Below are 57,671 nucleotides of genomic sequence, written 5' to 3'. Positions count from 1 at the left end.
GGTGCGTGTTCCACGGAGTCAGCGGCAGTGGCTGGTCGTCGGCGGGATTGCCGGCGTGCTGTTCGCCGCCCTCGCGCTCGTCGAGGCCTATAGCGACCCGCGGGCCACGGACACCCGCCTGGCCGCGGTCGCGACGGTCGTGGTCCTGGCGCTGTGCTTCCCGCTCGCCGCGTGGTTCCCGGTCGCCGCGATGACCGTGGCGATGCTGTCGTTCCCCTACGCGATCCTGATCGGAGGACCGGGGGTCGGCGGCGCCCAGCTCATCGCGGAGCTGGTGCTCGTCGTCCATGCCACGTTCCGCAGCCCGCCGCGGCGGGCGCTCGTCGCGTCGGTCGCCGCCGCGGTGGTGCCGGCCGCCCTGCTCGTCTGGAGCGGCGAGGGCGCGTGGGAGTTCGTGTTCTTCGGCACGCTGATCGGCGCCGCCTGGGGGCTCGGGACGTTGCTGCGCCGCGAGCAGGCGCGCTCCCGGCAGCTCGCGATGCTGGCCGCCCAGCTCGACGCGGAGCGCGAGAACCGGGCCCGTGCGGCCGTCGACGAGGAGCGGGCCCGCATCTCCCGCGAGCTGCACGACGCGGTGGCACACACGGTCAGCGTCATGACGATGCAGGTCGGCGTGGTGCGCCGCCGGCTGGGCGACCGTCCCGCCGAGCGCGACGTGCTGGTCCAGGTCGAGCAGCTCGGGCGGCGTTCGGTGACGGAGCTGCGGCGGGTGGTCGGGCTGCTGCGCCCCGACGACAGCGACGGCCTCGCCCCGCCACCGTCGCTGCGCCGGCTTGACGACCTGGTCGGTCATGTCCGTTCCACGGGGCTGGACGTCACGCTGCGGGTCGAGGGGGAGCCGGTGCAGCTGCCGGTGGCGCTGGACGTCTCCGCCTATCGCGTCACGCAGGAGGCGCTCACCAACACGCTGCGGCATGCCGAGGCCGGGTCCGCCACGGTGGTCGTGACGTACGAGCCGGCGGCCGTCAGCCTCCGCGTCGCCGACGACGGGCGGGGCGGCGCCGCACCGGGCCCGTCCCCGGGCGGCGGGCACGGGCTGGTCGGCATGCGGGAGCGGGTCGCGATGTTCGACGGTGAGCTGCGGACCGGTCCCCGCGCCGATGGTGGTTTCGAGGTGTACGCGCGGTTTCCGCTCGGCGAGGAGACACGATGATCCGGGTGCTGCTGGCGGACGACGAGGCGATCGTGCGGGCGGGCCTGCGCATGCTCATCTCCGACGAGCCCGACCTCGAGGTCGTCGGGGAGGCCGCGGACGGTCACGAGGCGGTCCAGGCCGTCGCCGCGCTCAGCCCCGACGTGGTCCTCATGGACGCCCGCATGCCTGGGCTCGACGGCATCGGGGCGGCAAGGGCGATCGCCGAGGCGCACCCCGGGGTCAAGGTGCTCGTGCTGACCACGTTCGACGAGGAGGTGCTGCTGGACGGTGCGCTGCGTGCGGGCGTCGCGGGGTTCCTGCTCAAGGTGTCGCCGCCCGAGCAGCTGCTCGACGCGCTGCGGGAGGTCGCCGCCGGGCGCGGGCTGATCGATCCGGCGGTGGTGCCCCGGGTGATCGGCGGCTACGCGCGCGCACCGCAGGCGCCGGTTCGCGCGCCGGCCCTGGACCGGCTCACGGGGCGCGAGGCGGAGGTGCTCGCGCTGGTCGGCCGGGGGCTGTCCAACGCCGAGATCGCCGCGCGGCTGTTCCTCGGCGAGACGACCGTGAAGACGCACCTCGGCCGGGCGCTGGACAAGCTCGGCCTGCGCGACCGTCCCCAGGCGATCGCGTTCGCCTACGAGAGCGGCCTGATCCGCCCCGGCGACGACACCGGCTGACGGGCCCGCCCGCCCCGGCGGCGACGTGGGTGGACGGGCCGCCCGCCCCGGCGGCGACGTCGGTGGACGGGTCGGCCGTCCCGGCTCCGGGGCTGGTTGACGGGCGTCTGGCGAGGCGGCGGCATCGGTTTGACTGGCCGTCCGCGCGGGCAGCAGTAGGACCCGTCCGCGCGGGCAGCAGTAGGACCCGTCCGCGCGGGCAGCAGTAGGACCGTGCGTTCCAGGTCGATCGGGTCGGCAGTTCGCATCGATGGGATCGTTGCCGCAGGACGCCGCTGACCTTCCGTGGGGGGAATCCGGGGACGATCGTGCGTCGGGCGTCGCCGGGGTGGGTGTGATCCGCCGTGAGAGCGCCGGCCGGTCGGCAGCGGCGAGAGTGCAATCCGCGCCAGTGCGATGTGCCATCAGGCGGACTGACACCTGCGGGCGGTCCGACCTCCCGTGACGGTCTGTCGCGTGAACGGGCCGGCAGCGGGTAGGCGCCAGGTATGAAGATCGGTGTGATCGGCGCCGGCAAGGTTGGCTCCACGCTGGCTCACCTGTACGTCACGGCCGGCAATGACGTCGCCATCGCGAACTCCCAGGGGCCGGACACCCTGCGCGACCTCGAGCATCAGCTCGGCCGTCACGCACACGCCGTCACCGTCGAGGAGGCGGCCCGCTACGGCGACGTCGTGATCGTCGCCGTGCCGTTCTGCCAGTTCGAGGACCTGCCCGCCGAGGCGCTGGCCGGTCGGACAGTGGTCGACGCGACCAACTACGTCCCTGAGCGGGACGGGCACGACGCGGAGCTGGAGCGCGGCGACGTGACCAGCAGCGAGCTGATGCAGCGGCACCTCGCCGGGGCGCACGTGGTCAAGGCGTTCAACGCGATGCGCTGGGACCACCTGCGCGACTACGGCCACTCGGCCGGGTCGAACTTCCGGTACGGCATTCCGGTCTCCGGCGACGACCCGGACGCCAAGTGGCGGGTCCTCGACCTCGTCGAAGAGATCGGCTTCGAACCGGTCGACGCCGGGCCGCTCGTCGAGGGCGGTCGCAAGTACCAGCCCGGGACGGAGGTCTACACCGCGGATCTGGAGGCCGACGAACTGCGCGCCCGGATCGGCGTCGAGGCCGCCTGAACCTGCCGGACCACGGGCGGCGCGGCGCGGCGGGGTGGGTCGGCGCGAAATGTCGATCGGGTCGGCGATTGCAGGTTAGCCGAGGTCCGCATGGGTAGCGGGGGCCTGGCTGCACCTGCCTGGACGGCAGGTGGCGGGCGGGAAGGAGGACGGTGGGGATGGCGACACGGGACGGTCAGCGCGTGATCGTGGTGACCGGGGCGAGCGGGGGAGTCGGCCGGGCGTCCGCCCGGGCGTTCGCGGCGCGCGGTGACGCGGTCGCGCTGCTGGCGCGCGGCGAGGACGGGCTGGCCGGCGCCGAGCAGGACGTCCGCGCCGCCGGGGGCCGTGCCCTGCCGATCGAGGTCGACGTCGCCGACAACGACGCGGTGCAGGCGGCCGCGGACCGGGTCGAGGACGAGCTCGGCGAGATCGACGTGTGGGTCAACGTGGCGTTCTCGTCGGTCTTCGCGCCCTTCGTCGACGTCGCCGCGGACGAGTTCCAGCGCGCGACCGAGGTCGCCTACCTGGGGTACGTCAACGGTACCCGCGCCGCGTTGCGGCAGATGCTGCCCCGCGACCGGGGCGCCGTGGTGCAGGTCGGGTCGGCGCTGGCGTACCGCGGCATCCCGCTGCAGAGTGTGTACTGCGGCGCCAAGCACGCCATTCAGGGCTTCACCGAGTCCGTCCGCTGCGAGCTGCTGCACGACCGCAGCCGCGTCCGCGTCACGATGGTGCAGCTGCCGGCGGTCAACACGCCGCAGTTCGACTGGGTGCTGTCGCGCCTTCGCCGCCACCCGAAGCCGGTCCCGCCGATCTACCAGCCGGAGATCGCCGCCCGCGCCGTGCTGTACGCCGCCGACCATCCGCAGCGCCGCGAGTACTGGGTCGGCGGGTCGACCGTCGGCACGCTGCTGGGCAACAAGGTCGCGCCGGGGCTGCTGGACCGCTATCTGGCCCGCACCGGCTACGACTCGCAGCAGACCGGCGAGCGCGCGGCCAGGCTGCGGCCGAACCTGTGGCAGCCCGCCGACGCGGCGCCCGGCACCGACCAGGGCGCCCACGGCTCGTTCGACCAGGTCGCGCATGCGCGCAGCCCGCAGCTCTGGGCGTCGCAGCACCACGGCCTTCTCGCCGCGGCGTGCGGCGCGGCGGCGACCGCCGGCGCCGCCGTCTGGCTGGCCCGCCGCCGGGCCTGACACGAGACGGACCCGACACGCAAAGACACGAGACGGACCCGACACGCAAAGACACGAGACGGGCCTGACACCCAAAGACACAAAGACGGGCCTGACACCCAAAGACACGAGACGGGCCTGACACACAAACGACAGCGGAAGGAGGCACCGCATGACTCCCGGCGCGAACGCCGGCCTGCTCCACCGCCGCGCGTCGACGCCGTGGTGGTGGCGGCGCGCGGTCGACGGGCCGTCGGCGTGGCCGCGACGCGTGGCCGTGGCCGTGCTCGCCTGCGCCGGGATGCTGGTCTCGCTGCGGCTGGCGTTCTTCCAGTACGGCCTGGTGCCGGCGGTGTGGGAGCCCTGGTTCGGCGACGGCAGCATCCGCGTGCTGGAGTCCGGCTTCTCCCGGGCGCTGCCGGTGCACGACGCCGCGCTCGGCGCCGCGGCGTTCGCGGCCGAGTTCGTGCTCGAGCTGTCGGGCGGCACGACCCGGTGGTGGCGGCGGCCGTGGCTGGTGGTGCTGCTCGGGCTGGTCGCCGGCGGCATGGCGGTGGCCGCGCTGTTCCTGGTGGCGACGCAGGCCTTCGTGGTCGGCGCGTTCTGCACGCTGTGCCTGGTCACGGCGGGCATTTCGGTGAGCGTCGCCCTGCTCGTCGCCGACGAGGTGGTCGCGGTGTGGCGGCAGCTGCGCCGCGCTCGCCGGTACGGGCGGTCCTGGGTGACGGCGCTGCGCGGAGGAGTCGTGGGTGCGCACTGAGTTCAAGGTGTTCGGGGTGATCGCCGGGTTCCTGCTGACCGCCTCGGTCGTCTACCTGTGGTGGACCGGCAGCGGCGCCGCCCACCCGGAGCTGACCGGCGGCATCGCGCTGGGCCTGTCCGGCGTGCTGAGCCTGATCTGCGGCAGCTACTTCTGGCTGGTCGCCCGGCGCATCCCGCCACGCCCGGAGGACCGGCCCGACGCCGAGATCGCCGACGGTGCCGGCCCGGTCGGCTTCTTCGCGCCGCCCGGGTTCTGGCCGTTCGGCATCGCCGTCGCGGTGGCCAGCGCGGCGGTCGGCATCGCGCTGAGCCAGTGGTGGCTGGCCGGCGCCGCCACGATCGGCGCGCTGCTGGCCACGACCGGTCTGGTGCTGGAGTTCTACGCCGGCGCCCCGGAGTCGCGGTGAGCCGCCGGCCGCGTCGGCCGCGCCAGCCGCCCAAGGCCACCCGCGCGGCCCGGGCGGTGGACGAGCGGTTCCAGGCGGCCACGCCGCTGCGCCGGGCGGTGCACAAGGTCTTCCCGGACCACTGGTCGTTCATGCTCGGCGAGCTGGCGCTGTACTCGTTCGTGATGCTGGTGCTGACCGGGGTCATGCTGGCGCTGTTCTTCGACCCGTCGATGCGGCAGGTCACCTACGACGGCTCCTACGTGCCGCTGCGCGGGATGCCGATGTCCGCCGCCTACGACTCGACGCTGCGCATCACCTTCGACATCCGCGGCGGGCTGCTGCTGCGGCAGATGCACCACTGGTCGGCGAACCTGTTCATGGCGGCGATCGTCGTGCACATGGCCCGGATCTTCCTGACCGGCGCCTTCCGCAAGCCGCGCGAGGCGAACTGGGTCATCGGGATCATCATGTTCTGGCTCGGTTTCGTCGAGGGCTTCGCCGGCTATTCGCTGCCCGACGACGGCCTGTCCGGCACGGGCCTGCGCATCGCCGCCTCGATCGTGGAGTCGCTGCCGGTCATCGGCACCTGGGCGTCCACCTCGCTGTTCGGCGGCGAGTTCCCCGGCGAGGTCATCATCGGCCGCCTGTACATCGTCCACGTCCTGCTGGTCCCCGGGGCGCTCGTCGCGCTCATCAGCGTGCACCTGGGCCTGATCGTCAAGCAGAAGCACACGCAGTGGCCGCGGGTGCGGCACACCGGCGCGAACGTCGTCGGCGAGCGGATGGTGCCCGGGTTCGCCGGTCGCTCCACCGGGCTGGCGCTCATCGTCTTCGCCGCCGTCGCGGCGCTCGGCGGGCTGGTGCAGATCAACCCGGTGTGGCTGTTCGGCCCGTACGAGGCCGCCGTGGTGTCCTCGGCGAGCCAGCCCGACTGGTACGTCATGTTCCTCGACGGCGCGCTGCGGCTCATGCCGCCGTGGGAGGTGCGGGCCTTCGGCTACACCCTGTCGCCGGTCTTCTGGCCCGGCGTCGTGCTGCCCGGGGTCCTGACCATGCTCGCCATCGGCTACCCGCTCGGCCACGCGTGGCGGCACCGCGGCGAGGAGTACCACAACCTGCTGCAGCGTCCCCGTGACGCGCCGACCCGTACCGCGGTCGCCGCCATGGCCGGCACCTTCTACCTGGTGCTGACCGTGTCGGCCGCCAACGACCTCATCGCCGACAAGTTCCAGCTCAGCCTCAACGCGCTGGTCTGGGCCGGGCGCATCGGCGCCCTGCTGCTGCCGGCGCTCGCCTTCGCGGTCACCCGCCGGCTCTGCCTGGGGTTCCAGCAGCAGGACCGCAAGCGGCTCGCCCACGGGATGGAGACCGGTGTGGTCATCCGCACCCCGGACGGGGAGTACCGCGAGATCGAGCAGCCGCTCGCCGCCGCCGACCAGCTGCCGCTGCCGTACGCCGGCTGGGTGGTGCCGAAGCGCATGCAACGCGTCGGGGCCGCCCAGCGGGAGCTGGAGAGGCCCGCCCAGCGGGAGCTGGAGAGGTCCGCCGATGAGTGACCGTTCGGTGCTGCCGATCGACCCGGTGCACACCCCGAGGCTGCCCGGGCCGCTGCGCCGCACCGTGCCCGGGTCGCGGGTCGTGCAGGCGCTGGCGACCACCGACGCGAAGCAGATCGGGGTCATGTACCTCGTGACGTCGTTCGGCTTCTTCGTGATCGGCGGGGTGCTGGCGCTGCTGATGCGGGCCGAGCTGGCCCGGCCCGGCCTGCAGCTGCTGTCGCCGGAGCAGTACAACCAGCTCTTCACCATGCACGGCACGATCATGCTGCTGCTGTTCGCCACCCCGCTGCTGTTCGGGTTCGGCAACTACCTGGTCCCGCTGCAGATCGGCGCCGCCGACGTCGCGTTCCCGCGGCTCAACGCCCTCGCGTACTGGCTGTACCTGACCGGCGGCATCGTCACCGTCGCCGGGTTCGCCACCCCGGGCGGGGCCGCGGACTTCGGCTGGTTCGCCTATTCGCCGCTCAACAGCCACGTGCACTCGCCCGGCGTGGGCGGCGACCTGTGGACGATGGGCCTGGTGGTGGCCGGCGTCGGCACGGTGATCGGCGCGGTCAACATGATCACGACCGTCATCACGCTGCGGGCGCCCGGGATGACGATGTTCCGGATGCCGATCCTGACGTGGAACATCTTCATCACCGCGCTGATGGTGCTCATGGCGTTCCCCGTGCTCACCGCGGCCCTGCTCGCGCTCGAGGCGGACCGCAAGTTCGGCGCGCACGTCTACGACCCCGCGCACGGCGGGGCGATGCTGTGGCAGCACCTCTTCTGGTTCTTCGGCCATCCGGAGGTGTACATCGTCGCCCTGCCGTTCTTCGGCATCATCACCGAGATCCTGCCGGTCTTCTCCCGCCGGCCGGTCTTCGGTTACAAGGGTCTCGTCGGCGCCACCATCGCGATCGCCGTGCTGTCCATGAGCGTGTGGGCGCACCACATGTTCGTCACCGGGCAGGTGCTGCTGCCGTTCTTCTCGTTCGTGTCGTACCTGATCGCCGTGCCCACCGGCGTGAAGTTCTTCAACTGGATCGGCAGCATGTGGCACGGCCAGCTGACGTTCCAGACGCCGATGCTGTGGTCGCTGGGCTTCCTGGTGACGTTCCTCTTCGGTGGCCTGTCCGGGGTGCTGCTCGCCTCGCCGCCGATGGACTTCCACGTCTCCGACACGTACTTCGTCGTCGCCCACATGCACTACGTGCTGTTCGGCACGATCGTCTTCGCCGCGTTCGCCGGCGTCTACTTCTGGTTCCCCAAGATCACCGGCCGGATGCTCGGCGAGCGCCTCGGCAAGGCGCACTTCTGGCTGACGTTCGTCGGGTTCCACACCACGTTCCTGGTCCAGCACTGGCTCGGCACCCGCGGCATGCCCCGCCGTTACGCCGACTACCTGCCCACCGACGGCTTCACGGTCTACAACACCATCTCCAGCATCGGCGCGCTCATCCTGGGGCTGTCGATGCTGCCGCTGCTGTACAACCTGTGGTCCTCCTACCGGTTCGGCCGCCGCGTCGAGGGCAACGACCCGTGGGGCTACACCAACTCCCTCGAGTGGGCCACCACCTGCCCGCCGCCGCGGCACAACTTCAGGAGCCTGCCGCGCATCCGTTCCGTCCGTCCGGTGTTCGACGCCGTGCACGGCGAGCTCGCCGGCCGTGACCACGGCAGCCCGGACCCCTCCGGCAAGGAGGCATGACATGACCGCCGTTCACGGTGCGCCGCCACGCCGCGCCGCCGGCGTCTCCGCACCGCAGGTGCTGCGGCAGTACGCCCTGCTGGCCGACGGCCGCCGCGGCGCGCTCATCGGCCCGCGCGGCGACGTGGCCTGGCTGTGCGCGCCGGCCTGGGAGTCGGACGCCGTCTTCACCGGCCTCCTCGGCGGCCCGGGCGTCTACGCGGTCGCCCCGGCCGACGACCGGTTCGTGTGGGGCGGGTTCTACGAGCCGGGCACCCTGATCTGGACCAGCCGCTGGATCACCACCGACGCGATCATCCACAGCCGCGAGGCCCTCGCCCTGCCCGGCGCTCCGCACACCCTGACCCTGCTGCGGCGGGTGGCGGCGATCCGCGGCGACGCGGTGGTGCGGCTGCTGCTGGACGTGTGCGCCGGGTTCGGCCGGCAGCCGTTGCGCGACCTCACCCGCGACGAGCACGGGTGGGCCGGGCGCGCCGGCGACCTGTACGTGCGCTGGCACGGCGCCCCGCAGGCACGGCCCGACGCCTCCGGCGTCCTGCACGGCGAGCTGCGCCTGCCGCCCGGCGGCCGCCACGATCTCATGCTGCAGCTGTCGACCCGGCCGTTCACCGGGCCGGCGCCCGAGGCGGACGAGCTGTGGCCCGCCACGGCGGCGGCGTGGCAGGCGGCCGTGCCCACCACGGTGGACGGCTTCTCCGGCCGGGACGCCCGGCACGCCTGCGCGGTCCTGCACGGGCTGACCACCCCGGAGGGCGGCATGGTCGCCGCCGCCACGACCTCGCTGCCGGAGCGGGCCGAGGCCGGCCGCAACTACGACTACCGCTACGCCTGGATCCGCGACCAGTCCTACGCCGGGCATGCCGCCGCCGCGGCGGGCGCCGACGGGCTGCTCGACGCGGCCGTGCGCTTCGTCTCGCAGCATCTGCTGACCGACGGGCCGGCACTGGCGCCCGCCTACGTGGCGGGGTCGGGCCGGCCGGTGCCGGACGAACGGGACCTCGGCTTCCTGCCCGGCTATCCGGGGGCGCCGGTGCGCACCGGCAACTGGGTCAACGGGCAGTTCCAGCTCGACGCGTTCGGCGAGGCGCTGCTGCTGCTGACCGTGGCGGCCCGCCGGGACCGGCTCGACGCCGACGGCCGCCGGGCCCTGCACCTGGCCGCCGACACCATCGCCCGGCGGTGGCGCGATCCGGACGCCGGCATCTGGGAGCTGCATCCGCGGCCCTGGACCCATTCCCGGCTCACCTGCGTCGCCGGGCTCCTGCGCGCGGCCGGCGCGGTCACCGGACCCACGGCCGCGCGCTGGCGCGACCTGGCCGGGTCCATCCTGGCCGACACGCAGGCCACCTGCCTGCACCCGACCGGCCGATGGCAGCGCGCACCGGACGACCCGCGCGTCGACGCCGCCCTGCTGTTCCCCGGGATCCGTGGCGCCGTGCCGCCCGGCGACCCCCGCACCGCCGCCACGCTCGCCGCCGTGCGGGCCGAGCTCACCGAAGACGGTTACGTGTACCGGTTCCGGGCCGACGACGCGCCGCTCGGCGGTGCGGAGGGCGCGTTCCTGCTGTGCGGCTACGGCATGGCCCTGGCCGAGCAGCAGGCCGGCAACCCGGTCGCCGCCGCCCGCTGGTTCGAACGCAACCGCGCGGCCTGCGGCCCGCCGGGCCTCTATGCGGAGGAGTACGACGTCCGGCAGCGGCAGCTGCGCGGCAACCTGCCCCAGGCGTTCGTGCACGCCCTGCTCCTCGAGACCGCCGCGACGCTGCCCGATCCGACGGGCTGAAGAGGTGTGGTCAGGTGCTGAGGATCCGGGCCTTCTGCTGCTCGAACTCGGCCTCGGTCAGCACGCCCTGCGCCTTGAGCGCACCGAGCTGCTGGAGCTGCGCGAGCCGGTCGGACGTGTCGTCCCCGGAAGCGTAGGCGGCCTGTTGCTGGTCCTGCGCCGCCCACCGGCCGGCCTGGTGCCGGGAGACCCGGTTGGACACGGCGGTCGCGGTGCCGGCGACCACGGTGGTGCGGGCGATGCCGCGAAGCAGTCCTGGCATGGTCGGCCTCCTATCGGCTGAACTGTCGGCTGAGCTATCGGCTGACTTCGGTGTCGACGCGCTCGACGGCCGCGAGCAGTGCCTGCACCGGGATCCGTCCGCCGGCGACGAGCTGGCCACCGCCCCGGCGCAGCGTTGTGGCCAGTGGTGCGGCCCACCGGTTCTCGTACACGAGGATGGCCGCCACGCTGCCCTGGTTGAGGACGTCGGCGGTGTCGGCGAGGTCCTCGGCGTCGACCAGCCCGGTCGTGACGCCCTCGAACATCAGCAGGTCCAGCTTGCCGTCGTGGTCGACGTCGGTCAGTTCCAGCCCTTCGACCGTGCCGTCGCCGAGCTTCCTGACGAAGACGAGATCGAGAATCCTGATGATGCCGCGTTCGACGAGGTCGACGAGCAGCGGCAGCCCTTCGCCGGTCACCCGGCCGTCGGGGAACTCCACCACCAGGTAGTCGACCGGACCCATGTCCTCGAGATCCCGCATGCAGAAACCGTGCCGCCGCGCGCCGGGCGCCGGCCTCGCCCGCGCCGGATGACCGGCCCGGGTGCGGCGGGGCGCGCGGACGGCGGGTGCGATGCCGTTCCATCTATTGTCCTAGGAAGCTCTAGGGGTTGGGCAGTCGCTCACGGCGCTGCGGGTGCCGGCCGACGCGTCGTGCGCCGGTCCACCGTCCGGCGGCACGGGTGAAATCCGGGGTGGCGGCAGAGGTCGCCCGGACGGGTGCGGCGCGCGGGCCGGGTCGAGGCGCGGCGGACGGTCGGGCGGGGGCGGTAGCGTAAAGCGAATGTCGTTCTGATCGCCTCTGGTCAGGATCATCCCCTTGTTGCGCAGACCCTGGTCGACCTCGCTCCTCGTCGCCGCTGTGTCGGTGGCTGCCGTCGTCGGCCTGGGGAGTTCGGGGCTGCTGTCCCCGCGGTGGTCGCGGTTCGTCGACGACGCCGCGCAGCTCTCCGCGGCGCTCGCGGCGACCCTCGTCTGCTGGCTCACCGCCCGCCGGCACACCGGCGGTCAGCGGTGGTGGCGGGTGTGGATGGGCGCCGCGACGTGCGGCTGGATGATCGGGCAGTTCTTCTGGTCCTGGTACCGGCTGGTCAACGGCGAGGTGCTGCCGAGCCCGTCGCTCGCGGACGCCGGGTATCTCACGCTGCCGGTGTTCGCGCTCCTGGCGGTCTACACGCTGGCCGCCGAGCGGCCAGCGCAGGGCGCCGCGTGGCGCCGCCGGGGGAGCCTGGTGGTGGTGCTCGACGGGCTCATCGTCGTGGGTGCGCTGTTCGTGCTCACCTGGTCCACCACGCTCGGGGCGGTGGTGCGGGCCGGTGCGGCCACCACGCTCGAGTACTCGGTCGCGATCGCCTACCCGGTCACCGACCTGCTGCTGACCATCATGATCGTCCTGCTGGTCGCGACGACGGCGGCCGCGCCGAACCGGGCGCAGCTGGTCGTTCTCGCCGCCGGGCTGTTCGCGCTGTCGTTGTCGGACAGCGTGTTCGCGTATGCGGTGACCAGGGGCGTGGGCAACATGTCGCCCCTGGCCAACTCCGGGTTCGTCGCCGGGCACGCGCTCATCGCGGTCGCCGCGCTGACGCCCGTCCGGGAGATGCCGCACTGGCCGGTGCGCCCGCGGGCCCGCTGGGGCCACATGATGCTGCCGTACGTGCCGGTCGTCGGCACGGGCGTGCTGGTGATCGTGCAGCTCGCCCGGGGCGTCGAGATGGACGGCACCGAGATCGTCGCCGAGACCATGGTCATCGTGCTGCTGATCATCCGGCAGGGGGTGGTGCTGGTGGAGAGCGCCAACCTCGTCGCGTCGCGGACCCGGCTCGTGCTCGCCGCCGACGAGACCCGCCGGCGGCTCGAACGCGACCTGCACGACGGCGTGCAGCAGCGGCTCCTCTCGCTGGGCCTGGAGGTGCGCCGGGTCGAGACGACGGTGCCGCCGGAGCTGGCGGAACTGCGTCAGGACCTGTCCGCCGTCGTGGACGGGCTGAACGGCGCCGTCGACGACGTGCGGGAGCTCTCCCGCGGCGTACACCCGGCGATCCTCGTGCAAGGCGGCCTGCGACCGGCGCTCAAGGGGCTGGCCCGCCGCTGCGCCGTCCCCGTGGACCTCGAGATGGAGGTGGAGGGCCGGCAGCCGGAGCCGATCGAGGTCGGGGCGTACTACGTGGTGGCGGAGGCGCTGACGAACGCCGTCAAGTACGCCAGGGCGACGGTCGTCCACGTCGTCGTTTGCGCGCAAGGTGGCTACCTGCACGTGACGGTGAACGACGACGGGGCCGGCGGCGCGGACCCGAAGGGAGGCACCGGTCTCATCGGGCTGATCGACCGGGTCGAGGCGCTGGGCGGCACGCTGACCGTCGAGAGCCCCGCCGGCCGGGGCACCCGCCTGCAGGCCGACTTCCCGCTCGGCGAACCGTGACCAGGTCCGGATCGCGGGCAGGAGCGGACGCGGCCGTACCCCACGTGCCGCGGGTGAGATGTCACCCGCATCGGGTGGTGTTGACGGTCGTCAGGAAGGCGAACGGTCGGACGTGTGCATGCTGGACCGGTGCGGACGCGGCCCAGTCCCGCAATCACGCCCTCGCCGACCGGGGGAGGCCGCATGACGGTGACCAGCAGTGTTCGGCGCCGGCTCATGACGCTGTTGCTACCGGACACACCGCCGCCGCTCCTCGTCGGTGTCATCGTCGCGGCGGTGGTCATCACGGCCGAGACGGCCCTGCTCGGGCTGCTGCATGCCACCGAACCGCAAAGGTCGCCGACCGCCGTCATCTACATCCTCGGCGTGGTGGCGTTGACCATCGTGTGGGGCGTCCGGCTCGGCGTCGGTGTGGCGGTGGTCAGCTCGCTGGTGTTCAACTTCGTCCACGTGCCTCCGGGCGGCCTGCACCTGACCGCGGTGCAGGACCTCCAGCGGGCCGTGGTCTTCGCGATCGTGGCACTGGCCAGCGGCGGGCTGGCCGACCTCGCCCGGGCGCGCGCGATGGAGGCGCGGCAGCTGGCGGTCGAGGCGGACATCGTCGCCCACGTCGCCCGCTGCGTCCTCGGCGCGGACGACCTGCCGTCGGCGCTGCGGTCCGGGGCGCGGTGTGTCGCGGCCGGGTTCGGCCTCTCCAGCGCGTCGATCGAGATCGGCGACGCACCGGACCCGGCGAAGGCAGCCGGCGCGACCGTGCTCGAACTGGGCGACGGGAAGCGCCGCCCGGTGTGGCTCGTCGTCCCGGACGACACCCCGCCGGCGACGCTGGAGCGCATCCGCGAGCGGATCGGCCCGCCACTGGAGGAGGTCGTCAGCACCGCCGTGAAGCGCCAGGAGCTCGTCAGTACCCTGCGAGCCAGCCAGCAGGCGACCCAGGCCCTGCTGTCGGAGCAGGCGGCGCTGCGGCGGGTGGCCACGATGGTCGCCGCGGGCGGGCCGCCCGGCACGGTGTTCGCGGCGGTGACGGCCGAGCTGCACCGACTGTTCCGGGGTTTTCACACCGCGCTGCTCCGGTACGAGCCGGACCGCAGCGTCAGGACGGTCTCGGAGCGGGACGAGGGCGGACGGGTGCTGCCCGACCAGCCGAGCCGGCCGATCGAGGGCGAGAACATCGTCGGCACGATCCTCCGCACCCGCCGCACGGCACAGATCGACTACGACACCGCCAGCGGGCCGATCGCCGAAGAGCTCCGGGCCCGCGGCGTCCACCGCGGCCTCGGCGTGCCGATCATCGTCGACGGTGAGCTGTGGGGGGTCACGCTCGTCCTGTCCTACAAGCCGGGGCCGGTGCCGGCCGACGCGGAGAACCGCCTGCTCGCCTTCACCGAGCTCGTCGCCACCGCCATCGCGAACACCGAGAACCGCGCCCGGCTCGTCGCGTCCCGCGGCAGGCTGGTCGCCGCGGCGGACGACGCGCGGCGGCGCATCGAACGCGACCTGCACGACGGGCCGCAGCAGCGCATCGTCGCCCTCGCCCTGCGGCTGCGCATGGCGGAGGACGCGACGGCGGGCGACGTGCCGGCGGCGCGGCGCCTGCTGTCCGACACCGTCAGGAACCTCACCGAGATCCACGAGTCGATGACCGACCTCGCCCGCGGCATCCACCCGGCGCTGCTGACCCAGGGCGGGGTCTGCCCGATGCTGCGCACGCTGGCCCGGCGCAGCATCGTGCCGGTCGAGCTGCGGCTGCAGGTGCCGGGCCGGCTTCCCGAGCGGGTGGAAGTGGCCGTGTACTACGTGGTCTCGGAGGCGCTGACCAACATCGCCAAGCACGCGCAGGCGCCGGTCGCCCTCGTCACGGTGGACGCGGACGAGCGGTCCATCTGGCTGTCGGTCCGCGACGACGGTGCCGGCGGGGCCGACCCGGAAGCGGGCACGGGGCTCGTCGGCCTGCGCGACCGCGTCGAGGCGCTGGGGGGCCGGTTCGGCGTCGTCAGCCCGCCGGGGCAGGGGACGACCCTGACCGCGGAGATCCCGCTCGCCCAGCCGGACCCGCACGCCGTCGCGGAGTCGTTCCCGATGGCCGCCGCCGGCTGAGTGCGCGCGGGCCGGTGGTCCGGCGGACGGTCAGCGGGCCGCCCGGTGGCGGAGGCGCTCGGTCGCGATGAAGTCGGTCAGGGTGTCCAGGTCCTCCAGGGCGTGCTGGTTGAAGTCGGCGGCCACGCCGTGCTCCGTCTCGATGGCGTCGACCAGGCGGATGATCGCCAGCGACGACACGCCCATGGCGACCAGCGAGCAGCCGGCCGTGGCGACGTCGTGCGGGGTGAGCCGGTCGTCGCAGGCCTGCGAGACGGCGCCGGCCAGCCAGGCGCGGATCCGGGTGCGGGCCGGGGTCTGATCGGTCCAGACCCGCTCGACGTGGTCAAGGCACTCGTCCCGGGTGCCGCGGTGGCCCTCGGCGACCCAGCCGGCCGGCAGGTCGTCGGCCACGGGCCAGACCGAGTACTGCTCGTCGGCGTTCATCACGACGCGGTGGTCCATGAGGGTTCCCTTCACGATGGGCGGTGGGTGGCGGCCCGCGCCGCCGCGTCCAGGGCGTGCTGGATGTCGGTGGCCGGCGTGTCCAGCACGGTCAGGCCGACCAGGTCGTCGGCGAGGGCGTCGGGCACCTCGTCGTCGAAGCGGCGCAGCACCCGCAGCCCGACCGCGGCGACGGCGGCGACGGCGATCGCGAACACGGCGAACATGAGGCCGAGCCCGCGCTGCGGGCCGGTGCCGAACACGGGGCCGAGGCTGCCCGCGAGGGGGCCGCCGTCGCGCAGCAACGGGCGGAACAGCTCGGCGCCGAAGGGCGCGACGACCCCGAACCCGATCGGCATCGTCGACCACGCGATCAGCGTGTTCAGGGAGAACACCCGCCCGTGCAGCCGCTGCGGGACCTTGACCTGGATGATCGTGGTGTACACGCCGTTGAGCAGCGTCAGGGCCAGCGCGAGGCCGAGCGCGCCGGCGCCGATCAGGACCAGGTTCTCGCGCAGGCCGGTGACGAGCGCGCACACGGCCAGGCCGAGCGTCGCGACGAGGACGCCGAACATCCGCCGGTGCTGCGGGCCGCCCCAGGCGGCCATCACCAGGCCGCCCAGGAACACGCCGAGCGCGGAGACGAACGACACCTGGCCGACCTGACGCAGCGTGCCGAACGACAGGACCAGCGGCGAGAGCATCAGGAAGATCGCGGACAGCGGCACGTTCAGGACGGCGAACCAGAGCAGCATGCGGCGGAAGTTCCGGTTGCCCCAGACGTACCGGAAGCCGCCGGCGATCTCCGCGCGCAGCGTCTCGTGGCGCCGCCACGGCATGGTGGCGGGGAACCGCACCGCCAGGACGACGACGATCGCGACGAGGTAGGTCGCCACGTCGAGCGTGAGGATGCCGCGCAGCCCGATCGTGGCGAGCAGCCCGGCGCCCAGCAGCGGGGCGAGCAGCTGGGCGAGGCCGGCCCCGAGCTGGCCGATGCCGGCGGCGTGGCCGAGCAGCCGCTTCGGCACCAGCTGAGGTATCGCGGAGGTGTAGGCGATGCGCTGGAACGACAGCGCGATCGACAGCGCCACCGTGGCCGGATAGAGGGCGGCCACGCTGAGCTGCCCGGCCCAGAGCAGCGCGGCCAGCACGGCCTGGACCCCGCCGGCGGCCAGGTCGCCGGCGAGCACGATGCGGCGCCGGTCGTGCCGGTCGACGAGCGCGCCGGCGATCGGCAACGTGATCAGACCCGGGACGAGGCCGAGCACCGCGAACAACGCGAACTGCGCGACCGAACCGGTGGTCAGGTAGATCCAGACCGGGATCGCGAACTCGGTGAGCGCCGACCCGAACATCGACGCCAGCTGGCCGGCGGAGACGGCCGCGAACCGGCCGAGGCTCGGCTGCGGGCCGGTGGCGACCTCACGGCCGTGCGACACACCGTGCCGGTACCAGGTGCGATCCGGCCCGTCGGCCGGCGCCGACGGTCCGAACATGGGCGTGTCGATGATCTCGGCGATCTCGGCGGCCCGGTACTTCAGGAAGAAGTGCCCGGCCTCCCGCAGCACCACGACGGCACTGTCGTCGGACAGGAAGTGCCACTCGCGGAACCGTTCCTCGTAGAACTCGGTGGCCGGGTCGCGGGTGCCGACGACGGTGACGAACGAGGCCCGCAGCCGCTCGGCGCCGGTCGCGTACATCCCGGTGTAGTACCGCTCGGCGTCGACGGAGTCGCGGCGCAGGTTGCGCACGATGTGGCGGGCCTCCGCCGGGTCGAGGCCGCCGAGGTCGGCGCCGATCGAGGTCAGCCAGTTGTGGTAGATCCGGTCGCCGCGCAGCGACTCCATCCGCGCGACCTTCGACAGCGTCCGGGCCAGGCGGCCGCGCGGTTCGGCGAACGGGAACATCGCGCCGATGTACACGGTGCGCAGGTCCCGGCCGGCCGCCTCCAGCCGCCGCGCGAGGGCGACGGCGAGGGCCGACCCGACGCCGCAGTGGCCGTACAGGCTGATCGGCCCTTCGATCGTCGCGAGGATCTCGTCGACGCAGCGGTCGATGAGCGCGTCGAAGTCGAGCCGGTCCTCGATGACGCCGACGTCGTGGCCGGGGATGGCGACCGAGTACACCGCGTACCGCTCGGGCAGCGCGTCCGCGAGGGGCTGGTACACCACGGCGCTGCCGCCGCCGAACGGCACGCAGACCAGGGAGATGTCGGCCTTCGGCCGGTTCGGCGTGAGGCGCCGGATCACCGCCCGCGGGCCGTCGCCGGGCCGGTCGATGAGGGCGGCGAGCTCCCGCACGGTCGGGTTCTGGAACAGGTCGATGACACCGACCGCGGCGCCGGTCCTGCGGAGCCGGGCCACCACCTGCGTCGCCAGCAGCGAGTGGCCGCCGAGGTCGAAGAAGTCGTCGTCGGCGCCGACCGCGGGCACGTTGAGCACGGCCGACCAGACGTCGGCGACGACCTGCTCGGTCGGGGTGGCCGGCGCGGTCCCGCCGCCCGCGGCACGGACCGGGGCCGGCAGGGCGCGCCGGTCGAGCTTGCCGTTCGCCGACAGCGGCAGCGCGTCGAGCTCGACGAACGCGGCCGGGACCATGGCGTCGGGCAGCAGGCGCTTCAGCGCGGCGCGGTCCGGTGCGGCGCCGACGACGTACGCGACGAGCCGCTGGTCGCCAGGGTGGTCCTCGCGGACGACGACGGCGGCGTCCCGGACGCCCGGCTGCTCGCGCAGCACCGCCTCGATCTCGCCGAGCTCGATGCGCTGGCCGCGCAGCTTGACCTGCCCGTCGATGCGGCCGAGGAACTCCAGCGTGCCGTCGGGCCGCCAGCGGGCCAGGTCGCCGGTGCGGTACAGCCGGGTGCCGGGCGCCCCGAAGGGGTCGGGCACGAAGCGTTCGGCGGTCAGCCGGGGCCGCCGCAGGTAGCCCTCCGCGACCTGGACGCCGCCGATGTGCAGCTCGCCGGGCACCCCGACGGGCTGCGGACGGAGCCGGTCGTCGAGGACGTGCAGGGTGGTGTTGGCGACCGGGGCGCCGATCGGCACGCGGTGGGCGTCGCCGAGCGCTTCGGCGGTGACGGCCCAGGCGCTGACGTCGATGGCGGCCTCGGTCGGGCCGTACAGGTTGTGCAGCTCGGCGGCGGGCAGCGCGGCCAGGCAGCGGCGGGCGAGGTCGGCCGGCAGCTCCTCGCCGGAGCAGACGACGGCGCGCAGGCCGGCGCCGCCGGGCGTCGTCTCCTCCGCCAGGAAGGCGGCGAGCATCGACGGCACGAAGTGGAGGACGGTGACGCCTTCGCGGTCGATGAGTGTCCGCAGGTACGCCGCGTCCCGGTGGCCGCCCGGCTGGGCGAGGACCAGGCGCGCGCCGATGATGAGCGGCCAGAAGAACTCCCAGACGGACACGTCGAACCCGGCGGGGGTCTTCTGCAGTACGACGTCGTCGGCGGTCAGGCGGAAGCGTTCCTGCATCCAGGTGAGCCGGTTGACCACGCCGCGGTGGCCGTTGGGCACGCCCTTGGGCCGTCCGGTCGAGCCGGAGGTGTAGATGACGTAGGCGGTGTCGGTGGCGGTCGGTGGCGCCGAAATATTGAAATTTCGGATATGTCGGGGAGCGGAGCGAGCCGACATATCCGCAGCGGCGGCCAGGGGATCCGCCGTGGCGGGCTGGGTATCGGTGCGGGCCGACGTGTCCGCGGTGGCAGGTTGGGGATTGGTGTGAGCTGACGTGTCCGCGGCGGCCTGGCGATCGGTGCGGGCCAGCAAGTCTGCGGTGGCACGCTGGAAATCCGTGCGAGTCGACATGTCCGCGGCGGCGGGTTGGGGAGCCGCCGGATCGAGATGGTCGAGGCGGATCACCGGGCAGGTGGCGAACGCGGCGGCGAGGCCGGCCGGCGGGTCGAGGACGAGCACGGCCCGCAGGTCCGCGTCGGCCGCCATGAAGGCCAGCCGCTCGACCGGGTAGTCGGGGTCCAGCGGCACGTACGCGGCGCCGGTGCGCAGCACGCCGAGCAGCGCGCCGGGCAGCTGGAGCGAGCGCGGCGCGCACACGCCGATCCGCGTGCCCGGTCCGGCGCCCACCGGCCGCAGCGCCGCGGCCACCCGGTCGCAGTAGGCGTGCAGCTCGGCGTAGCTCCACGTGGTGCCGTCGAACGTCACGGCCGGCGCGGCCGGGGTGGCGGCGACCTGCGCGGCGAACAGGCCGGGCAGGGTGGCGCCGGCGTCGAACGGGGCGGCGGTCGCGTTCCAGGCGGCCTGCGCCGCGCGTTCGTCGTCGTCGCGCAGGTCGAGCGCGGCCACCGGCGTCAGCGGGTCGGCGACGGCGCCGCGCAGGAGGGCGGTCAGGTGGCTGACGAGCCGCCGCACGGTCGCCGCGTCGAAGAGCGCCGTGTTGTGGATGAACTGGCCCCACAGCCCACCGTCGGCGGTGTCGCTGATGTACAGCTCGAGGTCGTAGCGGGTCGCCCATGACCTGATCTCGTACCCGTCGAGGCCGTCGCCGCCGCCTGTGCCGTAGTTCTGCACCGCGAGCAGCGCCTGGAACAGCGGCGACCGGGACACGTCGCGGGGCAGGTTGAGGTCGGCGACGACGCGTTCGAAGGGCGTGTCGGCGTCGGCGAACCCGGTGAGCGCGGTCTCCCGCACCCGCAGCAGCAGCTCGGTGAACGTCGGGTCGCCGCTCAGGTCGACGGGCATGACCAGCGTGTTGACGAAGCAGCCGATGAGGTTCTCCAGCTCCGGGACGCCGCGGCCGGCGACGGGGGAGCCGATCGTGAGCCGGGTCTGGTGCGCGTGCCGGCCGAGCAGGCAGGCGTAGGCGGCCAGCATCGTCATGTACAGCGAGGCGCCGTGGCTGTCGGCGAGGGCCCGGACGCCGGCCGCGAGACCGGCGTCGAGCTCGAACTCGACGCTGCCGCCGGCGTAGGTCAGCTCGGCCGGGCGCGGCCGGTCCGTCGGCAGCGCGAGGGGCTCGACGCCGTCCAGCCGCTCCGCCCAGCGGGCGACGTCGGGCGCCGGCTTGTCGCGCTGCCAGGCCGCGTAGTCGCCGTACTGGACGGGCAGGGCGGGCAGGTCGCCCCCTTCGTACGCGGTCATCAGCTCGGCCAGCAACAGCGGCACGGACCAGCCGTCGATCGCGATGTGGTGCACGGCCATGGCCAGGATCGCGTCGTCCGGGGACAACCGGATCAGCGCGGCCCGCAGCGGCTGCTCGGCGGCGAGGTCGAACCCACGGGCGTGCACCGCCTCGACCGCGGCCCGGGCGGCGGCGTCGTCGGCGACGTCGACGACGGCCAGGTCGACGGCCGGGTCCTCGTCGACGACGAGCGTCGGGATCCCGTCGTCCCGGGCCGGGAACCGGGTCCGCAGCGCCTCGTGGCGGGCGACGACGCGGCGCAGCGCCCCGGCCAGCCGGTCGGCGTCGACCGGGCGCCGGATCCGCCGGGCCACCGGCACGAGGTAGGCGCGGTTGCCGGGCGCGTACTGCTCCATGAACCAGAGCCGTTCCTGCGCGAACGACAGCGGAGGCACCGTGCCGGCCGGCCGGGTGGGGACGGTGCGGGTCGCCGTGCGCCGGCGCAGTCGTTGGGCCAGCAGCGCCTGGCGGGCTTCGTCGACGGTCATCGGGTCTCCGCTTCCAGCAGGCCGGCCACCTCGTCGTCGCTGAGCTCGGCCAGATCGTCGAGCAGCCGCTGCTCGACCGCGGTGGCCAGGTCGGCCAGCCGGCGGTGCGTGAAGAGCAGGCGGATGGGCAGGTCGAGGTCGGTCATGGCGCGCAGCCGGGCGGCCACGCGGACGGCGAGCAGCGAGTGGCCGCCGAGGGTGAAGAAGTCGTCGTCCACGCCCACGCGGTCGAGGCCGAGGACCTCGGTCCAGACGTCGGCGATCAGGTGCTCGGCGTCGGTGCGCGGCGGCGTGAACGGTCCGTCGCTGCCGTCAGCACTCTCAGCACCCTCAAGGGGCGGTGGCAGGGCTCTCCGGTCGACCTTCCCGGTAGGGGTACGGGGGAGCGCGTCGACCGCGACCCAGCGGTCCGGCACCAGGTGGCCGGGGAGCCGGGCCGCGAGCCGGGCGCGCAGCGCGCCGGTCGGTGCGGTGCCGGCGACGTACGCGACCAGGGCGCCGCCGTGCGCGACGACCACCGCCCCGGTCACCCCCGGGCACTCCAGGAGGTGGTGCTCCACCTCGGCCGGTTCGATCCGGAACCCGCGGACCTTCAGCTGGTCGTCGAGCCGGCCGGCGAAGTCGAGGCGGCCGTCGGCCCGCAGCCGCACGCGGTCGCCGGTCCGGTAACAGCGCGCGCCGAGCCCTGATGGAGGCCACGTGACGAACCGGTCCCGGGTGAGGTCGTCCCGGCCGAGGTAGCCGCGGGCCAGACCGGCGCCGCCGAGCAGCAGCTCGCCGTACGCGCCGGGCGGCACCGGGCGCAGGCCGGCGTCGACGACCGCGACGCGCACCCCGGGCAGCGGCACGCCGATCGGCGGCGGGCCGGTCGTGTCGTCCGGGCCGAGGTCGGTCGAGGTCGCGATGATCGTGGCCTCGGTGGGGCCGTACGTGTTCACCAGCCGCACGGTGTCGCCGAACCGGGCGCGCCAGCGGGCCACGGCCGCCGCGTGCACCGCCTCGCCGCCGAGGATCACCAGCCGCAGCCGCGGCGGCCAGGCGATCGCGTCGATCTGGGCGACCAGGTCGTGCCAGTACGCGGTGGGCAGGTCGAGCACGGTGACGCCGGCGCCGTCCGGGCCGGCGAGCACGTCGGGCAGGCTGAGCGGGCCGTCCGGGAGCAGCCGCACCGTGGCCCCGGCGCCGAGCGCGGGCCAGAGCTCCTCCGCGTGCGCGTCGAACGCGAGCGGCGCGAACTGCACGACCGTGTCGCCCGGGCCGAGCCGGTAGTCGCGGCGCATCCAGCCGACCCGGGCGGCGAGCGCCTCGTGGTCGACGACCACGGCCTTCGGGGTGCCGGTGGACCCGGAGGTGTACAGCACGTACGCGGCGCCGTCCGGGGCCGCGTGGTCGACCGCCGGCACCGTCCCGGCAGGCGGCGCGACGACCCGCAGACCGTCGGGCCAGGGCGCGTCCCCGACGGCCAGCCCGGCCCCGCTGCCGGCGACGAGCTCCGCGATCCGCCCGGCCGGCTGCTCCGGGTCGATCGGCAGGTACGCGCCGCCGGCCCGCCAGACCGCCAGCAGCGCGACGATCGTGCCGATGTCCCGGTGCGCGGCGACGGCGACGACCGGCGGACCCGCGACGACCGATGCGCGCAACGCCAAGGCCAGCGCGGCGGCCCGGCGGTTGAGCTCGGCGTACGTCAGCGACTCGGCGCCGCAGCGGATCGCGACCGTGTCCGGCGCCGCGAGCCGGGGCAGCCCGGGAGCCAGCGGCTGCGGCGGGGAGGGCGGCGGGGCGGCGAGCGAGCCGACGAGCGCCTCGTCGGCGGCGGTCAGCAGCGGCAGCGCGCCGACCGCGGCGCCCGGGTCGGCGGCGATGCCGGCGCACAGCACCTCGAACCGGCGGGCCCAGCGCTCGACGGTCGCCGCATCGAGCAGGTCGGTGTCGTAGCCGAAGACGAGCGTCAGGCCGTCGGCGGCCCGCCACGCCTCCAGCATCAGGTCGAACTTGGCCTGCCGGTAGCCGGAGTCGAAGAACGACGCGTGCAGGTCGGCGAACCGGTCGACCGGGGTGCCCTCGTCCTGGGTGTGCAGGATGCACATGGTCTGGAACAGCGGCGCCGCCCCGGCGGCGAGGTGCTCGAACGGCGCCTCGGCGTGGGTGAGCGCGTCCAGCACGCACTCGCGGGCCCGGCCGAGCAGGCCGGTGAACGGCTCGGCCGGGTCGACCTGGTTGCGCAGCACGACGGTCCTGGCGAAGTATCCGACGGCCCGCTCGGTCTCGACCCGGTCCCGGGCCGCCAGGGTCGAGCCGACCAGGACGTCGGACTGGCCGGTGTGCCGGGCGAGCAGCGCCTGGTAGGCCGCGAGCAGCACGGCGAAGAGGCTGGTGCGGGACTGGCCGGCCAGGCCCTCGAGGCGGGCGGTGACGCCGCCCGGCAGGTGGGCGCCGAGGAACGCGCCGCGGTGGGTGGGCTCGGCCGGGCGGGGCCGGTCCGTCGGCAGGTCGAGCGCGGTCGGCTCGGCGAGGCGGTCCCGCCAGTACGCGAGGTCGGCCTCCTGGTCGCCGTCGTTCGCCGGTACAGGCGGCAGCGGCGCCAACGGCTGGCCGGCGTAGAGCGCGGCGAGGTCCTCCCGCAGGACGTTGAGCGACCAGCCGTCCCCGGCGATGTGGTGCACGACCAGGCAGAGGACGTGATCGTCGGGGGCGAGCCGGAGCAGCGCGGCCCGCACCGGCGCGCCGTCCCGGAGGTCGAACGGCGCGTTCGTCCGGTCCGCGACGGCGGCCCGGGCCGCCGCCTCCGGATCGGCCGCGGACTCCAGCGGGAGCTCCTCGAACGGCACGGTCGCGGGCCCGACCTCGACGGCCGGCTCGCCCCCGACCTCCGGGTAGGCGCACCGCAGCGCGACGTGCCGGGCGGCGAGGGCGTCCAGGGCCCGCCGCAGCGCGTGGCGGTCCAGCCGGCCGCGCAGGCGCAGCACCAGGAACATGTTGTACGACGCGTCGCGCGGGTCCAGCCGCTGCAGGAACCAGAGGCGGCGCTGGGCGTCGGACAGCGCCGGCGGGCGGTCCGTCGCGCCGGCACCGGCGTCGCCGGCGGCGGCCGGGATCCGCCGGGCGAGGGCCTCGACCGCGGGATGGTCGAACAGGTCGCGGACGGTCAGGCCGGGCAGCCGCGCCGCGACCTTGACGGCCAGCAGCGAGTGGCCGCCGAGCGCGAAGAAGTCGTCGTGCGCACCCACCGCGACGCCGAACACCTCGGCGAACACCGCGGCGACGCGCGTCTCGGCCGCGGTGCGCGGCGGCACGTACGCGGCGGCGGCGGACGGTCGCGGGTCGGGCAGGGCGGCCCGGTCCACCTTGCCGTTCGGGGTGAGCGGCAGCGCGTCGAGGACCGTGACCGTGGCCGGCACGGCGTAGGCCGGCAGGGTGGCGCGGGCCGCGTCGCGGATCGCGTCCGGGTCGACACCGGCGCCGGGGCGGGCCGTGACGTACGCGGCGAGCGCGTCGTCGCGGACCGCGGCGACCGCGGCGGCGACGCCCGGGCAGCCGGCGAGTACGGTCTCGACCTCGCCCAGCTCGACCCGGTGGCCGCGGACCTTGACCTGGGTGTCGAGCCGGCCGAGGAACTCGAGGGTGCCGTCCACCAGCCGGCGGGCGCGGTCGCCGGTGCGGTATATCCGTGCTCCCGCCGGGCCCCACGGGTCGGGCACGAACCGGTCGGCGGTCAGCCGGGGCCGGCGCAGGTAGCCGAGCGCGACACCGGCACCGGCGATGACGAGCTCGCCGGGCACGCCGGCGGGGACGGGCCGCATCCGGTCGTCGACGACGTACACCCGGGTGCCCGGGATCGGGCCGCCGATCGTGACGGCCGCCGGGTCGCCGGGCACCGGCCAGTACGTCGACCAGATCGTCGTCTCGGTCGGGCCGTACACGTTGGTCAGCCGGCCGACCTTGCCGCGCAGCTCGGCGGCGAGCGGCACGGGCAGCGCCTCCCCGCCGACCAGCGCGGCCGGCACGTCGTGGTCGAAGCCGGCCGCGAGCAGCATCCGCCAGCCGGACGGGGTGGCCTGCACGTCGGTGACGCCGGTCGCGGCGATGAGCGCCCGCAGCGCCGCGCCGTCGCCGGTCTGCGCGTCGCCGGCGACGACGACCCGGCCGCCGCGGCTGAGCGGCAGGAACAGCTCGAGCCCGGAGATGTCGAACGACAGCGAGGTGAGCGCCAGCCAGGTGCGGTCCGCCTGCGGCCCGGTGACGGCGGCCATCGCGGCGACGAACGCGGCGAGCGCGCCGTGCGGCACGACGACGCCCTTGGGCCGTCCGGTGGACCCCGACGTGTACAGCACATAGGCCGGGTCGTCCGGGCCGATGGCGGCGACGGCGGTGACAGCGGCGGGCTCGTCCCGCGGTTCGTCGTCGGCGGCGTCGATCAGCAGCGCCGCCGCGCCGAACCGGTCCGCGAACGCCGGCTCGGTGAGCACCGTGCCGACGCCCGCGTCGGCGATGACGAACGCGAGCCGGTCGGCCGGGTACGCCGGGTCGAGCGGCAGGTACGCGGCGCCGGCCCGCCAGACGGCGAGGAGCGCGACCACCATCGCCGGGCGCCGGGACAGCCCGACCCCGATCAGCGGCCCGCGCCCGCGCAGGCGGGCGGCCAGCCGGTCGACCTCGGCGTCGAGCTCGCGGTAGGTGAGGTCGCCGCCGTCGCCGGTGACCGCGACGGCGTCCGGCGTGGCCCGGGCCCGCTCCCGGAACAGCTCGGCGACCAGCGGGGTGGCCTCCCCGGGGCCCGTGCCGTTCCAGCGGGTCAGCGCCTCGCGCCGCTCGTCGTCGTCGAGCAGCCGCAGGTCACCGGCCGGGACGTCGGGCCGCCGGGCCGCGTCGTCGAGCAGGACGAGCAGCCGGCGGATCCACCGCTGCGCGGTGCCGGGGTCGAACAGGTCACGGTCGACCGTGAGCACGCCGACGGCGGCCTCGGGGCCCTGGATGACGTCGAGGGACACGTCGGTGCGGGCGACGTCGAACGGGTGGTCCAGCAGCTCGACGTCGAGTCCGCCGAGGCGCGGCCGGTCCTGCTCCTGCCGCAGGTACATGAGCATGGCCTGGAACAGCGGGGTGCGGCTGCGGTCGCGGGGCGCGCCGACCGCCGACACCACGCGTTCGAACGGGGCGGCGTGGCTCAGCGCGCCGAGCACGGTCCGGCGGGCCGTCCGCAGCAGCGCGCGGAACGTCGGGTCGCCCGACAGGTCCGTCCGCAGGACCAGGGTCTCGGAGTAGCAGCCGACGCGGTCGTCGAGGTCCGGGTCGTCGCGGCCGAGGACCGGCGTGCCGAGGCAGACGTCGTCCTGGCCGCTCATCCGGCCGAGCAGCAGCGAGAACGCCGCGACCAGCGCGGTGAACACGGTGGTGCGCTCGGACCGGGCCACGGACTCCAGGCGGCGCAGCAGGTCGACGGGGATGTCGAAGACGACGGAGCTGCCGCGGCCGCGGCGCACCGGGGGCCGGGGCCGGTCGGTCGCCAGGTCCAGCACCGGGGCGCCGGCCAGCCGTCCGGTCCAGTACCCGAGGTCCGTCGCGGCGCCCGGGGCGGCATCGTCCGGGACCAGCGGCAGCTCCGGCAGGTCCGGCAGTGCCACGGGGGCGCTGGTGGCGCCGGTGGCGTACGCCTGGTACAGCGCGTCGAGGTCGCGGCGCAGCACCTGCAGCGACCAGCCGTCGGCCGCGACGTGGTGGGCGGCGAGCGCGAGCACGTGCTCGTCCGGCCCGACGCCGATCAGCAGGCAGCGGGCCATCGGGCCGGCGGCGAGGTCGAACGGCCGCGTCACGAACGCGGCGACCAGGTCGCGGGCCTCGTCCAGGCCGGTCGCGGCGGCGGTCTCCAACGGGACGCCGCCGGCGGCCGGCACCAGCACGGGCGCGCCGTCGAGCTGCGCGACCCGGGACCGCAGGGTGTCGTGCCGGTCGGTCACCGCGTCCAGCGCGCGCTCCAGGGCCGCCCGGTCCAGGCGGCCGCGCACGTGCAGGACCAGCGGCAGGTGGTACGACGCGTCGGCCGGATCCAGCTGGTGCAGGAACCACAGCCGCTCCTGGCCGGGCAGCAGTGGTCTCATCGCGGCTCCTCGTGCAGCGTGCGGGCCAGCGCGGCCAGGAACCGTGCCGCCTCGCGGCCGTTGACGACGCGGTGGTCGTAGGCGAGACCGACCTGGCTCACGGTGCGGGCCGCCGGCCGGCCGTCGTCGCCGAGGTACAGCTCGGGCCGCGGGGCGGTGACCGCGACCGCGCAGGTCTGGCCCGGGTACACGATCGGGATCGCCAGGCTCACATCGGCGTCCTGGTGGAGGGTCAGCGTGATCGTCGCACCGTCCAGTTCGGACGGACGGAACGCGCCGCCGGCCGCCGTGACCCGGAACCTGGCGAGGGCCCGGGCGATCTCGGCGACCGTCGCGGTGCCGGCGTCGCGGACCACCGGCACGTACAGGCCTTCGCCGAGGTCGACGGTGACGCCGACGTGCGCGGCGAAGGCCGGGTGCAGGGTGTGGCCGTCGTCGTCGAGCCTCGCGAAGCACATCGGGTGCTCGGCGTGCGCCGCCCCGATCGCGGCGACGAACAGCTCGGCGAGGCCGACGGGCCGCCGCACCGCGCGGGTCAGCCGGGGCATCCGCTCCAGGGCGGCGCCGACGTCGATCGTCATCGCGGTGTACGCGGCGGGGACGGTGGCGTGCGACCGGGCCACCGTCCGGGCGACCGCACGCTGGTTGCGGGACAGGCTTCCGGTCGCACTTCCGGTCGCAACGGGCGGCGGCGCTTCGGCCAGGGCGTCGATGTCCGCGCGGCGGACGATGGGGCGGCCGAGCGCGGCGACCTGCTCGGCGCCGACGCCGAGCTCGGCCATGCGGGCGCGGGCCGGCGCGGTGATCGTCGGGCCGTCGTCGCCGGCCGACGACGGGACCGGCGCCGCGCCGGCGGCGGTGGGGTCGTCGAGGACGGCGATCACCTGACCGGGGGCGATCTCGGCGCCGGTCGCCGCACGGTGGCGCAGGACGCCGCCCGTCGCGGCGGTCAGCTCCTCGACCGCCTTCGACGTCTCCACCTCGGCGACCGGCGCGCCGGCCGGCACCGCCTCGCCGTCCGGGGCGAGCCAGGCGAGCAGCACGTAGCTGTCGTCGTTGGTGTTGAGCTTCGGCACCGCGATCTCAGGCACGGACGGTCCTCACCAGCGCGTCGTGGATGGTGCCGGCGCTCACGAGCACGTGACGCTCCAGGTGTGGTGCGGCGGGGATGACGGCGTCGGCGCCGTGGACGAGCGTCACGGGCGCGGCGAGGTCCGCAAAGTGGCGCGCGTGGACGTGATGCGCGACCTCGGCGCCCCAGGTGCCGCCGGCGGTGCCGTCCTCGGCCACCACGACGTGCGGGACGGGCGGCAGGTCGAGGCGCACCGGGTACAGCCGCGAAGGGACGACCAGCAGTCCGGCGATCTCCTGCTCGATCAGCAGCGTCCGCAGCGCCGCCAGGGCGCGCTCGGCCATGCCGCCCGGCGCGATCAGGACCAGCTCCGGGCGTTCGCCGGTCCCGACGTACGCCACGCCGTCGCGCACCTCGACCGTGAACGGGGCGGCCACGGTGGGCAGCATCCGGCGGGTGTAGAGGATCTTGTCCTCGACGAACACGCACGGCTGCCCGAGTGCCAGCATCTCGGCGAACACCTCGGCCGCGTCGCGGAACGGCGACATCTCGAACACGGCGAGGCCGGGCACGCCGATCAGGTGCTTCGTCAGGCTCTGGCTGTGCGTCGGCCCGTAGCCGCGGCCGCCGCCGCTGGGGCAGCGCACGACCATGCGCATCGGCAGCCGTTCGCCGTACATGGTGACGGACTTGGCGGCGAAGTTGACCAGCTGGTCGAAGCCGAGGGTGAGGAAGTCGGCGAACATGTACTCGACGATCGCGGTGTCGCCGGCCAGGGCCAGGCCGGCCGCGATGCCGGTGATGGCCGACTCGCTGATCGGGGTGGACAGCACCCGGTCCGGGAACCGGGTGGAGAGCCCGCGCGCGACCTTGAACGCGCCGCCGTACGGGTCGAGGAGGTCCTCACCGATGAGGTACGCCCGTTCGTCGCCCGCCAGGACCGTGTGCAGCGCGGCGTTGATGTTCTCGGCGACCCTCATGAGACGGCCCACCCGGCGGCGGGGTGGGCGGAAGCCCCGGCGACGCGGTCCTCCCGCGGCCGGCCGGTCCACTCGGCGGGTGGGCGGGCCGACACCTCGGCGACGACGCGGGCGACGCGGTCCCGCTGGGCGCGGTCCAGGTCCGGCGCGGCGGCGGCCACCGCCGGGTACCAGTCGGCCAGCGCCGCGACCTGGTCGGCGGGGCGGGTGTCGTCGCCCTTGCTGTGCGGGCCGAGCCGCGGGGTGCGGAACTCGACGATGAGCGGCGCGCCGTCGCGTACACCGGCGACGAACGGGGCGAGCTCCGCCCTGATGCGGGCCGGGTCGGTCGCGGTGACCAGTGTGTGGGCCAGTCCGAACGCGGCGGCGCGCCCGGCGACGGTGCCGGCCATGGCGTGCCCGGTGGGCGTCGACTGGGCGATCCCGTTGTGCTCCACCACGACCAGCAGCGGCAGCCGCCACAGCGCGGCGATGTTGAGCGCCTCGTACACCGCGCCCTCGCCCCAGGTGCCGTCGCCGATGTACGCGCAGGCGAGCGCGCCCGGCCGGTGGCGGCGCAGGTGCAGCGCGAGCCCGGCCGCGACCGGCAGGCTCTCACCCTGCACACCGGTGGACAGGTACCCGCGCCGGTGGATGTGCTGGCTGCCGCCGACGCCGTGGCACACGGCGCCGGCCCGGCCCATGATCTCCGCGAGGAGCCCCTCCGGGTCGTCGAACCGCGCGAGGTAGTGGCCGTGCCCGCGGTGGTTGCTCAGCACGTGGTCGTCCGGTCCGAGCAGGCCGCTCACGGCCACGGGCACGTACTCCTGGCCGAGGCAGGTGTGCGTGGTCCCGGACAGCTCGCCGCGCGCGAAGAGGTCCAGCAGCGCCGTCTCGAAGTGCCGGATGAGCAGCATCGCCGCCCGGTCGGGCGCCTCAGCGGGCGCCTCAGCGGGCGCCTCAGCCGGCGCCTCAGCGGGCGCCTCAGCGGGCGCCTCAGCGGGCGCCTCAGCGGGCGCCTCAGCGGGCGCCTCAGGAAGCGCTGACGGCATCCACGACTCCGTTGACCGTCGGGTGGTCGAAGAACGTGTCGATGTCGACGTCGACGCCGAGCGTCTTGCGCATCCGCGCGATGATCTGCGTCGCGGTCAGCGAGTCGCCGCCCAGGTCGAACAGGTCGTCGTCAGGGCCGATGGCGGGGTCGCCGAGCACGTCGCGCCAGATGGCCAGGACCGGCTCCACGAGCTCGCCGCCGCGGGCCGGCGCCGGCGCGGTGGCCGGCGCCCCGGCCGCGGCGGGCGGCACGGAGGTACCCGAGGCGCCCGAGGCAGCAGCGGGGCTCAGGTCGCGCAGCAGGGTCCCCGGATCGGCGGCGACCCGGGTGAGCACCGCGCAGAGGTCGCCGGCGAACCGCGCGGCGACGGGCGCCGCGGCGGCCGAGTGGCGCAGCCGGGCGGTGACCGTCGTGCCGTCGTCGACCGCCTGCAGCTGCAGGTCGCCGCGCACGCTGCCGGCGAACGCCAGCCAGTCGACGGCCGCCGGGCTGCCGTCGAACCGTGGCGCGGCGCCGACCCGGCGGTAGCTGACGGAGACGGGCGCGATCGCGGCGTGCGGCCGCAGCCGGCGCACCGCGCGGGCGAGGGGCACCGACCGGTGCGGGTACATCGCGCGGAGCGTCGCCCGGACCCCGGCGGCGAACTCCGCGAACGGGGAGTCCGCGTCGGGACGCGTGTCGACGGGGAACTCGGTCGCGAACGGGCCGACGGTGTCGAACGCGCCGGGCTCCCGGGTGGACACGTCGACGCCGGTCGTGACGCGTGGGTTGCCGTACGCGCCGAGTAGGGCGTGGACCGCGGCCAGCAGCGTCTCGAACCGGGTCAGCCCGGGCAGGTCGGGCACGGGCGGCTCGAACGCGTGCACCTGACCGGCCCCGTGGTCGCGCCCGGTGAGGACGTGCTCGCCGACGACCGCGGGCAGCGGCTCGGCCCACCGGCCGGACCAGAACTCCTCCGCCGCGTCCCGGTCGCGGGCCAGCCGTGCCGCCTCGGCGGCGAGCTCGTCCTCGGCGGTGCGCGGCAGCGGCGCCGGGATCTCACCGGCGTAGAACGCGGCCAGGTCCCGCAGCAGCACCTCCTTGGACAGCCCGTCGACGACCAGGTGGTGCGCGGTGACGACCAGCGTCCGGCCGAGCAGCGCGAACCGGGCCAGCGGTCCCGCACCGAGGTCGAACGGGCGGGTGGCCTCCTCCTCGACCGACTCGTCCGGCCCCGCCACGCGCAGGACGGGAGCGGTGGTCCGGGTGAGGTGGGTGACGCCGTCGCGCTCGACGACCGCGACGGTCAGCAGCGCGTGCCGCTCGACCACGGCCGCGCAGGCCTTGGCGAGGAGCCCGGCGTCCGGTTCGTGGGCGAACGTGACGACCAGCGGCATGTGGTAGGCGGTGGGGGCGGCACCGGACGCGGCGAGCCGCATGCCGTGCTGGACGGCGGACGCCTGGATCACGTCAGGCTCCTTCGCAGGGATCGTTTGTCGACCTTGCCGCCGCGGTTGCGCGGAAGCTTGTCCACGACGTGGACGAGGGAGGGGATCTCGTGCGGCGCGAGGCGGCCGGCGAGGAACGCCCGCAGCGCCGGCGGGGTCAGCGCCGCGCCGCCGCTGACCACGATCACGGCGGCCAGCTCGACGCCGAGCACCTCGTGGGGCAGCCCGACGACGGCGGCGTCGGCGACCTCCGGGTGCTCGTGGATGGCCGCCTCGACCTGCAGCGTCGACACCCGGTGGGCGCCGGTCTTGACCAGGTCGCCGTCCCGCTCGACGAGGAACAGGAAGCCGTCGTCGTCGACGTAGCCGACGTCGCCCATCCGGACCCAGCCGTCCTGGAAGGTGGCGCCGCTCGTCGTGGTGTCGCCGACGTACGTGCGGGGCGGGGCGGGGGAGCGCATCCAGACGGCGCCGATCTCGCCCGGCGCGCAGGGCCGCCCGTCTTCGTCGGTGACGCGCAGGCCGCCGCCGGCGATCGGCCGGCCCACGCTGTCCGGGCGCTCCGGGTCGTACGTCATGGCGGTCTGCGCCGGGGCGGCCTCGGTCGAGGTGTAGTAGTTGACGATCGTCGCGTTCGGGAACGCGGCCGCGAGGCGGGCGGCGACCGGCCCCGGCAGCGGCGCGGCGGCCGACCCGAGCAGCCGGACGCTGCTCAGGTCGTGGCCGTCGGCCACGGCGAGCAGCTCCATGGCCATCGCGGGGACGACGAACACCGTGCCGGCCGACCAGCGTGTGATGGCGCGCGCGAAGCGCAACGGGGTGAACTGCGGCAGTGTGACCACGGCGGGGTGGGCGAGCAGCGCGGTCATCAGCATGACCTGGGCGGCGTTCGTGCCGATCGAGAACGCGTGCAGCAGGTGGCGCGAGTGGCGGAACGGGCGGTGCCGGGCGCCCGCCCCGTATGTGACGTTGGCGTGGGTGGCGGCGACACCCTTGGGCCGCGCCGTCGTGCCGGACGTGTACAGGATCTGGGCCAGACCGTCCGATGTGGACAGGTCCGCGCCGTCGCCGGTGTCGTCGTCGCCGTCGGCCGTGGCGTGGGTCCACCCGCCGGTCCAGCCGGGCGCGCCGCCGCCGTGCACGAGCCCGGTGGCGGCGCAGTCGGCGAGCGCGTGCGCCACCTCGGCGGGCGCCGCGTCGCCGGAGACCGGCACGGCGACCGCGCCTAATCGCTGCACCGCCACGTAGGCGACCGCGAAGTCGAGCCATTCGGCGGCGCCGAACCGCAGACCGACGCGGTCGCCCGGCGCGACGCGGCGCTGCCGCAGCCGCTCGGCGAGGCCGGTGGCGCGGCGCTGCCAGGAGCCGAAGGTCAGCGCCCCGACGCCGTCGACGACCAGCGCCTCGCGGTCCGGCTCCGATGTGGACCGGTCGGTGAGGAGGCGGGGAACCGTCGGCGGGACGGCGTGCAAAACCACGGCAACAGGGTTGCATGACGCAGTGAAGTCCTGCAATATCCATCGCACTCGACTTTAGAAACTGAACAGGAACGGGAATGAAACCGACTCGACGGGGGCCGCTGACCTGCGCGCAACGTGAGTGGTTCCTGGACGTCGGCATCGACGCGGACTCGCCGTGGTCGTCCGCCTCGAACTTCACCGGCGTGGTCGACGGTGCCGGCGCACCGGTCGGCGTCGCGCTGGCCGCGATCGGCGACCTGCTCGACCGGCACGAAGGGCTGCGGACGCTCCTGCCCGTGACCGGCCCCGGCCTTCGTGAGCAGCACGTTCTCCCGGCGGCGGAGCGGCTGGGCGAGGTGGTGCGGGTCGCGCCGGCCGGCGCCGAGGCGGACGCGGCGATCGCCGCGGCCGCGGCCACGGCGTTCCGCCTCGGCGAGCAGCAGCCCGTGCTCTTCGTGCTGGCGGTCGCCGCCGGCGCCGTGCGACGGATCGGGATCGTCGCCGACCACTCCGCGGTCGACGGGTGGGGCATGCGGGTGCTCCGGAGCGACTTCTTGCAAGCCTTGCGGAGCCGGATGGGCGGACGTGCGGCGTTCGGTGGTCTCCAGGGCCGGCCCGCGCCGGAGCAGCCCCTGGAGACCGCCGAGTGGGAGACGTCCGCTCCGGGCCGGGCCCATGCCGAGCGGGCCGAGGCGCACTGGCGGCGGCAGCTGGGCGCGCTGCGCGACGGGCTGTCCGGCTGGCGCCCGGACGGCGGGACGGCGCCGGCGGACCCGGTGCTGCGGTCCCGGTGGCTCGCCTCGGCGCACGCCGCCCGGGCCGCGCAGGCCGTCGCCACCCGCGCCGGTGTGCCGGTGTCGGCGGTCTACCTGACTGCGTTCGGCTCGGCGATCGGCCTGGTCGAGGGCTCGCCGTGCGCCGGTGTCCAGGCCCTGGCCGCGAACCGGCTGTCGGCGGGGACGCAGGCGTCGGTCCGCAAGGCGGTCATGCCGGTGCCCGTCCTCGTGCCCGGGGGCGGCGACCTGACCGCACGGCTGGCGGCCACGGCCAGCAACCAGCTGCACGGCCACCGGTTCGCCAACCTCGACCCCGCGCGGGCCGCGGCGATCAGCGCGGAGATCCTCGGTGAGCTGGCCGGGACGGGCGTGGCCGCGGCCCGGTTCAACTACATCGACGCGTCCATCGTGGGCAGCGCGGCGAACAGCCGCTCACTCGGCGCCGAGGCCATCCCGTTCACCGACCCGGCGGTGCAGGACCGCGTCACCGAGCAGCCCGACCGGCCCGGCGGGTCGCGGTACATCCTGTCGGTCCAGCACCGCCCGGCCGCCGCGCTGATGACGATCGCCTGCCACGGCGACACGGCGTGGGCGCCGGCGGGCGGCGACATGCTCCGGCACGTCGAGGCCGTGCTGGTGCGCGCCGCCGGGTAGGCCGGCCCGGGCGCTGACGGCCCGGGCCGGCGAAGGGGAACCGTCAGGTGGTCGGGATGGTCACCTGACCCGGGGTGTTGCGCTGGGTGGTGGTGCCGTCGCCCAGCTGGGAGTTGCCGTTGTTGCCCCAGCACCACAGGCTGCCGTCGGTCCGGACGCCGCAGGTGTGGTAGTTGACGACGAAGCCGGTCGTCCAGGTGGTGGCGGTGCCGACCCGGGTGGGGGTGGAGCGGTTGGTCGTGGTGCCGTCGCCCAGGCCGCCGGCCATGTTGTTGCCCCAGCACCAGAAGCTGCCGTCGGTGCGGGAGGCGCAGACGGTGTTGTCGCCCGCGTTGGCCTTGTTCCAGGTGGTGGTGGTGCCGACCTGCACCGGGGAGGTCTGCAGCGGGCCGGCGGCGCCGAGCTGGCCGTAGCCGTTGTTGCCCCAGCACCACAGGGTGCCGTCGGTGCGGGTGCCGCAGCTGTGCGCGTATCCGGCGGTGACGCCGTTCCAGGTGGTGGCGGTGCCGACCTGCGCCGGGGTGGTGGAGTAGCTCAGCGTGCCCACCCCGAGCTGCCCGCTCGAGCTGTCGCCCCAGCACCACAGGGTGCCGTCGGTGCGGGACCCGCAGGTGTGCGCGTATCCGGCCGTGACGCTCGCCCACGTGGACGCCGTGCCGATCCGGACCGGCGAGGTCAGGTAGTAGTCGGCGGTGCCGGTGCCCAGCTGGCCGAGGCGGTTGAAGCCCCAGCACCACAGCGAGCCGTCGGTGCGGACGCCGCAGGTGTGCGCGTCGCCGGTGCTGACGCTCGCCCAGGTGGTGGCGGTGCCGACCTGGACGGGGGCGTTCCGGTTCGTGGTCGTGCCGTCGCCGAGCTGGCCGCGGACGTTCCTGCCCCAGCACCACAGCGTGTGGTCGGCCTTCACCCCGCACGTCTGGCTGCTGCCGGCGTCGATGGCCGCCCAGGTGGTGCCGGTGCCGATCCGGGTGGGCGTGGTCCTGGTGTCGTTGGTGCCGTCACCGAGCTCGCCGCTCCAGTTGCTGCCCCAGCACCACAGCGACGCGTCCGTGCGGATCGCGCAGGTGTGCGCGTAGCCGGCGGCGACGCTGGAAACGGTCGGGGCGGCGGCCGCGGCGGGACTGGCGAAGGCCGTGATGCCGAGCGCGACGCTCGCGATGGTCGCCGCCACGGCGATCGAGCGCCGCAATCGGGCGCGCAGCCGGCCGTCCTGATATCTGCCCATGTGATGTGCTCCCTCACCGATGTCGATGCACGGACCTTGATCGCGGGGACGCTACGGTCGCGCGGGCCCGGAGGGCAACGCCGCGGGCGCCAGGCCGTCACGGGCCTGGACCTGTCGCCGAAACTTACAGCGATCGATCGGCTACCCGGGTACGGCGACGGGTTGACCCGGGACACCGGGTAACGCGGAGGTCGTGCGCCACGATCAACCCGCTGCTGGATGCGTGGCATCCACGGCGACGAATAGCTTCGGGCCTGGCACATCCGTTGCCCACGACCAGAGGAGCCAGCATGACCCAGCGAGTCCGCAGGATCGCCGCGACCGCCGTGGCGGCCACCGCCGCGATCGCCGGAAGCCTCGTCGTCGCGTCGCCCGCGAGCGCCGACCCGGTCCGGTGCGGGTCGAGCGGCAGCGACCCGCGTGCCTGGTGCGCGAACGTCAAGGACGCCCCGAACGGGCTGACGATCCGGTCCGGCCCCGGCACCGGGTACAGCCCGGTCGGCACCCTCCGCAACGGGCAGAAGGTCGAGGTCGACTGCTGGGGCTACGGATCCAGCGTCAACGGTTACCGCATCTGGGTCCGCCTGTACTCGGCGGCCGGGAGCCGGTGGGTCAGCGACCTGTACCTGACGACCGGTCACGTGCAGGACTACCTGATCCAGTGCTGACCCGCTGACCGGGGGACACCGGCCCGGCGCCCACTCGGGTGCCGGGCCGGTGCCGTGCCCCCATCCAGATGCAGCGATGAACGACAATGTCCGGATGATCCGTGTACTCGTGGTGGACGACCAGGTGCTCATCCGCGCCGGCCTCGCCGCCCTGCTGCGGGCGGCGCCCGAGGTGGACGTGGTCGGCGAGGCGGCGGACGGCATGGAGGCCGTCCGGCTCGCCGGGTCGCTCCGGCCGGACGTGATCCTCATGGACGTGCGGATGCCGGGCGACGTGAGCGGGATCGACGCCACCGAGCGGATCATCGCCGCGGCGCCGGTCGCGCCGCCCCGGGTCATCGTGCTCACCACGTTCGACCTGGACGAGTACGTGTACAACGCGCTGCGGGCCGGCGCGCACGGCTTCCTGCTCAAGGACACGCCCCCCGAGCGCCTCCTGTCCGCGGTCGCCGCGGTGGCGGAGGGCGAGATGCTCTTCGCCCCCAGCGTGACCCGCCGCCTGGTCGAGGCGTACACCGGCGGCGGGCAGCCCGCGACGCACTCGCCGGAGCAGCTCGTCGAGCTCACCACCCGGGAGCGGGAGGTGCTGCGGCTGGTCGGCAGGGGACTGTCGAACCTCGACATCGCCGGGCGGCTGATCATCTCGGAGGCGACCGTCAAGACCCACCTGAACCGGGCGATGAGCAAGCTCGGGCTGGCCAGCCGGGCCCAGGCGGTGGTGCTGGCCTACGAGACAGGGCTGGTGACACCGGGCCTCGCCGGCTGACCTACCACGCTGGTTGCAGGCCGCTACGACGCGAGGTTGACGGCAACGCGGGTCCGTGCCGCTAATCTGCGTCGATGCGGAAGTCGATGTCCGGGTCGACGCCGGCCGATCGGTTCGGCGGGCTGTCGACGCCCGTGGTCGACGCCCTGTTCGCGTCCGGGCTGACCGTGGCGACCTGCCTGGCCGGCCTGGCGTACCAGCCGGCGGACTGGCGCCGGTTCGACGGGCTCGCCGTCCTGATGGGCTGCCTGACCTGCCTGCCGCTCGCGGCGCGCCGGCGGTGGCCGATGTCCGCGCTGCTGGCGACCTGCGCGGGGTACACCGGCTATCTCCAGCTGGGCTACCCGCCCTCGCTCCTGTGGTGGGGGCCGGTCCTCGGCCTGTACACGGTCGTGGTGCTGCGGCCCGGCCGGTGGGCCGTCGCCGGCTCGGTGGTCACCGCCGCCGTCGTGGGCTTCAGCGGCGTCAAGGCGCCCGCCCTGCCGCCGCTGGTCGTCGTCATCCAGCCGCTGCTGGTGCTGGCCGGCGTCTGGGTGCTCGGCGGCGGGGCCCGGGCCCTCGCCGACCGCAACCGGCAGCTCGCCGTGCTGACCGCCCGGCTGCGCCGGGAGCAGCGGGACCGGGCCCGGCACGCGGTCGCCGAGGAGCGCGTTCGGATCGCCCGGGAGCTGCACGACGTCGTCGCGCACCACATGTCCGTGATCTCGGTGCAGGTCGGCCTGGCCCGCTACGTGTTCGCCTCCGACCCGCCCACGGCGCGGACCGCGCTGGACACCATCGCCGGCGCCGGACGGGAGGCACAGCAGGAGATGCGGCGCCTGCTCATGGTGCTGCGCGTAGGCGTGGACGAGGAGGACGCCGGCCGGTTCGGCACCCTCGTGCCGGGCCTGGCGAGGATCGGTGACCTGGTCGACCGGGTCCGCGCCACCGGGCTGCCGGTCGAGGTCGAGGTGCACACCGTGGACCCGGTGCCGCCGCTGCCCGCGCACCTGGATCTCTGCGTGTACCGGGTGATCCAGGAGTCCTTGACCAACGTGCTCAAGCACGCGGGCCCCGCCACGGCGACGGTGACCGTCGAGCACCGCCCCGGCGCCGTGACGGCCCGCATCGTGGACGACGGCCGGGGCGTCGTGGAGCAGTCGTGGCCGGAGCCCGGTTACGGCCTGCTCGGCATGCGCGAACGCGTCCGGCTCTACGGCGGCACGCTGTCGACCGGCCCCCGCCCGGAGGGCGGGTACATGGTCCAGCTGACCCTGCCGGTCCCGGTCCGGTCATGACCTGGGCCGGACGCGCCCCGCGTCACGCGTCGGTGGCGACGACCTGGTGGGCGCCGATGACGGCGAGCAGCTGGAGCTTCTCGTGGCTCTCGCTGCCGGGGACCGCGGTGTAGACCAGCAGGGAGTGCGACTGGTCGGGGTCGAGCAGCGCCTGGCACGTCAGCTCGAGGAGGCCGACCTCGGGGTGGATGAAGCGCTTGACGTGGCTGTAGTTGACGCCGATCTCGTGCTCGTCCCAGACGGCCCGGAACTCCTCGCTCCGCTCCAGCAGGAGCCGCTGGAGGTGGGCGGCGTAGGAGTCGGGCCCGCGCAGCGTGACCCTCGCGCGGAGCCCGGAGGCGAAGACGCGGGAGTGCAGCGCGTGGTCGTCGGGGTGGTACAGGGCGCGGCACGCGGGGTCGGTGAACCAGCGGTAGCCGATGCTGCGGGCCGGGCCGGTGTAGCGGGTCAGGTCGCCGGTGAGCGCGACGCCGAGCGGGGTCTGCCGCAGCGTCTCGCCGAGCTCGGTGACGACCTCGGCCGGGGTGTCGGCGAGCCGGTCGAGGATGCGCAGCAGGCCGGGGCTGATGTGGGCGCTGGTGGTGCCCCGTACCGGCGGCCGGTGACCGGCGAGCCGGAAGAGATGGTCGCGCTCGTCGAGCGACAGGTGCAGGCCCTGCGCGATCGAGGCGATCATCTGCTCGGACGGGTGCGGCCCGCGCTCCCGCTCCAGGCGGCTGTAGTAGTCGGCGGAGATGTGGCAGAGCGTCGCGACCTCTTCGCGGCGCAGGCCGGCGGTCCGGCGGCGCTGCCCGCGCGGCAGGCCGACGTCCTCTGGCTGCAGTGACTCGCGGCGCCGCCGCAGGAACCCGGCGAGCCCGGCACGGTCGATCATCTCTCGGTTCTACCACCGTCGCCGGAGCGGAGCCTGGGATTGAGAGGCCGTGGATACGGCCGCGGAGCACGCGCACAGTGGGGACATGACCCGCAAACCGGACATCACCGTTCCCAGTCTCAACGGACAGCTCGCCGTCGTCACGGGCGCGAGCGACGGCGTCGGGCTCGGCCTGGCCACCCGGCTCGCCGCCGCCGGCGCCGAGGTCGTCATGCCCGTGCGCAACCGCCGCAAGGGCGAGGCCGCGGTGGCGACGATCAGGCAGCAGCACCCGGACGCCATCCTGTCGCTGCGCGAGCTCGACCTGTCGTCGCTCGCCTCGGTCGCCGCGCTCGGCGCCGCCCTGCGCGAGGAGGGCCGCCCGATCCACTTCCTCGTCAACAACGCGGGCGTGATGACGCCGCCGCAGCGGCAGACCACCGCCGACGGCTTCGAGCTGCAGTTCGGCACCAACCACCTCGGTCACGTCGCGCTCGTCGGCCACCTGCTGCCGCTGCTGCGCGCCGGCCACGCCCGCGTGACCTCGCAGATCAGCATCGCCGCGAACCAGAACGCCATCAACTGGGACGACCTGAACTGGGAACGCTCCTACGACGGGATGCGGGCCTACAGCCAGTCGAAGATCGCGTTCGGCCTGTTCGGCCTCGAGCTGGACCGGCGCAGCCGGGCCGGCGGCTGGGGCATCACCAGCAACCTCGCCCACCCGGGCGTCGCCGCCACCAGCCTGCTGCAGGCGCGGCCCGAGGTCGGCCGGGCCCGCGCCACCGCGGGCGGCCGCCTCATCCGCGCGCTCGGCCGCCACGGGATTCTCTTCGGCACCGTCGAGTCCGCGCTGCTGCCCGCCCTGTACGCGGCGACCTCCCCGGACGCCGGCGGCGGCCGCCTCTACGGCCCGAGCGGGTTCCAGCACCTGTCCGGCGCTCCCGCCGAGCAGCCGGTCTACCCCCGCCTCCGCGGCGAGGCCGACGCCGCCCGCGCCTGGGAGATCTCGGAGCGCCTCGCCCGCGTCACGTTCCCGGCGGCGGTGTCCCCGTCCGGCAGGTAGATGCCAGGTAGGGTCGTCCGCGTGGATCTGGACGACATCGCCGCCCGGCTCGGGGTGGGTGCTGAGGAGATCGCGCGGGTGCACGGCCTGGCCGGGGACCCCGCGCCGGCGGCGTTGCCCGCCAAGGGTGCCGCGCCCGCGATGCTGGAGCGGCTCGGGGTGGGGGCGGACGACGCCGCCGAGATCATGGCGGGGTGGCCCGACCCGGATTCTCCACTGTGGACGGACGAGCTGCGGTGGCTGCTCGACCGCTCGGCCGCACTCGTGCGCGCGGACCTCGGCGGGTATGGCTGGCTGGTGCCCGGGCCGGAGCTGCCGCGCGACCGGGGCCCGGCGTGGCGGCATCTCTACGTGTACGTCTACCTGGCGCTGGTGGACGCCGTCATGGGGTACCACCGCGAGCACGGCGTCGCCGAGGAGGTGTCGTGGGCGACGCTCGCGGACCTCGGGCGCAACCTGGCGGTCGACCGGCGGATGCGGGGCGAGGGCTGGCCGGTCATGCAGGCCTGGCTGAGCCTGCACTGGCGGGGCGGCGTCTACGAGCTGGGGCGGTTGCAGCACCAGCGCGGCGTGGGCGCGATCGACCTGCACGTGCCCGACTCCGGCCCGCTGACGCCGGCGGCGATCGACGCGTCCCTCGCCGAGGCGCGCGCGTTCTTCCCGGTGCACTTCCCCGACGAGGCCTACACGGAGTTCGCCTGCGGGTCGTGGCTGCTGGACCCGCAGCTGCTGGAGTATCTGCCGGAGGACTCCAACATCGTGCGGTTCCAGCGCCGGTTCGAGCTGGAGCCGTACGAGGAGGCGGAAGGGATCGACCCCGACGTCGAGGTGCGGCGGTTCGTGTTCCGGACCCTGACCACGCCGCTCGACCAGCTGCCGCAGACCACCGCGCTGCAGCGCGCCGTCGTCGAGCACTTCAAGGCCGGCGGCCACTTCCAGTGGCGCAAGGGGCGCTTCCCGCTGCGGTAAAGCCCGCACGGATGGAGACGTGGTGGCGGGCGTCGATGTCTAGGGTGCTGGGCAGAGCCGCCTTGCATCGGCTTGATGCGGCGGGTGGTGGAAGGGGATAGCCATGACCGTGCCCGACGTCAACCCGGCAACGCTCCCGCAGGCGGAGTTCGCCCAGGTGGTGAAGCGCAGCTCCGCCGGGGACCTGCGCAGGCTCATGACCGGCGAGCAGCGCCGGGCGGTGCTCGACGAGGTGTTCGTGCGGATGCCCGGCGTGTTCCGCGCCGACCGGGCCGGCTCGGCCAACGCGGTGCTGCACTGGAAGGTCGGGGACCGGCCGGACGGCGGCGCCGACACCTACGAGCTCGTCATCGCCGACCGCACCTGCACGCTGTCGCCCGGGCCGGACCGCACGCCGACGCTGGAGCTCAGCATCGGCGCCGTCGACTTCCTGAAGATGGTGACGGGCAACGCGAGCCCGATCGCGCTGTTCATGCTCGGCAAGATGAAGGCCAAGGGCGACATCGCGTTCACCGCCCGGGTGCCCAACCTGTTCGACGTGCCCAAGGCCTGAGCCGCGGCACGGGTCACAGCACGACCGGCACCGGCGGCGCATGATGCACAGCGCCGCCGGTCTTTTCGTGTCAGACGGCCGGTGCGCCGTCGGGCAGGCGGGCGCCGATGCAGCGGGCCGCGGTGAGCGCCGCCCAGGAGACCGCCGCCACCAGCGACGCGTCGCGCGGGTCGCGGTCGCGGAACGCGCCGACGGCGCGGTCGCCGACCTGGTAGGCCGACTGTGCGGTCAGCAGGACGAGCCGGCCCACGGCCACCTCGTCGTCGGGCACGCCCGCGAGCGCCGCGTCCGCCCAGGACGCCGACACGCCCGGCGGGCTGCCGTCCCACTCGGACAGCCGCGTCAGCAGCAGGTACCGGATGCGCTCCGGCACCACGGGGACGGCCGCCTCCTCGACGGCCGCGCCGGCCCGGGCGAACGCGTCGGCGATGCGGGTCTGCCCGGCCCACGCCAGGTCCGGCGGCACGGGGGCGGGCGGCAGCAGGTCCAGCGACGTGCCGGGGGAGGCCTCGCGGCGGGCGAAGGCGCCCATCATCCGCCCGGCCACCCACAGCGTGCCGCGGCGGGTGAAGGCGGGCAGCGGCGGCAGCGGCGAGGGCCGCAGGAAGACGCTGACCATCCGGTTGATGTAGTGGAAGACGACCGCGACGCCGCCGAGCTCCGGCAGCTGCGCGGCGGGGAACGGCGCCGCGGCGCCGAGGACCGGGTCGCGGGCCCAGCGGGCGATCGCGCGCAGCCGCGGGTCGGCGACGTCGTCGAGCCGGCCGGCGGCGATCGCCTGGGCGTCGGGCCCGCCACCGAGGCCGGTGAGGGCGGCGCCGTGGATCTCGACGCAATAGGGGCACGCGTTGGCCGCCGAGACCGCCGCGGCGACCGCCTCCTTCGTCGCGCGGGGCACGGTGCCGGTCACGAGCAGCGTCTCGCGCAGCATCGTCCAGGCGGCGGCGAGCACCGGGGGCGCCGGCGAGTGCAGCGCGACCGGCGGGGCCAGCATGCCGAAGTCGCGTTCGACCTGGCGGTACACCTGACCGACGAGACCGGTCGCGGACGACGGCTCGACGGGTGTCACGCGACCGATGTGGGGCAGCGCGATGCGACCGGCCACACGGGTGAACAGGGACACGGGAAGCCTCACAGGGGTGAAGGGAGCCGCTCGTTCGGGTCCTTGGTGTGCAGGAGCCCGCCGGAAGGTGGTCCGGCGGGCTCCAGTGGCCGGAGGGGGCTAGGACCGGTTCAGCACGGGCCGCCGGGCGAAGGACTGGCCGGTGGGCGATGGCGCGCCGTAGGTGACGGCGACGCCGCGGGCCTGCAGCGCCTTGACGATGCCGGGCACCGCGCGCTCGGCGAGGGCCGAGATGGTCAGCGCCGGGTTGACGGTGAGGGCGCCGGGGACCGCGGAGCCGTCGGTGACGAAGATGCCGGGGTGGCCGCGCAGCTCGTGAGAGTCGTCGAGGGCGGACGTCGCCGGGTCGTCGCCGATGCGGCACGACGCGAGCGGGTGGACGGTGTAGGCGCCGATGAGGTCGTTGGTCCACGGCGTCACCGTCGCCAGCCCGTCGCGCTCCAGGATGTCCTTGACGTCGGCGTCGGACAGGTCCCAGCCGCGCCAGGTGTTCTTCGTCGGCTTGTAGGACAGCGGGCCGTGGCCGAGCATCTGCTGCGACATCCGGTGGGCGTTGCCGGTCTCCGGCGGCGGGCCGAACACGCCCTCGTTGTCGTCCTCGGACATCGTGAAGATGGTCAGCCACGACTTCCAGGTCCGCAGCATCTCCTTCTTCTCCACGCCGAACCAGCTGGCCGCGGACGGGTCCTTGACCTGCGCCAGGATCGTGCCGAGGCCGGGCGGGAAGTACAGCTGCTCCAGCGAGTAGCGCTCGTACTCCGGCAGCGAGCCGTCGAGCTTGTCCCAGCTGGCGACGGTGGGGCCGCGGCCGATCTGGTACGCCTCGTAGGGCACCCCGTCGCCGCGGTCCAGGCCGAGCACGTCACGGACCCGGTCCTCGTTGAAGATCGCGGTGTTGAGCCGTTCGCCGTTGCCGGAGAAGTACCGCCCGACCGCGTGCGGCATGGTGCCCAGGTCGGCCTCGGAGCGCTGCAGGATGACCGGGGTGGCGCCGGAGCCGGCGGCGACGATGACGATCTTCGCGTCGATCGCGCCCTCGTCGTGCAGGATCCGGTAGTCCTCGTCGTCGACGACGCGGTAGTGCACCCGGTAGGAGCCGTCGTCGTGCCGGGTCAGCCGCTGCACCTCGTGCAGCGGGCGGATCTGCGCGCCGTGGGCGAGCGCGCCCGGCAGGTAGTTGAGCAGCAGGGAGCGCTTCGCGTCGAAGCGGCAGCCGGCCATCATCCAGTTGCAGTTGGTGCACTTGCTGACGTCGACGGCGGACGGCGACGGGTTGGCGGTGCGCCCGGCGTGCGCGCACGCGGCGGCGAACAGGCCGCCGGCGTAGGGGATCTGCTCCCAGCGCTGCGGGGTGATCGGCAGGGCCTCGCTGACCACGTCGTACCACGGGTCGAGGGTGTCGCGGGTGATCGCGGCGGGCCACATCCGGCGGCCGATGCTGCCGTGGCGCTCGAAGACGAACCGCGGCGCGCGGGGCATCGTGGCGAAGTAGACGACGCTGCCGCCGCCGACGCAGTTGCCGCCGAGGATGCTCATCCCGTCGCCGACGACGAAGTCGAACGCCCGCGTGTAGGACGACCCGAGCTTGAAGTCGTGGTCGAACTCGTCGGCCTCCAGCCACGGGCCGCGCTCCAGGACGACCACCTTCGCGCCGCCGGCGGCGAGGTGGTAGGCGGTGATCGCGCCGCCGAAGCCGCTGCCGATCACCAGGACGTCGGTCGATTCCACGTACGTCATGCCGGGCTCCCGGTCGGGGTCGTGTTCGGGTGGATGGGGGCCAGCTGGCGGCCGTAGGAGAACCGCGGGAACCGCCACAGCCCGTCGGCTTCCGGGGTCGCGTAGCCGATCGCGAGCAGGCCGGGGTGGCCCGCCGCGAGCGCGTCGGTGGTGTTCATGTGCGCGGCGCTGTCGTAGGCCATGTTGCTGAACAGCGCCAGCCCGACCCAGATCTGCTTCTCCGGGTGGCCGGGGTCGGTGAGCCGCCGCACGAGCGCGGTGCGGTGCCCGAAGTCCAGCGCCACGAACGGCGGGACGTCGTCGTCGAGGGTCAGGTCGTGTTCGGCGGCGTACTCGGTGGCGTGCATGTCGAGCAGGAAGGCGAACGTGCCGAGCTGCTCGGCGAGCCCGCCGGCGGACCACGTCAGCAGCTCCAGCGCGCCGGCGGCGACCGCACCGCCGCCGGGCGCCGCACCCGCGCACACCCGGTCGTCCGGAAAGCGCCGCTCCCCGGGGATGATGGTGTCCGCGTACGCCTCGATGGTCATCGCCTGGAGCGGCTCGATGTCCACATCGGACACACTTGCGGCAGTGGTGTCGGATTGCACGGCAACTCCTGACATAAGGCGAGAAGAGTTAGCGGCATCCTGCCCGTCCAAGCCATCGAAATGCATCTCCGGCTGTGCTGCGGAATTGACGGTTCTTCAATCATGCGCTGTTTGTGTCAGCTCGATGTTCGGCTATGTCCAGCGGCATTGTCGCGTCGCTAGTGTGGCCCAGCAGCGGGGTGGCTGCGGGCAGTGCAGCCCGACGACGACGGGAGGCGGCTGTGGTCATCAGTCGGGTGGCTTCCTCGGTGATCCAGCGACAGGTCAGGTATGTGACGCCGGTGTCGTTACCGGCGGCCTCCGGCGTGGTGGCGCAGGTCTACGCGCAGGTCGCCGACGAGATGCGGCTCGTGGTCCCGCCGGCGCAGCTGCACTCGCCGTCGCCGGACCTGCTCGCCGCCTACTGGATGCTCACCCGCGAGCCGCTCGCCGGGCCCACCGTCGGCCGCGACGCGAAGGAGGCGGTCGCCGCCGCCGTCGCGGTCGCCAACATCTGCCCCTACTGCGTGGAGATGCACAGCGTCGGCATGTACGACCTGACCGGCGAGCACGACGCGGAGGCGGTCGCCGGTGACCGGGTCGAGGCGATGCTCGACCCCGAGCTGCGCGCGGTGACCGCGTGGGCCCGCACCGGGCACCAGCTCGACGACGCCGCGCCGGAGCCGGTGGGGCTGAGCGCCGCCGAACGGGCCGAGCTGCTCGGCGTCGTCGTGGCCTTCCACTACGTGAGCCGCATGGTGAACGTGTTCCTCTCCAACTTCCTGCTGCCGCCGGGGCTCGGGCCCCGCTCGCGGCGGCGGATGAAGCAGGGCATCAGCCGGCTGCTGCGCCCGACGCTGCGCACGCCGCGCGAGGGCGGCCGGTCCGTCGGGCTGCTCGGCCCCGCGCCGATGCCGGTCGACGCGGCCTGGGCCGGCGCCAACCGGGACATCGCCGGCGCGATCGCCCGCTCCTACCAGGCGTTCGAGTTCGCCGGCGCCCGGTCCCTGCCCCTCTCGGTGCGCCGGCTGGTCCTGGACCGCCTGGACGCGTGGCGCGGCGAGGACACCGGCCTGAGCACAGCGTGGTGCGAGGACCTGATCGCCGACCTGCCGGCGCACGAGCGGCCCGCCGGCCGGCTGGCGCTGCTGACGGCGCTGTCGTCCTACCAGGTCGACGAGGGCACGGTCGCCGAGTTCCGCCGGGTCGAGCCCGCCGACGCCGCGCTCGTGGACGCCGTCGCGTGGTCCGCCTTCGCCGCGTCGCGGCTGATCGGCAACCGGATGGCGGCGGCCCGCGCCGTGGCGGCGCCGTTTGTGAGCACCACCGGCAATGTAGAGGAGTCGAAGTGGCGAGAGTCGAGCTGGCGCAGGGACGGCCGGGCGGCCTGAACGGCCGTTTCCACCGCGTCGGGTTGAACCTGTTCATGGTGGTGGTCCTGGCGCACTGGGCCGAGCACCTGGCGCAGGCGTACCAGATCTGGGTGCTGCACTGGCCGCTGAAGGAGTCGCGCGGCGTGCTGGGGCTGGCCTACCCGTGGCTGGTGAAGAGCGAGTGGCTGCACTACGGCTACGCGCTGGTGATGCTGGTGGCGCTGTTCGCGCTGCGGGGGGCGTTCACCGGCCGGGCCCGGACCTGGTGGACGATCGCCCTCGCGATCCAGTTCTGGCACCACATCGAGCACCTGCTGCTGTTCCTGCAGGCGCAGACCGGGCACTTCCTGTTCGGCGCGGCGGTGCCCACGAGCGTGCTGCAGACGGTGTTCCCGCGGGTGGAGCTGCACCTGTTCTACAACACCATCGTCTTCCTGCCGATGGTGGTCGCGGTCATCCTGCACATGCGCCCGAACCGCGCGGAGGCGCAGGCGGCACCGTGCAACTGCGCCAGGCCGCTGGTCGCGGCCGGCGCCGTATGACCATGACGACGTCGAGTGGGGCCCGCGCCCGCGGGCTCCGCTCGGCCCTGCGCTCCCCGGTCGCCTGGGTGATCGGGGCGGTCGCCGCCGCGGTCCTGGCCTTCGCGCTGCTGGCGGAGCCGGCGCCGGCCCGGCTGTCCACGATGGACCCCGCCGACGGCGCGACCGTGACCACCGCACCGGCCGCGGTGACCGCGACGTTCACCGGTGAGCTCGCGACGTACGACTACCACCTGGCCGTCGCCACCGAAGGCGGGTTGCCGGTGACCACCGGCCCCGTCCGGCTGGACGGCAACACCCTCACCGTGCCCGTCGAGCTGACCGGCGGCACGTATCTCGTCGCGTACCACGTGCGGCTGGCCGGCGGCGCGGAGCTGTCGGCGGTGACCCGCTTCGGCGTGGGCGTGGCCGCCGCACCCGTCGGCGGCGACGACCCGGCCGCCGCCGCGGCCGCCGGGCACCAGCACATCAGCGACGACCCGATGAACATGGCGCTGCTCGCCGTCGACGCGGTGCTGCTGCTCGCGCTCGCGTTCGCGGTGCTGCTGCGCCTGGGACGCCGGTTGCGACGTCCCTGAGGCCCGAGGCGCCCGCCTCCGGCCGGACCGATCCAGGTTTGAGGAGGCACGACCATGCCGAGCACACTCGGTTCCCTGCGGCGCCTGGTGCTGACGCCGTCGTTCAAGGAGGTCTCCTTCGCGCAGCGGGGGTTCCCGGTCGAGCCGACCGACGCGACCCGCCGGCTCGAGGCGATCCCGCAGGCGGTCCTCGTCGGCTTCGAGTGGGGCATCGACACCAAGACGCAGACGGAGCTGGTCCAGCGGCTGGAGCTGGTGGAGCCGGAGATGCGCGGCTTCGCCTACGAGGGCGCGACGATGGCGGTCACGGTGCTCGACGCGATGGCCGGCGGTCGCGGCCACCGGGCCCGTGACCTGCTGTCCGGGCCGGCGGTGCCGCACACGTTCCTGACCTACATCGGCATCGGCTTCGCCATGGCCCGGCTGCCGCGGCCGCTGTGGAAGAAGATCCTGCCGGACCTCACCGGCACCCCGTACTACCCGACGATGAGCTGGCTCGCCGTCGACGGCTACGGCTTCGACCGCGCCTACTTCCAGACCGAGCGGTGGGTGGACCGGCAGGAGCGACTGGCGGCCTACCCGTGGCAGGGCCGTGCCGACTACTTCCAGCGCGCCTGCGACCAGGGCATCGGCCGGGCGCTGTGGTTCATCCACGGCGGGCAGGTGCCCGGCGTGGCGGCCGCGGTGGGCCGCTTCGCCGCCGACCGGCAGGCCGACCTGTGGAGCGGCGTCGGGCTGGCGGCGACGTTCGCCGGCGGCAGCGACGCGGCCGGGCTCGCCGCGCTGCGCCGCGAGTCGGGGGAGCACTGGACCCACGTCGCGCAGGGCTCGGTCTTCGCGGCCAAGGCCCGCGTCTTCTCCGGCTTCGAGCCCGAGCACACCGCGGTGGCGGTGGCGGCGCTGACCGACCTGACCGTCGCCCGGGCCGCGGAGCTCGCCGACGACGTGGCGGTGGGCGGCACCACCGTCGAGGGGGAGCTGGACTACGAGGCGTGGCGCCGCAAGATCCGCGAGGCCATCGCCGTGCCGGCCGCGTCCGTGCGGTAGGAACCGGCACTCGCCGCGTTCAGGGAATGCAACGGTCGCAATGGCGGAGATGACGTCACCTATATAGGTCGACGACAATTTGTTGAAACGGTCTATCTGGGGGAACCCGAAATGACGATGTTTCAATCTCTCCGCCGGCGCGTCCTGACGCCAAACGTCTCGGAAACCAAAATGGATGTCCGGGGCTTTCACGTGAAGAACGCCGAGGCGCGCGACCGGCTGGAGAACGTCGGCCGTCAGTTCCTCGCCGGGTACGCGATCGCCGCCGAGGTCGGGCAGCCGGCCGAGGCGGACGCGCGGCTCGCCGACATCCCGCACGCCTACCGCGGCTTCGCCTACGAGGGCGCGGCCATGGCCTTCGGCGTCCGCGACGGGCTCCCCGTCGGCGGCCGCCGGCACGTCGAGGACTTCCTCGCCGGCCCCGCCGACGACCACATCTACATGGTGTACGTCGGCGTGGGCTGGGCGATGGCCCGGATCCCGAAGTTCCGCTGGAACACGCTGCACGCGCCGGACCCGCTGCTGCGCTGGCTGGTGCTGGACGGCTACGGCTTCCACCAGGCCTACTTCAAGACCCAGCGCTACGTGCACGAGTGCTACCAGGACGAGTCCTTCCCGTGGCCGGCCGATGGGCCGTCCTGGTACGCCGCCCGCGCCACCGACCAGGGGGTCGGACGGGCCACCTGGTTCGTGTGCGGCACCGACCCGCGGCGCGTCGTCGCCGCGTTCGACAAGTTCGACGAGCGCCGCCGCGCCGACCTGTACGCCGGCGCCGGCCTGGCCGCCACGTACGCCGGCGGCGCCGACGAGGCCGAGCTGACCTGGTTCCGCGACGCCGCCGGCCAGTACGCCGCGGACGTGGCGCAGGGCTCGGCGTTCGCGGCCGGCGCCCGGGTCCGGGCCGGGCTCGTCGTGGCGCACAACGAGGTCGCGACCCGGGTCTTCTGCGAGCAGTCCACCGCCGCCGCGGCCAAGGTGACCGACGAGGCGCTCATCGGGCTGCCCTTCGACGACGAGATCCCCGCCTACGAGATCTGGCGGCAGCGCATCAAGCACGCGCTCGTGCCGGCCACGGAAAGGTGACCTGACATGACCAACATCGCCGTGGTGGGCATGGCGTGCCGATACCCGGACGCCACGTCCCCCCGGGAGCTGTGGGAGAACGCGCTCGCGGGGCGCCGCGCGTTCCGCCAGCTGCCCGACGAACGCATGCGGCTGGACGACTACTACGACGCCGACCCCAAGGCCCGGGACCGCTTCTACGCCCGGCTCGCCGCCGTCATCGACGGCTACGAGTTCGACCGGATCGCCTACAAGATCGCCGGCAGCACGTACCGCGCGACCGACCTCACCCACTGGCTCGCCCTGGACATCGCCGCGCTCGCGCTCGCCGACGCCGGCTTCCCGATGGCGGAGGGCCTGCCGCGCGAGCGCACCGCCGTCATCGTCGGCAACAGCCTCACCGGCGAGTTCGCCCGTGCCAACCAGATGCGGCTGCGCTGGCCGTACGTGAGCCGCATGGTGACCGCCGCGCTCAAGGCCCAGGACTGGGACGACGACCAGCTGCAGAACTTCCTGGCCGACTTCGAGGACGCGTACAAGTCGCCGTTCCCGGAGATCGACGAGGACACCCTCGCCGGCGCGCTGTCCAACACGATCGCCGGCCGGATCTGCAACCACTTCGACCTCAAGGGCGGCGGGTACACCGTCGACGGGGCCTGCTCCTCGTCGCTGCTGTCCGTCGCGACCGCGTGCAAGGCGCTCATCGACGGCGAGGCCGACGTCGCCGTCGCCGGCGGGGTCGACCTGTCCATCGACCCGTTCGAGATCATCGGCTTCGCCAAGACGGGCGCGCTCGCCACCGGCGAGATGCGGGTCTACGACCGCGGCTCCAACGGCTTCTGGCCGGGCGAGGGCTGCGGCATGGTCGTGCTCATGCGCGAGCCGGAGGCGGTCGCCGCCGGGCACCGCATCTACGCGTCCATCGCCGGCTGGGGCATCTCCTCCGACGGCAAGGGCGGCATGACCCGGCCGGAGGCCAACGGCTACAAGCTGGCCCTGCGCCGCGCGTACGAGCGGGCCGGCTTCGGCATCGAGACCGTCGCGCTGTTCGAGGGGCACGGCACCGGCACGAAGGTCGGCGACGCCACCGAGCTCACCGCCCTGTCGGAGGCCCGCCGCGAGGCGGACCCGGACGGCACGCCGGCCGCGATCAGCTCGATCAAGGGCATGATCGGCCACACCAAGGCCGCCGCCGGCGTCGCCGGGCTCATCAAGGCGTCCCTGGCCGCGTACCACCAGGTGCTGCCGCCGGCGATCGGCACCCGCGACCCGCACGAGGTGCTCACCGGCGACGCGCCGGCCCTGCGGGTGCTGCGCAAGGCCGAGGCGTGGCCGCGGGAGACGCCGGTGCGCGTCGGCGTCACCGCCATGGGCTTCGGCGGGATCAACACCCACATCGTGCTGGAGAACGCCGCGCCGCGCCGCCGGGTGCCGATGGACAGCCGCACCAAGGCGCTCGCGTCCTCGCTGCAGGACGTCGAGCTGCTGCTGGCCGACGCGGCCTCCGCGCAGGAGCTGCGGGAGAAGCTCGACGAGCTCGTGCACTTCGTGCCGAAGCTCTCCTACGCGCAGCTGTCGGACCTGTCCGCCACGCTGCACAACGGGCTGCGCGACCTGCCCTACCGCGCCGCCGTCATCGCCTCCTCGCCTGACAACGCCGTGCAGAGCCTGCGCCGGCTGTGTGAGGTCCTCGACGCGGGGGAGACCACCCACTTCGCCGCCGACGGCCGCAGCTTCCTCGGCCACGCCAGCGGGCCCGGCAAGATCGGGTTCCTGTTCCCCGGCCAGGGCTCCGGCCGCGGCGTCTCCGGCGGGGCGCTGCGCCGCCGGTTCGCCGAGGCGGAGGAGGTGTACGTGGACGCGGCGCTGCCGGTGACCGGCGACGTCGTCGCCACCGAGGTGGCCCAGCCGCGCATCGTCACCGGCTCGATGGCCGGCCTGCGGGTCATGTCGACGCTGGGCATCGAGGCGACCGTCGCCGTCGGGCACAGCCTCGGCGAGCTCGCCGCGCTGCAGTGGGCCGGCGTGATGGACGAGGCCGCGCTGCTGCGCGTCGCCGCCCTGCGCGGGCGCACCATGTCGCAGCACAGCGCGTCGGGCACGATGGCCGGCATCGCCGCCGGGCCGGAGGCCGTCGAGACCCTCGTCGCCGGGCTGCCGGTCGTCATCGCCGGCTACAACGGGCCCAACCAGACCGTCGTCGCCGGGCCGGTCGACGCGGTGCAGACCGTGTGCGAGCGGGCCGCGGCCGCCGGCGTGCAGTGGTCCCGGCTGCACGTGTCGCACGCCTTCCACTCCCCGCTGGTCGCCCCGGCCGCGGCGGCGTTCGGCGCCGCCCTGGCCGAGGAGGACTTCTCCCCGGTCGGCCGGCGGGTCGTCTCCACCGTGACCGGCGACGTGCTCACCCGCGACACCGACGTCGCCACGCTGCTGCACCGCCAGATCACCGACCCGGTGCTGTTCAACCAGGCGGTCGAGCTGGCCGCCAAGGACATCGACCTGTTCATCGAGGTCGGCCCCGGCCGGGTGCTCAGCCAGCTGGCGGCGTCGGTGACCGACGTGCCGACCGTGGCGCTGGACACCGACGACGAGTCCCTCGCGGGCGTGCTGCGGGCCGTCGCGGCCGCGTACATCGTGGGCGCCGCACCGGTCGACAGCGCGCTGTTCCACGGCCGGCTCATCCGGCCGGTCTCGGTCGGCGCGACGTTCTCGTTCTTCGCCAGCCCCTGCGAGCAGGCGCCGACGGCGCCGGTGGTCCGCCGCAGGGTCGCCCTCACGGTGGTGCCGCAGCCGGCGGCCGATCCGGTCACGCCGGCCGGCGGCGACGTGCGGGCCCCCGAGGACCGGCCGGCGGAGTCCAGCGTCGAGCTGCTGCGGCGCTTCGCCGCCGACCGGGCCGAGCTGCCGATCGAGCTGGTCGGCACGAGCAGCCGGCTGCTGGACGACCTGCACCTGAGCTCGATCACCGTCGGCCAGGTGCTCAACCAGGTCGCCCAGCAGATGAACCTGCCGGTGGCGCAGCTGCCGACGAACCTCGCCACCGCGACCATCGAGGAGCTGGCCGAGGCGCTCGACACGCTCGCCGCGACCGCGCAGAACGGCGACGGCGCCGCGTCCGCGGCCGCCCAGGTGGCCGGTGCGGCACCGTGGGCCCGGCCGTGGTCGCTGGACCTCGACGAGCTGCCGCTGCCGCCGCGCACCGCGCCGCAGGACAACGGCGCCTGGCAGGTCTACGCCGACGCCGGCAACCCGCTCGCCGAGCCGCTGCGCCGCGAGCTGGAGCGCGCCGGGGTCGGCGCCGGGCTGCTGGTCTGCCTGCCCGAGCAGTGCACCGAGGAGCAGCTGCAGTTCGCGCTGCACGGCGCCAAGGCGGCGGTGACCGGCCGGGACCAGGGTCAGGGCACGGCCAAGCGGTTCGTGCTCGTGCAGCACGGCCGCGGCGCGGCCGGCCTGGCCAAGACGGTCCGGCTGGAGGCGCCGCACCTCACCACGACGGTCGTGCACGTGCCGGCGGTCCCCACCGCGGTCGGCTGGGTCGTCGCCGAGGTCGCCGCGACGAACGGCTTCGCGGAGGCGTACTACGACCTCGGCGGCGTGCGGCGGGTGCCGACGCTGCGGGCGATGCCGGTCGAGCCGGCCATCACGCACGTGCCCCTCGCGCGCACCGACGTGCTGCTCGTCACCGGTGGCGGCAAGGGCATCACCGCCGAGTGCGCCCTCGCCATGGCCAGCGACAGCGGGGCCGCGCTGGCCCTGCTCGGCCGGTCCGACCCGGCGCAGGACGCGGAGCTGTCGGCGAACCTGCGCCGCATGACCGAGCACGGCATCACCGTCCGGTACGCGCAGGCCGACGTCACCGACGCCGCCGCGGTCCGCCGGGCCGTCGCCGAGCTCACCGCGGAGCTGGGCCCGGTCACCGCCGTGCTGCACGGCGCCGGGCGCAACGAGCCCGCCTCGGTGACCAGCCTCGACATGGCCGCGTTCCGGCGCACGTTCGCCCCGAAGATCGACGGGCTGCGCGCGGTCCTCGACGCGGTCGACCCGTCCGGGCTGAAGCTGCTGGTGACGCTCGGCAGCATCATCGGCCGGGCCGGCCTGCGCGGCGAGGCGCACTACGCCACCGCCAACGAGTGGCTCGCCGACCTCACCGTGCAGACCGGCCGGGACTTCCCGAACTGCCGCAGCATCTGCATGGAGTGGTCGGTGTGGTCCGGCGTCGGCATGGGCGAGCGCCTGTCGGTGGTGGAGTCGCTGACCCGCGAGGGCGTCGTCCCCGTCACCCCCGACCAGGGCATCGCCATCCTGCGCCGGCTCCTCGCCGACCCGGAGGCCCCGTCGGTCGTCGTCATCAGCGGCCGTACGACGGGCATCGACACGGTCCGCTACGACAAGCCGGAGCTGCCGCTGCTGCGCTTCGTGGACCGGCCGCTGGTGCGCTACCACGGCGTCGAGCTGGTCTGCGAGACCGAGCTGAGCGCCGGCAGCGACCTGTACCTCGCCGACCACCTCCTCGACGGCAACCTGCTCTTCCCGGCGGTGTTCGGCATGGAGGCGATGGCCCAGGTCGCGGCCGCCGTCACCGGCCACGAGGGCGGGCCCGTCATCGAGGACGCGCGCTTCCTGCGGCCGATCGTGGTGCCGCCGGACGGCAGCACGGTCATCCGGGTCGCCGCGGTCGTCACCGCCGACGACACCGTCGAGGTCGTCATCCGCAGCGCCGAGACACAGTTCGCCGCCGAGCACTTCCGGGCGCGGCTGCGGCTGGACCGCGGCGACGCCCCCGACGGCCCGCCCGTGCAGGCCGACGCCATGCCGGCGGTGCCGCTGGACCCGCGCACCGAGCTCTACGACGGGGTGCTGTTCCAGGGCGGCCGGTTCCAGCGGCTGCGCTCCTACCACCGGGTCGCGGCCCGCGACGTCGACGCCGACCTGGCCGCCGACCCGGACACCCGGTGGTTCGCCGGGTACCTGCCGGACCGACTGCTGCTCGGCGACCCCGGCGTGCGGGACGCGCTCATGCACGGCAACCAGGTCTGCGTCCCCGACGCGACCCTGCTGCCGGCGGGCGTGGAGCGCATCTACCCGGCGGGGGAGGGGCTCACGTCGGCGACCGGGCTGCGGTACTGCGCCACCGAGCGCAGCCACGACGGCGACCTGTACATCTACGACATCGCGCTGCGCGACGCCGCCGGCACCGTGGTCGAGCGGTGGGACGGCCTGCACCTGCGGGCCGTGCGCAAGCTGGACGGCCGGGGACCGTGGGTGGCGCCGCTGCTGGGCTCCTACCTGGAGCGCACCCTCGAGGACCTCGTCGGCACCAGGGTCGCGGTCGCGGTCGAGCCGGACGGTCCTGAAGGTGCCGCCGGCGGTGAGGACCACGTCGAGCAGCGGCGGGCCCGCACCGCACTGGCCGCCGGTCGGGTCTTCGGCCGCGCCGTCGAGGTGCGGTACCGGCCCGACGGCAAGCCGGAGGTCGACGACCCGCGCACGGTCTCCGCGGCGCACGGCGCGGGGCTGACGCTCTGCACCGCCGCCACCGGCGTGCTCGGCTGCGACCTCGAGGCGGTCACCGCCCGCACGGCGCAGGAGTGGCGTGGGCTGCTCGGCCAGCACGCCGGGCTGGCGGACCTCGCCGCCGACCTGACCGGCGAGGACGCCGACACCGCGGCGACGCGGGTGTGGGCGGCCGTGGAGTGCGTGCAGAAGGCGGGCCGCTCGACGCTCGGGCCGCTGAGCCTGATGCCGTCGTCGCGGGCCGGCTGGGTCGTCTACTCGGCCGGGGACGCGTGCGTGGCGACCTTCGCCACCACCGTGCGCGGCGTCGACAGGCCGGTCGTCTTCGCGGTACTGACCGGAGGGGAGCAGTGATGGAGTCGTACTTCGAGTACCAGCACACGGTCGGCTTCGAGGAGACCAACCTCGTCGGCAACGTGTACTACGTCAACTACCTGCGCTGGCAGGGGCGCTGCCGGGAGCTGTTCCTCAAGACGAAGGCGCCCGAGGTCCTCGCGGACCTGCAGGACGACCTGAAGCTCTTCACGCTCCGGGTCGGCTGCGAGTTCTTCGCCGAGATCACCGCGTTCGACGATCTGTCGATCCGGATGCGGCTGGTGGAACTGGCGCAGACCCAGATCGAGTTCAGCTTCGACTACGTGCGGGTCGGCGACGGCGGCGAGCTGCTCGTCGCCCGGGGCGGCCAGCGGGTGGCCTGCATGCGCGGGCCGAACACCAGGACGGTGCCGGCCCGTGTGCCGGAGGCGCTCGCCCGGGCGTTGGAGCCGTACACGTCGATGGCCCGGGTCTGAGGGCCTGCGCGAGCAGGAGGTGCGCGTGGACGTCCAGCCAAGGCCGCCGCTCAACGCGGTGACCGATCCGAAATCGTTGCGGCGGGCCCTGGGGGCGTTCGCCACCGGCGTCACCGTGGTGACCGTCGGCGGCAGCACACCGCACGGCATGACCGCCAACTCCTTCACCCCGGTGTCGCTCGACCCGCCGCTGGTGTCGATCTGCGTCGGGCGGCAGGCGGTCATGCACGGCACGCTCGGCGAGGTCGGCGCGTTCGCCGTGTCGGTGCTCTCCTCGGAGCAGGAGAGCCTGGCCCGGTACTTCGCCGACCGCCGCCGGCCGCTGGGCTGGCAGCAGTTCGACGTCGTCGACTGGGCACCGGCACCGAACACGGGGGCGCCGCTCGTCGGCGGCGCCCTGGCCCACTTCGAGTGCGAGCTGTGGCGCACGTACGACGGCGGGGACCACACCATCTTCATCGGCAAGGTCCTGTCGATGCACCGCAGCGTCGACGACGAGGCCCTGCTGTTCCACTCCGGCAAGTTCCACCACCTGAGCCAGGAGCGCACCGAGGTGACGACGTGACGACGCTCGACCGCCCCCGGCTGCTGGATCCGCCCAGCAGCCCGCGGATCACCGCGATGGGCATGCTCGTGAAGATGACCCGCGACCGGATCGGCATGATGACCGACGCGGCGAAGGACTACGGCGACGCGTCCCGGCTCGCGGTCGGGCACAAGACGCTGTACTTCTTCAACCACCCCGACCACGCCAAGCACGTGCTCGCCGACAACGCCGGCAACTACCAGAAGGGCATCGGCCTGGTCCACGCCCGCCGGGCGCTCGGCGACGGCCTGCTCACCAGCGAGGGCGAGCTGTGGCGCAAGCAGCGCAAGGTGATCCAGCCGGCGTTCCAGAGCCGGCGGATCGCGGCGCAGGCCGGGGCGGTCGCGGAGGAGGGCGCCAAGCTCGTCGAGCGGCTGCGCCGGCGGGCCGGGACCGGTCCGGTCAACGTCCCGGAGGAGATGACCACGCTGACCCTCGGCGTGCTCGGCCGGACGCTGCTGGACGCCGACCTCAGCCGGTTCGGCGGGATCGGTGACTCGTTCGCCGCCGTGCAGGACCAGGCGATGTTCGAGCTGGAGACGCTCAGCGCGGTGCCCACCTGGGTGCCGTTGCCCCGGCAGCTGCGCTTCCGCCGGGCCCGCCGGAGCCTGGAGGCGATCGTCGACGAGCTCGTCGGCGGCCGGCGGGCCCGCACCGAGGACCGCGACGACGTGCTGTCGCGGCTCATCGTCTCGGCGGACGCCGAGCCGGACCCGGCCGTCGGCCGCGAGCGGCTGCGCGACGAGCTCGTCACGCTGCTGCTCGCCGGGCACGAGACGACC

General features: G+C 74.4%; 42 protein-coding genes (1 of these 42 only partly in view). 27 read left to right on the top strand and 15 right to left on the bottom strand.

What is annotated here, in order from left to right; translation table 11 throughout:
- Position 1: 1 nt before the first annotated feature.
- The 9 genes from ABD332_RS40205 to ABD332_RS40165 all read left to right on the top strand — a co-directional run bounded on the left by ABD332_RS40205 (position 2) and on the right by ABD332_RS40165 (position 10,279).
- Complete coding sequence (locus tag ABD332_RS40205; protein ID WP_344508772.1) at positions 2 to 1,153, top strand: sensor histidine kinase; 1,152 nt, start codon at positions 2 to 4, stop codon at positions 1,151 to 1,153.
- On the top strand, positions 1,150 to 1,812 hold the full coding sequence (locus ABD332_RS40200) for a response regulator (RefSeq protein WP_344508770.1): 663 nt from the start codon (positions 1,150 to 1,152) through the stop codon (positions 1,810 to 1,812). The genes ABD332_RS40205 and ABD332_RS40200 overlap by 4 nt, the downstream gene beginning before the upstream one ends.
- 488 nt (positions 1,813 to 2,300) lie before the next feature.
- Positions 2,301 to 2,936 carry an NADPH-dependent F420 reductase gene (locus ABD332_RS40195; protein ID WP_344508768.1) on the top strand — a complete coding sequence of 212 codons (636 nt, stop codon included), beginning with the start codon at positions 2,301 to 2,303 and terminating at the stop codon, positions 2,934 to 2,936.
- A 158-nt stretch (positions 2,937 to 3,094) separates the two neighbouring features.
- A complete protein-coding gene (locus tag ABD332_RS40190; protein WP_425552370.1) occupies positions 3,095 to 4,114 on the top strand; it encodes an SDR family oxidoreductase in 1,020 nt (339 codons plus the stop codon).
- A gap of 151 nt (positions 4,115 to 4,265) precedes the next feature.
- A complete protein-coding gene (locus ABD332_RS40185) occupies positions 4,266 to 4,853 on the top strand; it encodes a vitamin K epoxide reductase family protein (RefSeq protein WP_344508765.1) in 588 nt (195 codons plus the stop codon).
- Positions 4,843 to 5,262 (top strand): aa3-type cytochrome oxidase subunit IV, encoded by a 420-nt coding sequence (ctaF, locus tag ABD332_RS40180; RefSeq protein ID WP_344508764.1) that lies wholly within the window; start codon positions 4,843 to 4,845, stop codon positions 5,260 to 5,262. Before ABD332_RS40185 ends, ctaF begins: the two co-directional genes overlap by 11 nt.
- On the top strand, positions 5,259 to 6,800 hold the full coding sequence (qcrB, locus tag ABD332_RS40175) for a cytochrome bc1 complex cytochrome b subunit (RefSeq protein WP_344508762.1): 1,542 nt from the start codon (positions 5,259 to 5,261) through the stop codon (positions 6,798 to 6,800). The genes ctaF and qcrB overlap by 4 nt, the downstream gene beginning before the upstream one ends.
- The gene (gene ctaD / locus ABD332_RS40170; protein WP_344508761.1) at positions 6,793 to 8,496 is read left to right on the top strand and encodes an aa3-type cytochrome oxidase subunit I; all 1,704 of its coding nucleotides are present in this window, start codon (positions 6,793 to 6,795) and stop codon (positions 8,494 to 8,496) included. The genes qcrB and ctaD overlap by 8 nt, the downstream gene beginning before the upstream one ends.
- Position 8,497: 1 nt before the next feature.
- Positions 8,498 to 10,279 (top strand): glycoside hydrolase family 15 protein, encoded by a 1,782-nt coding sequence (locus tag ABD332_RS40165; protein WP_344508759.1) that lies wholly within the window; start codon positions 8,498 to 8,500, stop codon positions 10,277 to 10,279.
- 10 nt (positions 10,280 to 10,289) lie between these two features.
- On the opposite strand, the gene ABD332_RS40160 is transcribed toward ABD332_RS40165, so the two are convergent.
- Both ABD332_RS40160 and ABD332_RS40155 read right to left on the bottom strand, forming a co-directional pair.
- Positions 10,290 to 10,541 (bottom strand): SHOCT domain-containing protein, encoded by a 252-nt coding sequence (locus ABD332_RS40160; RefSeq protein ID WP_344508757.1) that lies wholly within the window; start codon positions 10,539 to 10,541, stop codon positions 10,290 to 10,292.
- A gap of 34 nt (positions 10,542 to 10,575) precedes the next feature.
- Entirely contained in the window at positions 10,576 to 11,022 is a 447-nt protein-coding gene (locus ABD332_RS40155; RefSeq protein WP_344508756.1) for a DUF6325 family protein, read from the bottom strand.
- A gap of 340 nt (positions 11,023 to 11,362) precedes the next feature.
- On the opposite strand from ABD332_RS40155, the gene ABD332_RS40150 reads away from it, so the two are divergent.
- Both ABD332_RS40150 and ABD332_RS40145 read left to right on the top strand, forming a co-directional pair.
- Positions 11,363 to 12,958, top strand: a complete 1,596-nt coding sequence (locus tag ABD332_RS40150; RefSeq protein WP_344508754.1) for a sensor histidine kinase — start codon at positions 11,363 to 11,365, stop codon at positions 12,956 to 12,958.
- A 183-nt stretch (positions 12,959 to 13,141) separates the two neighbouring features.
- Positions 13,142 to 15,055 carry a sensor histidine kinase gene (locus ABD332_RS40145; protein WP_344508752.1) on the top strand — a complete coding sequence of 638 codons (1,914 nt, stop codon included), beginning with the start codon at positions 13,142 to 13,144 and terminating at the stop codon, positions 15,053 to 15,055.
- A gap of 30 nt (positions 15,056 to 15,085) precedes the next feature.
- Here ABD332_RS40145 and ABD332_RS60225 read toward each other — a convergent pair whose 3' ends face one another.
- Genes ABD332_RS60225 through ABD332_RS40105 form a run of 8 tightly spaced genes read right to left on the bottom strand, consistent with a single transcriptional unit; the run spans position 15,086 to position 33,181 of the window.
- Positions 15,086 to 15,499: an MbtH family protein gene (locus ABD332_RS60225; protein WP_425552369.1), complete on the bottom strand. Its 414-nt coding sequence runs from the start codon at positions 15,497 to 15,499 to the stop codon at positions 15,086 to 15,088.
- An 11-nt stretch (positions 15,500 to 15,510) separates the two neighbouring features.
- Positions 15,511 to 21,096, bottom strand: a complete 5,586-nt coding sequence (locus ABD332_RS40135; protein WP_344508750.1) for a non-ribosomal peptide synthetase/MFS transporter — start codon at positions 21,094 to 21,096, stop codon at positions 15,511 to 15,513.
- On the bottom strand, positions 21,093 to 27,191 hold the full coding sequence (locus ABD332_RS40130; protein ID WP_344508748.1) for an amino acid adenylation domain-containing protein: 6,099 nt from the start codon (positions 27,189 to 27,191) through the stop codon (positions 21,093 to 21,095). Before ABD332_RS40130 ends, ABD332_RS40135 begins: the two co-directional genes overlap by 4 nt.
- Positions 27,188 to 28,282 (bottom strand): 2-oxo acid dehydrogenase subunit E2, encoded by a 1,095-nt coding sequence (locus ABD332_RS40125; RefSeq protein WP_344508746.1) that lies wholly within the window; start codon positions 28,280 to 28,282, stop codon positions 27,188 to 27,190. Before ABD332_RS40125 ends, ABD332_RS40130 begins: the two co-directional genes overlap by 4 nt.
- A complete protein-coding gene (locus ABD332_RS40120; RefSeq protein ID WP_344508744.1) occupies positions 28,275 to 29,243 on the bottom strand; it encodes an alpha-ketoacid dehydrogenase subunit beta in 969 nt (322 codons plus the stop codon). The genes ABD332_RS40125 and ABD332_RS40120 overlap by 8 nt, the downstream gene beginning before the upstream one ends.
- On the bottom strand, positions 29,240 to 30,274 hold the full coding sequence (locus ABD332_RS40115) for a thiamine pyrophosphate-dependent dehydrogenase E1 component subunit alpha (RefSeq protein WP_344508743.1): 1,035 nt from the start codon (positions 30,272 to 30,274) through the stop codon (positions 29,240 to 29,242). The genes ABD332_RS40120 and ABD332_RS40115 overlap by 4 nt, the downstream gene beginning before the upstream one ends.
- Positions 30,255 to 31,724 carry a condensation domain-containing protein gene (locus tag ABD332_RS40110; RefSeq protein ID WP_344508741.1) on the bottom strand — a complete coding sequence of 490 codons (1,470 nt, stop codon included), beginning with the start codon at positions 31,722 to 31,724 and terminating at the stop codon, positions 30,255 to 30,257. The genes ABD332_RS40115 and ABD332_RS40110 overlap by 20 nt, the downstream gene beginning before the upstream one ends.
- Positions 31,721 to 33,181 (bottom strand): class I adenylate-forming enzyme family protein, encoded by a 1,461-nt coding sequence (locus tag ABD332_RS40105; RefSeq protein WP_344508739.1) that lies wholly within the window; start codon positions 33,179 to 33,181, stop codon positions 31,721 to 31,723. The genes ABD332_RS40110 and ABD332_RS40105 overlap by 4 nt, the downstream gene beginning before the upstream one ends.
- Positions 33,182 to 33,258: 77 nt before the next feature.
- Here ABD332_RS40105 and ABD332_RS40100 point away from each other — a divergent pair, with 77 nt between their 5' ends.
- Positions 33,259 to 34,593, top strand: coding sequence for a hypothetical protein (locus ABD332_RS40100; protein WP_344508737.1), 1,335 nt, complete (start codon positions 33,259 to 33,261; stop codon positions 34,591 to 34,593).
- Positions 34,594 to 34,636: 43 nt separating this feature from the next.
- Here ABD332_RS40100 and ABD332_RS40095 read toward each other — a convergent pair whose 3' ends face one another.
- Positions 34,637 to 35,818 carry an RCC1 domain-containing protein gene (locus ABD332_RS40095; protein ID WP_344508734.1) on the bottom strand — a complete coding sequence of 394 codons (1,182 nt, stop codon included), beginning with the start codon at positions 35,816 to 35,818 and terminating at the stop codon, positions 34,637 to 34,639.
- A gap of 290 nt (positions 35,819 to 36,108) precedes the next feature.
- On the opposite strand from ABD332_RS40095, the gene ABD332_RS40090 reads away from it, so the two are divergent.
- The 3 genes from ABD332_RS40090 (at position 36,109) to ABD332_RS40080 (ending at position 38,529) form a co-directional block, all read left to right on the top strand.
- A complete protein-coding gene (locus ABD332_RS40090) occupies positions 36,109 to 36,486 on the top strand; it encodes an SH3 domain-containing protein (protein ID WP_344508732.1) in 378 nt (125 codons plus the stop codon).
- Positions 36,487 to 36,580: 94 nt separating this feature from the next.
- A complete protein-coding gene (locus ABD332_RS40085; protein ID WP_344508730.1) occupies positions 36,581 to 37,252 on the top strand; it encodes a response regulator in 672 nt (223 codons plus the stop codon).
- Between the two features lie 74 nt (positions 37,253 to 37,326).
- Positions 37,327 to 38,529 carry a sensor histidine kinase gene (locus tag ABD332_RS40080; RefSeq protein ID WP_344508728.1) on the top strand — a complete coding sequence of 401 codons (1,203 nt, stop codon included), beginning with the start codon at positions 37,327 to 37,329 and terminating at the stop codon, positions 38,527 to 38,529.
- 22 nt (positions 38,530 to 38,551) lie between these two features.
- Here ABD332_RS40080 and ABD332_RS40075 read toward each other — a convergent pair whose 3' ends face one another.
- Entirely contained in the window at positions 38,552 to 39,403 is an 852-nt protein-coding gene (locus ABD332_RS40075) for a helix-turn-helix transcriptional regulator (RefSeq protein ID WP_344508726.1), read from the bottom strand.
- Between the two features lie 85 nt (positions 39,404 to 39,488).
- On the opposite strand from ABD332_RS40075, the gene ABD332_RS40070 reads away from it, so the two are divergent.
- The 3 genes from ABD332_RS40070 to ABD332_RS40060 all read left to right on the top strand — a co-directional run bounded on the left by ABD332_RS40070 (position 39,489) and on the right by ABD332_RS40060 (position 41,970).
- Complete coding sequence (locus ABD332_RS40070; RefSeq protein ID WP_344508724.1) at positions 39,489 to 40,448, top strand: SDR family oxidoreductase; 960 nt, start codon at positions 39,489 to 39,491, stop codon at positions 40,446 to 40,448.
- 21 nt (positions 40,449 to 40,469) lie between these two features.
- Complete coding sequence (locus ABD332_RS40065) at positions 40,470 to 41,417, top strand: acyltransferase domain-containing protein (RefSeq protein ID WP_344508722.1); 948 nt, start codon at positions 40,470 to 40,472, stop codon at positions 41,415 to 41,417.
- 103 nt (positions 41,418 to 41,520) lie between these two features.
- Entirely contained in the window at positions 41,521 to 41,970 is a 450-nt protein-coding gene (locus ABD332_RS40060) for an SCP2 sterol-binding domain-containing protein (protein ID WP_344508720.1), read from the top strand.
- Positions 41,971 to 42,040: 70 nt separating this feature from the next.
- Here the strand turns inward: ABD332_RS40060 and ABD332_RS40055 are convergent, their stop codons facing one another.
- The 3 genes from ABD332_RS40055 to ABD332_RS40045 form a co-directional block, all read right to left on the bottom strand.
- On the bottom strand, positions 42,041 to 43,039 hold the full coding sequence (locus ABD332_RS40055; protein ID WP_344508718.1) for a carboxymuconolactone decarboxylase family protein: 999 nt from the start codon (positions 43,037 to 43,039) through the stop codon (positions 42,041 to 42,043).
- A 153-nt stretch (positions 43,040 to 43,192) separates the two neighbouring features.
- A complete protein-coding gene (locus ABD332_RS40050; protein ID WP_344508716.1) occupies positions 43,193 to 44,830 on the bottom strand; it encodes an FAD-dependent oxidoreductase in 1,638 nt (545 codons plus the stop codon).
- Positions 44,827 to 45,357 carry a DUF5987 family protein gene (locus tag ABD332_RS40045; RefSeq protein ID WP_344508947.1) on the bottom strand — a complete coding sequence of 177 codons (531 nt, stop codon included), beginning with the start codon at positions 45,355 to 45,357 and terminating at the stop codon, positions 44,827 to 44,829. The genes ABD332_RS40050 and ABD332_RS40045 overlap by 4 nt, the downstream gene beginning before the upstream one ends.
- A 341-nt stretch (positions 45,358 to 45,698) precedes the next feature.
- On the opposite strand from ABD332_RS40045, the gene ABD332_RS40040 reads away from it, so the two are divergent.
- The 9 genes from ABD332_RS40040 to ABD332_RS40000 form a co-directional block, all read left to right on the top strand.
- Positions 45,699 to 46,787 carry a carboxymuconolactone decarboxylase family protein gene (locus ABD332_RS40040; RefSeq protein ID WP_344508714.1) on the top strand — a complete coding sequence of 363 codons (1,089 nt, stop codon included), beginning with the start codon at positions 45,699 to 45,701 and terminating at the stop codon, positions 46,785 to 46,787.
- Positions 46,745 to 47,311, top strand: a complete 567-nt coding sequence (locus ABD332_RS40035; protein WP_344508712.1) for a hypothetical protein — start codon at positions 46,745 to 46,747, stop codon at positions 47,309 to 47,311. Before ABD332_RS40040 ends, ABD332_RS40035 begins: the two co-directional genes overlap by 43 nt.
- 2 nt (positions 47,312 to 47,313) lie before the next feature.
- Positions 47,314 to 47,889: a copper resistance protein CopC gene (locus ABD332_RS40030; RefSeq protein ID WP_344508710.1), complete on the top strand. Its 576-nt coding sequence runs from the start codon at positions 47,314 to 47,316 to the stop codon at positions 47,887 to 47,889.
- A gap of 54 nt (positions 47,890 to 47,943) precedes the next feature.
- Positions 47,944 to 48,936 (top strand): DUF1702 family protein, encoded by a 993-nt coding sequence (locus tag ABD332_RS40025; RefSeq protein ID WP_344508708.1) that lies wholly within the window; start codon positions 47,944 to 47,946, stop codon positions 48,934 to 48,936.
- A 111-nt stretch (positions 48,937 to 49,047) separates the two neighbouring features.
- Positions 49,048 to 50,019 (top strand): DUF1702 family protein, encoded by a 972-nt coding sequence (locus ABD332_RS40020; RefSeq protein ID WP_344508706.1) that lies wholly within the window; start codon positions 49,048 to 49,050, stop codon positions 50,017 to 50,019.
- 6 nt (positions 50,020 to 50,025) lie between these two features.
- Positions 50,026 to 55,866: a type I polyketide synthase gene (locus tag ABD332_RS40015; RefSeq protein WP_344508704.1), complete on the top strand. Its 5,841-nt coding sequence runs from the start codon at positions 50,026 to 50,028 to the stop codon at positions 55,864 to 55,866.
- The gene (locus ABD332_RS40010) at positions 55,866 to 56,303 is read left to right on the top strand and encodes an acyl-CoA thioesterase (protein ID WP_344508703.1); all 438 of its coding nucleotides are present in this window, start codon (positions 55,866 to 55,868) and stop codon (positions 56,301 to 56,303) included. The genes ABD332_RS40015 and ABD332_RS40010 overlap by 1 nt, the downstream gene beginning before the upstream one ends.
- Positions 56,304 to 56,328: 25 nt before the next feature.
- The gene (locus tag ABD332_RS40005; RefSeq protein ID WP_344508702.1) at positions 56,329 to 56,868 is read left to right on the top strand and encodes a flavin reductase family protein; all 540 of its coding nucleotides are present in this window, start codon (positions 56,329 to 56,331) and stop codon (positions 56,866 to 56,868) included.
- Positions 56,865 to 57,671 carry the 5' portion of a cytochrome P450 gene (locus ABD332_RS40000; protein WP_425552368.1) on the top strand. Its footprint extends 564 nt past the window's final position, so only the first 807 of its 1,371 coding nucleotides appear in the window; it begins with the start codon at positions 56,865 to 56,867; its stop codon lies beyond the right edge, outside the window. The genes ABD332_RS40005 and ABD332_RS40000 overlap by 4 nt, the downstream gene beginning before the upstream one ends.

The organism is Dactylosporangium maewongense (assembly GCF_039531485.1).
In the GTDB taxonomy this organism is placed as follows: domain Bacteria; phylum Actinomycetota; class Actinomycetes; order Mycobacteriales; family Micromonosporaceae; genus Dactylosporangium; species Dactylosporangium maewongense.
The sequence above is the reverse complement of the archived record's forward strand: the minus strand, read 5'-3'. Positions and strand labels throughout refer to the sequence as shown.

Bases quoted from the DNA above. Each gene is read 5' to 3' on its own strand.
- ABD332_RS40200 (WP_344508770.1), top strand. From the start codon at position 1,150: ATGATCCGGGTGCTGCTGGCGGACGACGAGGCGATCGTGCGGGCGGGC.
- ABD332_RS40195 (WP_344508768.1), top strand. From the start codon at position 2,301: ATGAAGATCGGTGTGATCGGCGCCGGCAAGGTTGGCTCCACGCTGGCT.
- ABD332_RS40190 (WP_425552370.1), top strand. From the start codon at position 3,095: ATGGCGACACGGGACGGTCAGCGCGTGATCGTGGTGACCGGGGCGAGC.
- ABD332_RS40185 (WP_344508765.1), top strand. From the start codon at position 4,266: ATGACTCCCGGCGCGAACGCCGGCCTGCTCCACCGCCGCGCGTCGACG.
- ctaD (WP_344508761.1), top strand. From the start codon at position 6,793: ATGAGTGACCGTTCGGTGCTGCCGATCGACCCGGTGCACACCCCGAGG.
- ABD332_RS40165 (WP_344508759.1), top strand. From the start codon at position 8,498: ATGACCGCCGTTCACGGTGCGCCGCCACGCCGCGCCGCCGGCGTCTCC.
- ABD332_RS40160 (WP_344508757.1), bottom strand. From the start codon at position 10,541: ATGCCAGGACTGCTTCGCGGCATCGCCCGCACCACCGTGGTCGCCGGC.
- ABD332_RS40155 (WP_344508756.1), bottom strand. From the start codon at position 11,022: ATGCGGGATCTCGAGGACATGGGTCCGGTCGACTACCTGGTGGTGGAG.
- ABD332_RS40145 (WP_344508752.1), top strand. From the start codon at position 13,142: ATGACGGTGACCAGCAGTGTTCGGCGCCGGCTCATGACGCTGTTGCTA.
- ABD332_RS60225 (WP_425552369.1), bottom strand. From the start codon at position 15,499: ATGGACCACCGCGTCGTGATGAACGCCGACGAGCAGTACTCGGTCTGG.
- ABD332_RS40135 (WP_344508750.1), bottom strand. From the start codon at position 21,096: ATGACCGTCGACGAAGCCCGCCAGGCGCTGCTGGCCCAACGACTGCGC.
- ABD332_RS40130 (WP_344508748.1), bottom strand. From the start codon at position 27,191: ATGAGACCACTGCTGCCCGGCCAGGAGCGGCTGTGGTTCCTGCACCAG.
- ABD332_RS40120 (WP_344508744.1), bottom strand. From the start codon at position 29,243: ATGAGGGTCGCCGAGAACATCAACGCCGCGCTGCACACGGTCCTGGCG.
- ABD332_RS40115 (WP_344508743.1), bottom strand. From the start codon at position 30,274: ATGCCGTCAGCGCTTCCTGAGGCGCCCGCTGAGGCGCCCGCTGAGGCG.
- ABD332_RS40100 (WP_344508737.1), top strand. From the start codon at position 33,259: ATGAAACCGACTCGACGGGGGCCGCTGACCTGCGCGCAACGTGAGTGG.
- ABD332_RS40095 (WP_344508734.1), bottom strand. From the start codon at position 35,818: ATGGGCAGATATCAGGACGGCCGGCTGCGCGCCCGATTGCGGCGCTCG.
- ABD332_RS40090 (WP_344508732.1), top strand. From the start codon at position 36,109: ATGACCCAGCGAGTCCGCAGGATCGCCGCGACCGCCGTGGCGGCCACC.
- ABD332_RS40085 (WP_344508730.1), top strand. From the start codon at position 36,581: ATGATCCGTGTACTCGTGGTGGACGACCAGGTGCTCATCCGCGCCGGC.
- ABD332_RS40080 (WP_344508728.1), top strand. From the start codon at position 37,327: ATGCGGAAGTCGATGTCCGGGTCGACGCCGGCCGATCGGTTCGGCGGG.
- ABD332_RS40075 (WP_344508726.1), bottom strand. From the start codon at position 39,403: ATGATCGACCGTGCCGGGCTCGCCGGGTTCCTGCGGCGGCGCCGCGAG.
- ABD332_RS40070 (WP_344508724.1), top strand. From the start codon at position 39,489: ATGACCCGCAAACCGGACATCACCGTTCCCAGTCTCAACGGACAGCTC.
- ABD332_RS40060 (WP_344508720.1), top strand. From the start codon at position 41,521: ATGACCGTGCCCGACGTCAACCCGGCAACGCTCCCGCAGGCGGAGTTC.
- ABD332_RS40050 (WP_344508716.1), bottom strand. From the start codon at position 44,830: ATGACGTACGTGGAATCGACCGACGTCCTGGTGATCGGCAGCGGCTTC.
- ABD332_RS40045 (WP_344508947.1), bottom strand. From the start codon at position 45,357: ATGACCATCGAGGCGTACGCGGACACCATCATCCCCGGGGAGCGGCGC.
- ABD332_RS40030 (WP_344508710.1), top strand. From the start codon at position 47,314: ATGACGACGTCGAGTGGGGCCCGCGCCCGCGGGCTCCGCTCGGCCCTG.
- ABD332_RS40025 (WP_344508708.1), top strand. From the start codon at position 47,944: ATGCCGAGCACACTCGGTTCCCTGCGGCGCCTGGTGCTGACGCCGTCG.
- ABD332_RS40020 (WP_344508706.1), top strand. From the start codon at position 49,048: ATGACGATGTTTCAATCTCTCCGCCGGCGCGTCCTGACGCCAAACGTC.
- ABD332_RS40015 (WP_344508704.1), top strand. From the start codon at position 50,026: ATGACCAACATCGCCGTGGTGGGCATGGCGTGCCGATACCCGGACGCC.
- ABD332_RS40010 (WP_344508703.1), top strand. From the start codon at position 55,866: ATGGAGTCGTACTTCGAGTACCAGCACACGGTCGGCTTCGAGGAGACC.